The organism is Paenibacillus thermotolerans (assembly GCF_028745515.1).
GTDB lineage: Bacteria > Bacillota > Bacilli > Paenibacillales > YIM-B00363 > Paenibacillus_AE > Paenibacillus_AE thermotolerans.
Genome location: NZ_JAQZSG010000009.1, coordinates 115,343 through 170,712, shown reverse-complemented (window position 1 = coordinate 170,712; position 55,370 = coordinate 115,343). Strand labels below are relative to the sequence as shown.

Below are 55,370 nucleotides of genomic sequence, written 5' to 3'. Positions count from 1 at the left end.
TGGAACAATGATTGTTCGTTAAACATGCCGTCGTAGTTTTTTTTATGTACATTAGGACATTTGTGTCGAAGCTCCACGACAATAACCGTCTTACGTATATCTGTTATTATCATTGATTGCGGTCATACCGCATTTTTTTGCGTGGGTTATTTCATTATTTGCGCAATGTTATGTCTCTTTTTGCAATACGATGAGAAAGAGTCGAATCCAGATATTATGATGGAGGAATAGATTTATGCTAAAAGTCGTAAGGAATGTAATTGAAATTGAAAAGTTGAAAAACAAAAACGAGCGACTTTTTGGAGATTCGAAATCGATTGTGTGGGTAGGGTTACTTGGTATCGCTTTAAGTCTCTTTTTTCTGGTCATTATCGCATGTAAAAGCGGATTTGTCCCACCAGACGGAGACTTGTATAAACCTTTCTCGTTTAACGCTGCCTTAGGGCTGTTTCTCCTGAACCTAGCTGCTTTTATTCCTTTCTCCGGGATGACGGGAAGGGGATTAACGATTTGGAAAAGAAGTATGGCTTTATCTGCCACCGGTGCTTACTTGATTGAATCCATTCAGCCGCTTCGAGGGATCGACCCGCGTTTCGCAAGAAATGGTGTTTTGTCCGATATATTAATCGGAGCCGTCGGAATGAGTTCATTATCCTTATCCATAATGGTATTAACTGGTATATTGGGTTGGAAAATATTCCGAGCTAGCGGATCCCGAAAACTGTTACTCTACAGCCTCCGGTGGTCAATGGTCTTGATCGCAATAGGCTTTGCTATTGGTTTCATAATGTTTGTTTCAGTCATCGTATCGGACTATCGAGATCAATACAGCATTTTCAATTGGTTGGCTGCTCACGGTTTTGCATTCCATAGTCTACAGTCGTTCCCAATTGTAGCGCTTTTATTAGAAGGTCGGGGAGCACAAGGGAAAAAAATTATTAATGTTGTTGGAGTAATCTGGGTGACAGTTATGTTGCTTTTAAGTATACAAACATACCTCGAACAATCAATTGTGGAAGGACCCATTTTCATCGCGAATATTTTTTTGTTAGCCACATACTTGTGCATCTTGGTGTTTAGTTTTTATGATTTTAAACGAAGGGACAGAATAACATGTTATACGAATGCGGCATCTGTAAAACGATGACGTTCACTATTACATGTCGTTAAAAATGTCGGTGACGAAATAAACAGCCACAAACATTGGCGGTTTTGAATTCACCGTCCTTTGAAGTGGCTGATGACAGCTTTGTATTTTATTGTATTAATCTTTTCCTTGTCCTTGATCAATCAGTTCCAGTAGCGCGGCGGGAATTGTGAACTGTTCATTGCGGATGCTTATCCGTTTCAATTGATCTCCGATGACCTCAATTTGGTTTTCTTTAATTTCCGAGATTTCCTTGTGCAACCGCTCCATCTGTTTATCCAATGCAGCGGCGGAGTCCGCGGCCTCCTTCAATTCCTTCAGCAGCCGAGGCGGTACCGATTGGCTGTATTTGTAAAAAATTTTATGCTCCAGGCTCGCCCAGAAATCCATTGCAATCGTCCGTATTTGCACTTCTACAAACACATTCTCCTGCCGATCGGACATATATACAGGAACTTCAACAATGAGATGAAGGCTCTGATATCCGTTAGGTTTCGGATTTTGAATGTAATCTTTAACTTCTACTATAGTTAGGTCACTTTGGCTGCGGAGCATGTCACTAATTTGATAAATGTCCGTCACGAAAGAACAGGTGATCCGAAGTCCGGCAATATCTTTAATATTTGCTCTAATGCTTGGAAAGTTGAAATCGCAGCCTTTGCGGAACAATTTGTTCATAATGCTTTCCGGCGTTTTCAGCCGGGATTTCGTATGTTCGATCGGGTTGTAGTCATGCAAAAATTGAAATTCTTCCTTCAAAATTTCAACTTTAGTTTCTAAGGCGTCAAGTGCGAACTTATACATCATCATGAACCGGGTGATTTCATCTTTGAATTTTTTCAATTGTTTCATGGGTAGTGTCCGAGGTGTTGGATTAGTCAACGCAAATCACCCTTCTAATGCTTATTGGTTTTTCGATTACGAAAGTTTTTATACGAACATTATGCAAAGAACCGTGAGAACAGTCAATTTTATTTATTGCATTAAAGATCCAAAAAACTACAGTACGGAAGTGCGAGCAACGTTTTCCAGGCGTTTTTTACGCCAAAAGGCGTTGACAGCATCTTACCTGCCAGGAACTTCCCGGACATGCGCATATCGGCAAGTACCGCGATATTAAAGTCGTATATAATTTGAGAAGGGAGTTGAAGATGTAATGGAAATCAATTGGCTGGCAGAAGTGGAAAAAAGAAAGGATAATCTTTTAAAGGATTTGGAAGGCTTATTGCGTATTGCGAGTGTTAAGGATTTAACAACGAGTACTCCCGAATATCCAATGGGGGAAAAGATTGGCGAAGCATTGGATTATGTTTTGGCATTAGCCCAAAATGAGGGTTTTAAAACTAAAAATTTAGGCGGCTTTGCCGGGTTTGCTGAATGGGGAGAGTCTGAAGATTATATTGGGGTACTTGCCCATGTCGACGTGGTTCCAGCCCCTGGAAAATGGACAACACCACCTTATGAGCCAACTATTCGAGAAGGAAAGCTCTATGCCCGCGGTACCATTGATGATAAAGGACCGGGAATGGCTGCATTTTATGCGTTGAAGATATTGAAGGACCTTGGCCATTCGCTTCCCATTAAATAATGATTACCAACATACCATTGAAATGATCACGAAAAAAGCTGAGACTGGTCATTTCACAATCACTGATGCGCGGCAATTCTCTACACATTATATCCCTGCCGATCATCCAATGATTAAAACGCTACAATTGGCTTATCAATCGATTACAGGGGATGAACCCACACTTTTAACATCGGGCGGGGCAACGTATGCGTCGTTATTGAAAAATACAGTGGCTTACGGTGCGCTTTTCCCTGGTAAGATGGATAGTTCTCACCAAATTGATGAATTTATAGAAATCGATGATTTAATCAAAGCGACAGCCATCTACGCCAAAGCATTGTATGAATTAAGTCACTTATAAAACAAAGATCAGGTATGACGATTAGCCAACATACCTGATCTTTTGCTTACTTTTTTATCTAACTTTCTTATTGCATACTGAACTCATAATACGACGGGCAACGATACCGCAAAAATACAGCCCGCTGGCTTGGTTCGGCTAAAGAATAGATGACGCTGCCCGACGTTTAAGCTATAATCAGAAGGATCAATGGTCCACGGGCTCCGTGGACCATTTGCAATTGGACTTTGTCCTTGGAGGTCGACAGCCATGAACACTGCTTCCGCAGACCGCATCAAGATCGCGCCAGGCTTCTGGACAAGCCTAAGAGGAATAGGGGTAGAACCCATTGACGTAGCGCGCCAAGCCCGTCTACCGCTAACCGTCATCAACGAGCCGTTAGTCACGACCGCCCAATATTACTCGATCTGGCAAGCTTATTTCAAACTAGTCGGAGACACCGCTACGGGAATCATCAAGCTTGCAACCGCGTACGAGACGGCTCAGTATCCACCAGCCGCCTTGGCGACCTTCCACGCTCGCGACTACCGGGATGCGCTTTACAGAATGGCGAGCTATAAGCAAATGTGCCCTCCGGAAAACTTGCGCATTCGGGAAGAAGGCGAGCAATGCTCTATTGAATTAACGTATCAGCATGCCGAGCAACCCGGACCGCCGGTGCTTATCGGCGTCACGCTCGCTTTCCTGCTTGAGCTCGGGCGCCGGGGAACCGGCCGTCATCTGACGGCTCGTTCCGTCGAATTCATACACCCCATGGGCGACGTTCAAGCCCTTGAAGGTTATTTCGGATGCCGCGTTCGGATGGGGGCGGACCGTAATCGGCTAACGCTGTATCGCGGCGATCTGGACCGTCCCTTCGCTTCGTACAACGAAGAGCTTCTCGAGATCCTGACTCCTGCCTTGGATCGTACGCTGGATGAACGACAGAGCCAGCTCACCGTGAGTGCTAAGGTGAAGTGGATCTTGTCTCGAAGCCTAACGCGAGGGCCAATCGACATTCAAACAGTAGCCTCCGAGCTGGGGATGAGCGATCGCACTCTGCAGCGCAGACTGACGGACGAAGGCGCAAGCTTCAAACAGTTGCTGGCGCAAACCAGACACGAGCAGGCTCTCTATTATTTGGCAGACCCGTCGCTAGAAATCAAAGAGGTCGCTTTTCTCGTCGGCTACGAGGACCAGAATTCGTTCTATCGCGCGTTCCGCTCATGGGAAGGGGAGACTCCCGTCAATTGGCGCGTCGCGCAAGAGCATTGTCGTTCCCCGCTAGTTACTGAGTAGGCAAAACAAAGTATCATTATGCCTATCCAAGTCATAGGGAGTGCAGGCAGATGGATATGGGATTGAAGAATAAGTTGGCTTTAGTAACGGGATCAACCAGAGGCATAGGAAAGGCGATTGCCATTGAACTTGCCAGAGAAGGTGTTCACGTTCTCGTAAATGGTCGGAACAACGATGACGTAGAGCGCACGGTTGCGGAAATCCGAGCGGCGTTCCCGGAAACGAAACCTCGGAATGCAACAGCCGATCTAGTCGATGCGCGGCAAAGAGAAGCTTTAATCGCGAAGTTCCCACACGTCGATATTCTCGTCAACAGCATGGGCATCTATGAGATCATGTCCTATGATGACGTAGACGATGCCGTATGGGAGAAGTACTTCCGCACGAACGTTCTCGCCGCCAACGGCTTAAGCAAGTTTTATTTGCCTTCCATGCTGAGCCGCGAATACGGCCGCATTATCTTTATTGCAAGCGAGGAGGCCGTCATGCCTTCCGGACAGATGCCTCAATACGGCGTGACCAAATCCATGCTGTTGTCGTTGTCCAAGAGCTTGTCCAAGCTGACTCGCGGCGCCGAGGTTACCGTGAACACGATCCTTCCGGGACCGACCCTCTCCGAGAACGTGCAGCAGATCATCGAGAGCATTTACTCGAATGAAGAGATGACCTTCGAGGCTAAGGAGAAAGACTTTATGAAGAAGAACTTGCCTCAATCCGAAATCCAACGGTTTATCAGACCTGCGGAGATCGGCCGATTGACTGCTTTCATCTGCAGCCCGATGGCTTCCGCCTTTAAAGGCTCTCCGATCCGCATGGACGGAGGAATGGTACCGACAATATTTTAATTTTTTTGTGCTCACTGTAAATTACAACATGAAGCCGCCGAAGGGGATGTCGGCGGTTTCGCTGCGCTAAATGAGCAGGAACCATAATATAGATCTGAGGTAGAGTTAGGGGACGATAGTGTCCAATGACACAAACATGCCATAATTAATACTCAATAAAATCAAGGGTTCTTATTAGTTGAAAGGGGATGTTTGTGTCCTAGCTCAGTGACACAAACATCCCCTTTTACGTATCTGGTGACACAAACATATACTTATAAGGCGCGAAAATTATTTACCGAAAATTATGACTATGATAAGATAATAGCAAAATCTTGTCAAAAAAAGGTGTTTTATGTACGAGCCAATTCCTATTAAACGAAGCAGTCGGTATGGAAGTAGCTATTGGGAAAGGTATAGTTACAAGCTTCAAAGGGACGTTCAATTGTTCGGTGATCTTAAGTACGATCATTGGATATTGGTCGAAACGGATCCCAACATTCTTAAATTTTGCGAAAGACCAAACAGTGAGAAACTGCTAGAAAATAATTTACATAAGGTTTTTGATATGTGGCAGCTTGAACGAAACGGAAAAGAAACGTTTGTAAACGTAAGATATAAAAACCAAGAGACTGATCATGAGAGGTTAGAAAAATGGTGCTTTAAATCAGGATATGACTATAAAGTACTCTACGAAGAGGACATACGCGGACAAGATCTTTACCTGAAAAATATGAAGTGGTTACTGCCATATATCGGTCAACGGAATATTCCCATCGAAACGGATAAAAGGCACATTCTACGTGCTCTTGGTGACGAAACTAAAACTATCGGAGAGTTGCAAAGCATATGTTCAACAATTCCGATCAGTCGTATCAGAGAAACCATATATTTCTTAATTTATTCAGGAGAACTAATTGCATCCAATATAAAGGAAGTCGAATTAGGAATCTTGACCGAGGTGAAGCGAATTGGGTAGAAAACGGATTTTAGAAAATGTCGAAATTGAACCGAAATATTTGGATATAAACAACTGGCCAGTCGTTTTAACCGACCATTGGTCGGAAGAACGTAAAGAGGTTTTCCTTAAAAGGAAAGCTGCAGTCGAAATGTATCTAAGCGATCGACCAATTCGTGAAATAACGGAAGAGACGGGTTTAGACCAAAAGGAAGTGCACCGTTTCGTTAAAAGATGTTTTATGCCAGACGACAACGGATATATCTGGGGTTATCGAGCGCTTGTTCCCCATAAGAAGGTCACCACTTATTCAAGAAAAAAATTGCCTACTCAAGAGCAACACAAGACCGGTGTAAAATTAACGGGTGTTTTCCAATTGCTATTAAAAACATATCCTTCGATCCGTGAAACTATTGTCGATTATTACTTCAGGAAACAGAAGAAAAAAGTGTCCGAACCCGCGATTTTGGTTCAGCATCTTCATCCGAAATTTTTAAATGCCTGCCGCGCTGTTGGCATATCGGAACTTGAATATCCCTTTAACACGCAAGATTTAGGGCGCCGTTCCTTGTATCGGTACATTGAAAAACTTGAAAAAGAATATCCCTCCGAATCCGCTAAAAGGACCGGGGAAGAAGCGGTAAGACAGCTTAAACATTCTGGGGCGGGCGAAAAAAATGAAATGTCTATCATGCGTCCATTCGAACGAGTCGAATTCGATGCTCATGCGATAGACGCCATAATCGCCATCAAATTCAAAAACATTAACGGCGACGAATATATTGAGATCATGGATCGGATATGGCTCTTATCCATTATTGATGTAGCTACCCGGGTTTCATTAGGTCACCATTTATGTTTAAAATCCCAGTACTCGGTTATGGATGTTTTGGAATGCATTCGTAATGCAATAATTCCTTGGGCCCCAAAAAAATTAACTATACCTGGCCTTAAATACCCTGAAAACGGTGGACATCATTCTACGGCAATTCCGGAAACGGAGTGGGCAGTTTGGAATGAATTTTGTTTCGATAACTTCCAGGCACATATGGCGGAGATCGTTAGACAACGTTTAAAAGAATTGGTTGGTTGTGCCGTAAATGCCGGTCCCATCAGCACCCCTGAGCGACGTCCCTTTATCGAACGTTTTTTTGGAATGCTGGCTAACAACGGATATAAAAGACTGGTCAATACGACAGGCAATAATCCTAAAGATGTAAAACGAAAACAACCTGAAAAAGCGGCAATACAGTACGAAATTACAGTTGATGAGATCGAACAGCTTACGGAAGTTTTGATAGCAAACTATAACAACGAGCCGCATAGTGGCTTAAACTATTTAAAACCGTTGGAAGTGATGAGACAGCGCGTCGTCATGCGTGATATGATGCCGCGAACGATGACTGAGGAAAAAAGAAATGAAGATTATTTTTTATGTTACACAACAAAAAGGACAATCCAAGGAAATGTGAAAGAAGGCAAGAGGCCATTTATTACCTTTGAAGGGGTCCCATACAGAAGCGAAGTCTTATCGAGAAGCTTTAAGCTAATCGGCCAGGAACTTCACCTCGTCGTCAATATTAAAGACCTCCGAGTTGTAAAAGCGTTTTTTAAGGATGGCACAGAATTTGGCTATCTCACAGCTAGCGGAAAGTGGGGAATCACCCCACACACCTTACAAATGAGGAAACAAATTAATAAATTGGTTAGCCGAAAAATCATTTACTTATCAGAAACAGATGACCCCGTTGAATCCTTGCATAATCATTTGGAGCAACGTGCGAAGAAGAATAAGAAGTCCCGGAATGAGCTTGAGCATTTAAGAAAATACCGTAATCAAAATAAAAGTACCCCAGAGGCCGATAATACCGCGGCGGATTATGTTACTCCACAAAAAACGGAGAAGATGATAGGTACACCGAGCACGATTAGACGTAATGAAGATCTGGAAAAGCTACGCCAGAAGTTTAAAACCATCACATTTTAATAATAGGATGCCAAGGAGTATTGAAAAGAGATGGCAAACACTATGCACGATTCGCAAGATGCCGATATTTATCTAGATACAAACAGACCTCTAATACCCGTTGGTTCCCATCCAATCGAAACGGGTGAGTACCTGATTCCTACAAACCCTGTCCTTCTAATGTTTCAAGATGTGGCCCGGTGGATTAATTACAGGTACCCCGGGGGAATTATTTACGGAAGACCAAGACTAGGAAAGACACGGGCTATCGAGTTTCTTTTGCGTGCGTTACCAAATCATTTTGGCAACAGCTTGCCGGTGTTCCATATCAAAAGCCAGCACATTAAATTAGCAAATGAAGGCAGCTTTTTTGAGGCGCTTTTGAAAGATGTCGGTCATAAAATTCCTTTCTCAGGTAAGCCAAGCGTGAAACGAGACAGGTTATACAAATATTTGCTCGAAAGAGGCAGCCAGTCTAAACAAAAACGAGTCGTCTTGTTTATTGATGAAGCGCAGGTTCTGCACGATTTACAATATGGCTGGCTAATGGATGTATTTAACGAATTGGATGCTTCTCGCATTGCTTTAACAGTAGTACTTGTCGGTCAAGAACAATTACGTCATCAAAGAACGGCATACATGCAGGCAAATGAGGATCAAATTATTGGTAGATTTATGGTCCACGAGCACCGGTTTACCGGGATTAAAACCGCCGAAGATTTGCGGATCTGTTTGAAAAACTTCGATGAAAATAGTGAATTCCCAGCAGGAAGCGGTTGGTCGTTTACTCGATACTTTTTCCCCGGAGCATTTGCAGCAGGGGAGAGATTGGAGCATTTTACGGAAGACATTTTCAATATTTTTGTTTCTTTGCATCAGGAGTCTAAGATTTCTTCCAAAATCGAAATTCCCATGCAGTATGTAATCGCGTCGATTGAACAAGCTTTACGTGAGTATGGAGTAGGAGGGGAGCTGCAGACGAGGTGGCTGACAACTGCTTTATGGAAAGAAGCGATCCGCAGCTCAGGTTATATTAATGCGGAACTGCGAATTCCGGCGATAGAGGAAGATTCAGAGGAATAGGGGATAACAAATATCCCAAGGAGAATGAAGAAATGATTTCCCTGGAACAGTACCAAAAAACGGATACGATCTACTCTTTAACTTGGAACCCAAATTGGGTTTGCGATTTGGAATCATCTTGGTCGATTTTTGAAAAAATTAAATACTCCAATCGTGCTGAAAAGAGAGATTTGTTTTCCGTATTCGGAAATGAAAGAGTGCGACATCTAAAGTCTGTTCAAGGAATCAGAGATCATAATCTTTATACGCTATATGCCTTTGATGATAATGCTTTCATGGACATACTTGGATTCCGTTTGAAACAATACACCCTCGATTGCATAATTGGCATTTCAGGGTTCCTATACAAGAACGACATTCACCACGAATATTTAAGAAGTCCGACAGCCAATAATTCCTATCGTTATTTTCGAAGCAATATTCATTTTTGTTTAGATTGTATGAAATCCGGGTACCATAGCATCTTGCATCAATTTAAATTGATCTATTATTGCCCGTTTCATTTAACGCGGCTTCTTGCCGCTTGTCCTCAATGCCATACTTCGGTTCCATATGAACTTTCCGACAGGTACTTCCAAGCACCCTTTGTTTGTAATTGCGGTTATGCATTTATGGAAAATAAAAATCCGTACCACAGTGAGTGGGGGAAACTTAAATTTGAACATGTTCGGGATCAATCCATTAATCAATGGCTTATGCTGAGTCAAGAGGAAAAATTATGTTTAAGCAGGGTTCACCTCTATTATCGTAATGATTTTGATAAAATTCCCGATTTATTGAATTTCCTATTTGACTCTATAAATAAACACACTATCGATTACGAAGCACCTAATCTCATAAGATCTTATTCCCCTATCTTTCAAAAAGCCGAACGTCCTCATAAAAATGCGAGTGACTCCGGTAAAATTAACAAAATGGAACCTATAGAAAGTTGGTTTGAACTTGAGTCATTTCACCATAACGCTAGAATCTCAAGGATACTGTCTGAACTTGAACAGTCCTCAAATTTAACAATGAAATCCATCTCAAAATATCTAAGAAACACACTCTTATCAAAACATAAATCTTGTATTAAAAGATTCACTAACATTTCAAAAGAGAAGGGGGCGGCCCATCCACCCATTTGTCCATTTGCATACGCTTACGTTATGTGGAAAAAGTCTTTATGGGGAATACCCAGATATTATGACGTTGAGGATAGACCCTTCTATAGGGAAGGTTCTACTTTGCAGAAAATTTCATCGGTGTGTGATCGCCGTTATATTGTCGATTTGGTGGATGCATGGATACGTAGATTTCCAATTAAAACCCCGGTTGATCTCATACGTTTAAAATGGATGATTAATAAAGCAACCGGCCACCTGGCATTGTTGCATTTTAAGACTTGGTTAAAAAAAAGCGCCATCCTATGCTGCAAATTTTAAAATTGCTTATTATCCAGAAATTATGGAAAACGAAACTCCGGTTTTTGCTTTTTCTTTTCCGGAAGCACCTGATCTTTCTGTATCATTTATTTCTAGACCGGATGAAGAAGAATTGAACTGGTTACTACAAGCCAGTAACATCATTTGTCCTTATCCAACAATAAGAAAACGCAGAAAAAAGCCGACAGAAATTTCACATCATCCTTTACGCCTTGCAATGGAAAAAATAAATGAAGCGGACCGAGCTTATATGGAGAAAAATAAAAAATTTAAGTCAATTTAAATGTGTCTTAAGTCTGTCTGTCAAAAAATAAGGATTCTTTGTGGTTTTCTGATAAAATAGAGCAGCGGTACGATGTCAAGCCCCTAAGATAACATAACTTTTGCCAGCTGCTTAATTTTTAGGGGTGACCCGAAAATAGGCAACACCAAGCTAGACCCACCCTACCTAGAAAATTAAAGATATTTCCATCAAAACTAGGAACTGGTAGATAAGTAAAATGAAGTTATGTCAAGCATTTTGTCGGATCACCTCTTGAGGTTCGTAGAGTCGGTTGGTTCGCATCAGATAATCGACCAACCGCACTAATTTACGAGCTGTAAGCGCAAGGGCACGTTTTTCGGCGTATTTCGCCGGCTCCGCTTTTTTGAGGTTGTAGTACTGCGCAAATACTGTGTCGTGCACCTGGACACTCTTTGCGGCTTCGGTGAAGTAGTACTTCAACTAACGGTTGCCGGACTTAATAAGCCGAGATTCAACGCCTTTAAAATTACCGGACTGGTTTTCCGTCCATGCGAGTCCGCCGTACTTGGCTAGTTTCATATGGTTTGGAAAACGCTGAATGTCTACGATCTCTGAAAGGATGCCAGCTGCGAAAATGGGGCCGATTCCGGGTACAGACGTGAGGGTCTGTGGAATGGTCACCAAATTTTCTTCGATCGCCTTTTGTAGCGATTTGGGCTGCTCTTGAAGAGAACGGATGATTCGAATGTTCGAAGCCATCGCAAAGTTAACGGCATCAGCCATGGCCTTAGGCAAGCGGTAGGAAGAACGCGCCGCTTTCTGCAAAGCCTGAACCACTTCTTTCGGGTTCTCAAAGCGATTCTTGCCACACTCGATGATGAAGGCCGTTAGGTCTTCGACAGACATGTTAACGACGTCCTCGACGCTACGGAAATTGCTCGATGACGGCCAGACTAGTAGAACGTTCTAAAGTATCGTTAGATTACGAAACCGACCCATCCAAACCATATTTCCAACGAAACGGAACCGGATTGGCGTTCACTTCCTGCAGGTATTGTTCAATGCGTTCCTTCAATTCTTCTTTTGATTGAACACGAATATGCCGCAGCGCCTGTTTGGTCATTTTAGCGAAGAACACTTCGATGATGTTGAGCCATGAACCATGTTTAGGCGTAAATATAAACTCGAACCGCCCAGGCACGGTCTCCAAATATGCCCTGGTTTCCTTCGAAGTATGGGAGGAGTGGTTATCCAAAATAATTTGGATTCGTAATCCCGGTTCGTAGGTGCTGTCCAACTTTTTGAGGAAGTTCACAAATTCCTTGCTGCGATGGCGATCTTCTACTGAACCGACCACTTTACCTGTAACCAGATCGATGCCTGCCAGTCAGCTAAGCGTACCGTACCGCTTGTACTCCGGGTCACGTCCGATCGTCGGGTGTTCGCTAGGAACGGGCGGCAAATCTTCTGCCGTGTTGCCGATCGCTTGAATGCCGGCCGAGGACGCATATAATGACGTGATCCAACTTTGAGGAGTGATGAATTATGTCCATCNGGCGGCAAATCTTCTGCCGTGTTGCCGATCGCTTGAATGCCGGCCGAGGACGCATATAATGACGTGATCCAACTTTGAGGAGTGATGAATTATGTCCATCGCGGCTCAAACAAGTACAAAGAGTTTACCTCCCTTTTCCATATGGGGAGTTCATGCATCTGTCGCCGAAAGACCGGTTGTGTGGGGCAAACTCGTGATGTGTGCTTTGCCGGACCAACAAATTCAAGGCACCATCCAATTCCGCGGAACACCGATTCCGATTGAAGGAAGCTGGAATGAAAGCGCTCAGCAGATCGTGTTTCATTACTCCTACGCCGCTTACTCCGGCCATTTAACCATGTATGACGATGTCCAGATTCAACTTCGGCATCTGATTCTCACCGGACGCCTGCAGATGCTCCCCCCTCTTTACAGGCGGGCGAATATGGAACCTGAGTAGCGACAACTGATATAAGCTTGGCGGGTTATAGCGGCTATGTCCCACCGCAACCGCCTTCAACTTCTTTGCCGCCGGTTGGCGTATTTGTAACGTCGAATATACTGTATGAAATGATCGGTACCCGGATAACGGAAAGGGGTGGCATCGGTGGACGAAAATTAGATTCATCATGTAATCGAACAAGCCTATCAATTGATTGTCTAAGCACACCGCAACATGACTGACATTTGGCGCACTCACGTACTATTTACGCGACAATGGTGGTTGGGAGTAGGTTTATCGATATGCCCCTGGCTATTTTGGATCGGATTTCGGGATAAGAGAGCTACGGGACAGTTTCTCCTATCCGGGTTTATGATGATTATCGTGTCGTCGTGGCTGGACCAGCTTGGGATTGCCATGGGACTTTGGCATTATCACTGGGAAGTCATACCATTCATGCCCGCTAATTTTCCATGGGATTTTTCACTTCTTCCCGTCACGGTTATGTTCTTACACCAGTACAAGTCTGGCATACATCCGTTGTTCAAAGCTCTCCTATTTGGGGGATTTTCCGCTTTTGTGGCCGAGCCGGTCTCACAAATGGCCGATTTATACCACCCCGTTCACTGGAAACATACATATTCGTTTCCTATCTATGTGGGGCTATATCTGCTGGCTTCGAGCATCGCCAAGCGGGGCGTTGATTGCACAGATTCATCCTCGGTAGATAAATAAAGGCCAAAACCATAAGTTTACCGATTCCAAAAATCATGCCCAGATTCATGAGCTGCATATTTACCATGTCATTGTTAAAGACTCAAGTTTGTTAATTGATGATCTACCGGACCACTATCGATTCTCGTCATAACGGCTGACAACGAGTTCCTTTTGGAATAAGCATTTTTTTTAAGCATAGAATTTAATGATTCTATTCTCTACCAGGACATGGGTGAAATATGAAGAAAAATACAAATATGATAATACAAATCGCCGCAACATATACGGGAACCGTGGTGGGAGCCGGATTTGCTTCAGGACAGTCGATTATGCAGTTTTTCACGGTATACGGAGCCTATGGGGTATTAGGCATTTTATGCAGCACCTTTCTTTTTGTGTGGATCGGCACTAAAATGATGATTCTAGCTCACCATATCAAAGCATTTTCATATCAGGAGTTTAATGTTTATCTGTTTGGCAAGATTTTCGGCAAAGTCGCAAATGCCTTGACTTTTATTATTCTATTTGGGGTAACGGCCGTGATGCTTTCAGGAACCGGTACCATTTTCGAAGAACAACTCCGTCTACCCTATCAACTGGGTATTATCATCAGCATCGTTTTGTGTTATCTGGTGATGACGAAGGAAATCAGCGGAATTATGTTCGTAAACTCGTTAGTTGTTCCCATGATGCTTTTTTTCACTATTCTCCTTGTCGTAAAGGTTGTCAGAATAGACAATATTTTTGATATAGTCGGTTGGCAGAACCAACAACTGTACAATTTGAAGTGGTTCGTGAGTCCGTTTGTGTATGCAGGATTGAATTTTGCTTTTATTCTAGCCGTTATGGTTCCTCTGGGGAGTGAGGTGGATGACGAAAGCGCATTAAAATGGGGAGGGTTTTGGGGAGGCATTGGTCTTGGTTTTATGCTTCTTGTCAGCCATTTTGCAATGAGCTCAAAGATGCCCGAGATTCTTCAATACGATATTCCGATGGCCGAGATTATTCGAGATTTCGGGCGGTTTTTTCATGTATTGTTTTTGCTCGTAATCTATGGAGAAATATTCACCACATTGATAGGCAATGTTTTCGGAATTTCTCGTCAAATCCAAAGTCTATATAATCTTCCTAAAAGTTGGTTAGTTCTTGGCATATTACTTGCTAGTTTTTTGATTAGTCAAGCCGGTTTCACCTCCTTACTTACTTATCTTTATCCGCTATTTGGGTATATGGGTTTGATACTTCTTATTTTTTTAGCAGCTCAACGGATGCCCAGGGACTAAGTCTCCATATTTTTATAAGTTGATTCGGCACGAAATCCAACTATTGGGTAATTATGCTACTATCGGAATTAAGGCACAGGGTTCCATCGATCCAACTTCTTATTTCCAAGACTTTTGGCCTGCCGTCTTAATAGCTAACATAAATGACCTCCATAAGAATAAAGAATACAGCATAGGGTAGACAGTTGCATGTCATATAGAGTATTTCCAACGACTTCACCTAAAAAATAGCTGAAATGAAGTCAAACGGTGTTACTTGACTAAATTGGTTTTTCCCTAACATCTTTGTAATGATGGACAATCCTACAAAACCTAGCAAGAACTCAATTGAGAATTGAAGAAACAACTTTTCATTTCCTCTTTCATCAAATGATTGGTGAAAGCAAGCACGCCGTTTGATCGAGAATCCGCTGCAAATGCGTGCGTTGAGGCGGGACTTCCATCCGTAAGGGAATGGAGTCCGCAAGATCATGCTCGAATTGTTCCGCCAGTTTTCGTGCTACTTCAGAACTGTACACAACTTCGCACACTTCATAATTCAGACGGTAGCTTCTTAAATCAAAATTTGAGGAGCCTATCTCGGCAATTTCTCCGTCAATGATCATTAACTTCGCATGCAACACGCCTTTATTGTAGAGGTAGATATGAACCCCGGCTTCCAAAAGTTCTCCATAGTAGGTCCGACTTGCAGCTCCAACGATGATCGATACCACGTGGCGGGGAACTAAGCGCACTCGGACACCGCGAACCAAAGCTGCTTTAATCGCCATAATAATGTCTGCATCTGGCACAAAGTAAGGCGCGATATTCCAATGGGCGTCGAAGACTGCTTGCAGTTCGTTTGCAGGTTAACCCACTATTCGAATATGGGTGTCGCGTCAAAAGCCGACATTCGACTTTAATCCGGTATATTCATCCCCGATATTGATGCCTCCAGTAAAAGCTTCCTGACCATCGAATACAACAATCTTACAATGATTTCGGCAACTCCAATAGGACAGCGCCCAAGGGAAGCGAATGGGGAAAAAAGATCGGCATTCAATTCCAACCTTCATCATTTGGCGGCCGTAGCCATGGGCGTGCGTTGGGCCGAGGGGGAACTTGGATACTGTCAACTTTAGCAGTCGCGATGGGGGCGGCAGTGTTTAGGTTTATCCAAGGTTAGCTGTCTAAACAAAAGAATAGTGGCGAAAAGAGATCAAACCCTACTCAACTTGTAGGGTTTGATCTCTTTTCTAATCTGTTCACCGATGAAAACAGACAAGCCATGTCCTCAATATTCATGGTTTGTCTGTTTTTCTTAAAACCCCTTATATTGAGGTTCTTCATTTTCCAACTGTTGTACGCGGCTTTCTACTTGCTGCACGATTTGTTGGGTTTGTTGGGCCGCATTCGTAAAGAGCGATTTTGCTTCTTGATTTTGTGTTTCCAAAGCAAATTGTTCCAGACTCGCCTGAGCACTTTTTAAAGATGCTACGCACGTTTTCACTTGAGAAGCAACTGTCACGGAACGTCACCTCCTTTACCTTAGGATAGGATAATGTTTCACGGGTAATAGGAATAGATGCTTACATTCTCCCAATACCGAAATTAATATTTCCGTCTCGCAACAAAAGCATACGTTAGAAAAATTTTCAGATGGAAATGCATGAAAATAATGGAATAGGGACATATTTACCTTTGTCGATTAATGTGATTGGAAAGGAATGGTAATATTATGCCGGATTGGGTAGAAATCGCTTTGCGAACGTTATTGGCTATGGGGGTTCTTTTTGTCCTAACGAAGATATTGGGTAAACGACAGGTATCACAGCTTTCATTGTTTGAGTATATCACCGGAATCACGATCGGCAGCCTTGCAGCTTACGTTTCGTTGGATCTGGAGTCCACTTGGTATCTGGGCTTGGTTTCGATGACGGTTTGGACCGTTGTTTCTTTAGGGATTGAATTTTTACAGCTGAAAAGCAAAACGGCAAGAGACCTATTCGACGGCAAAGCAACAGTGCTCATTAAGGACGGCAAGATCATGGAGGATAACCTAAAAAAAGAAAGGATTACCACGGATGAACTTATGGAACAGCTTCGAATAAAGAATGTGTTCAAAGCTGCCGATGTTGAATTCGCCATCATGGAGTCAAGCGGTGACGTTAGCGTTCTTTTAACCAAGGAAAATCAACCGTTAACGCCTAAACACCTGGGAATAAATGTCGGGCCAGAACAAGAACCTCAATCGGTCATTATGGATGGAAAAATAATGGACGAACCGCTTGCCACGATAGGTCTAAACAGGAAATGGCTGGATACGGAACTGGAGAAATTAGGTGTTTCGATTGATAACGTATTTCTTGGACAGGTGGATTCCTATGGCCAGCTATACGTTGATTTATTTGATGATCAGATCAAAGTACCGAAACCCCAGAAAAAAGCCGCGTTGCTTGCAACATTGAAAAAGTGTGAAGCGGATCTCGAAATGTTTGGCTTATCTACCAAAGAACAAAATACAAAGCAGATGTACGAGCAATGTTCAAAAGCGTTAGAAAATATTATTGATGAAGTTAAACCATTGCTGATTCGTTAACAATTCGCCAATTATACGTCAGCTGAAATTCGAGGAGGATGTTCATGGCAAATAATATAAAGAAAAATTTAACGCGGGTACAACAGGAATATAAAGAATTGGCGCAAAGCGTCGAACCTCCGAGGCCCATACTCAAAAACTTCATTCGTGCGTTTATAGCTGGCGGGGCCATTTGTTTGGTTGGACAAGCCATCCAGGAAATGTTTGTGCATTGGGGCGGCTTTGATGAGAAAAAAGCTGGAGACCCTACCGTGGCGGTTATGATACTCCTTTCTGTCATTCTGACCAGCATGGGGGTGTACGATAAGTTTGCCCAATGGGCTGGTGCGGGTTCCGCAGTGCCTGTGACGGGATTTGCGAATTCGATGGCATCCGCTGCGATTGAACATCAGAGTGAAGGTATGGTGCTCGGTGTTGGCGGTAAAATGTTTAAACTGGCTGGACCGGTTATTGTATTTGGTACAGTCGCCGCCTTTGCGGTAGGAATTGTACATTTGCTGATCAAAGGCGGGGGAGGCTCTTAATATGTTAAAGGGACACCAGAGTTGGCTATTTGAGAACAAGCCGTTCATCCGATCAACAGCAACGGTAGTGGGTCCATTTGAAGGAAGAGGCCCGCTGGCCAAAGATTTTGACATTGTCCATGGAGAATCCATGATGGGACAAAAGAGCTGGGAGAAAGCAGAAAAGGCATTGATTGAAGAAGCGGCAAAACTGGCTATTGAAAATGCGGGGTTGACAAAGGAACAAGTACAGTTTTACATAGGCGGGGATTTGATGAATCAAATCATTAGCAGCAGTTTTGCCGCGCGAACATTATCGATCCCTTACCTCGGTGTGTTTGGCGCTTGTTCAACCTCGATGGAAAGTCTGGCATTAGCAGCTAACCTTGTAAATTCCGGTTCGGCGAAATTTGTATTGGCGGGGACATGCAGCCATGATTCCGGTGCGGAGAAACAGTTCCGATATCCGACCGAGTACGGTTCGCAAAAACCGCCAACCGCCCAATATACGGTAACCGGAGCCGGTGCTGCCATCGTATCCATGGAAGGTGACGGACCGGTTGTTACATCTGCCACCATTGGCCGGGTTATCGATATGGGCATTAAAGATCCGTTTAATATGGGCGCAGCGATGGCTCCTGCAGCGGTAGACACCATTGAGGCGCATGTTCGAGATTTGGGAATTGAACCGGGTTATTACGATTTGATCGTTACCGGCGATCTTGCGAAAGTCGGATATGAAATCGCCTGTAAATTGTTTAAGAAACATAACTTTCCCATCGAACAAACCGAATATTCCGATTGCGGGATGATGATTTACGATTATGAAACCCAAATGGTTCAAGCCGGAGCAAGCGGCTGCGGTTGTTCGGCAGTTGTTACCTATGGACATTTGCTAAATCGGATGCGAAGAGGTGAACTGAAACGAATCCTCGTTGTCGCTACGGGGGCGCTGCTATCCCCGATTTCATTTCAACAAGGGGAAAGCATTCCTTGTATCGCTCATGCCGTATCCATAGAGGCAGGGAGGGAGATATTATGATTTTTCTTTGGGCTTTTTTGGTGGGAGGTGCAATCTGTGTTTTCGGACAATTTTGTTTTGATGTCTTGAAACTTACACCGGCCCACACCATGACCCTGCTTGTTGTATTGGGCGCGATTGTCGACGGAATTGGATGGTATGATCCGCTGATTGAATTTGCCGGGGCAGGAGCATCGGTCCCGATTACAAGCTTTGGTAACGCGCTTGTCCATGGTGCGCTTCAAGAACTAAAGAGCAATGGCTGGATTGGGATCATCACCGGAATTTTCGAAGTGACCAGTGCCGGAATATCCGCAGCGATTATTTTTTCGTTTCTCGCTGCATTGTTTGTAAAACCCAAAGGATAATACGGGGCCCAATCCGAATTTCGTTGGCTAAAATACACTGTAACGGTCGGTCAGGGCGATCCCTAACCGGCCGGTTTTGATTATGAGAAACATTTACTTGTTCCAATCTGTACGGAATGTCCCCATCGATAATCTCAAAGGTTACGTTGACCAAGCTATAAAAGCCATATTGTCAGACGCTATTTATTTCGGTTCCTATATTCTCCATAACTTCTTTGGTTCGCTCCATTAAACTCGGCTCGGTTGGAACATTTTCACTTGCCTTTCCATCCAAGATTATTGGAGATTTGTTACTTGTCGTTTTGATTCGCTGTTTAAATTGTGATTTAAGTTCGCTTTTTTCCATACTTTCTCCTTTTCATTCGCCATTTTCAGAATATGCAACTGATATTATTCCGATTTTCATATCCTTTATGCATCATAGGAGTCAGGTCCCCAAAAGGCTGTGTTTCCGCCTGTATATAGACAACCAACCCGATAAAATGACCGGAAACCGGGCGGATGCCGTTGTCGCTTCTATGCGCCTGCCATAGACTAATGCTGTAAGTTCAACTTTACCTAACCCAAGGAGGAATGTTTTCAAATGCAGTTTATCAAACAGGCAATGCCCATGTATACGCATGACCAGGCCGCTTATGTCAGGCAAATGTACGATTGGCACATGAAAATGGCTCAGTATCACGAACAATTACGTACCTTTCATCTGGAAAGGGCGAAACAATTTCAAAAGCTCTCCGAAGAAAAAGCGAAAACGTCAGAAATATCCAGCGACACCAGCGCCGCTTAAAGGCGAACCGACATGGAGCGATGTGATGAATTGGCAGCATTCCGAATCAAAATCTGGGACCGCTATGTAACCCTTCGTTCCCAATATGGAACCCGGATGCCCTTGTCTTTCGACCAGTTCTGGTATGACTTTTTGGCCAGGCACATGCTATCCGACTGTGGCGTAGAGCAAGTATATGAGGACTTCTGCAACAACTGGGAGAATCGGTGTGTGAAAAATATTTGCGATTCGAGCCATCGGTAGAATGCCTGCGAAATAGGACCAAATGGCCGGCTGTTGCCCAAAATGGGTTGCTCCGGCCTTTGATATTTGTATGCAGGGGACAAGGGTAGATGGGATCAAATCCAAGCGGACTTTCACGATGCGGATAACTGCATAGGATGATTCGTTTCTGGACAACTTAAATGCTGTTTGCATAAATTTGGAAAGGCGGATGCCTGCATGTTACCAACATTCAGTACAAGCATTAAAAACTGGACTACCTCTGCCCCAAGACAACCAAATCGATGTAAAAATTGCATCTGGGGCAACTGGGATGGGTTGAAACAATTTTGTTCGAAACCTGTCTGCATTAAGAAACAACCAGTATAAGAGAAAGTCCATCTTCTTTTACTTGATCATGTTCGGTTATCTGCAAAGAATTCTTGCCCAGTGACTGGCATTTTTTCCGAGGACGCATATAATGACGTGATCTAACTTTGAGGAGTGATGAATCATGTCCGTTGCGGCTCAAACAAGTACAAAGAGTTTACCTCCCTTTTCCATATGGGGAGTTCATGCATCTGTCGCCGGAAGACCGGTTGTGTGGGGCAAACTAGTGATGCGTGTTTTGCAGGACCAGCAAATTCAAGGCACCATCCAATTTCGCGGAACGCCGATTCCGATTGAAGGAAGTTGGAATGAAAGCACGCAGCAGATCATGTTTCATTCCCCCTACGCCGCCTACTCCGGCCAATTAACCATCTATGACGATGTCAAGATTCAACTTCGGCATTTGGTTCTCACCGGACGTCTGCGGATGCTACCCTCTTCTTTACAGGCGGGCGAATATGGAACCTGGGTAGCGACAACTGATATAAGCTTGGCGGGGTATAGCGGCTATATCCCACCGCAACCGCCTTCAACTTCGCTGCCGCCGGTCGGCGTATTTGTAACGTCGAATATACTGTATGGAAACTCGCGTATATAAAACAGGCACATATCGGATGAAAAATGATCGGTAAGCGGATAACGGAAAGGGGTGGCATATCAGTGGACGAAAATCAGATTCATCATGCAATCGAACAAGCCTATCAATTGATTGTTCAAGCACACCGCAACATGACTGACATTTGGCGCACTCACGTACTGTTTACGCGGCAATGGTGGTTTGGAGTAGGTTTATCGATATGCTCCTGGCTATTTTGGATCGGATTTCGGGATAAGAGAGCTACGGGACAGTTTCTCCTATCCGGGCTTACGATGATTATCGTGTCATCGTGGCTGGACCAGCTTGGGATTGCCATGGGACTCTGGCATTATCACTGCACTGGGAAGTCATACCGTTCATGCCGGCCAATTTTCCATGGGATTTTTCACTTCTTCCCGTCACGGTTATGTTCTTACACCAGTACAAGTCTGGCATACATCCGTTGTTCAAAGCTCTCCTATTTGGTGGATTTTCCTCTTTTGTGGCCGAGCCGGTCTCACAAATGGCCGATTTATACCACCCCGTTCACTGGAAACATACATATTCGTTTCCTATCTATGTTGGGCTGTACTTGCTGGCTTCAAGCATTGCCAAGAAGGGCATAGATTGCGGTAAGTCTTTTCAGGAAGACTCTAACCCCTGACAATAGCCAATCATCAAATTTTACCATTCATTAATTTTCTGACGGGTTGACATATTACATACGGATGCCATTTCAGGAAGTGATCAACATGACGGTAGCTTCTCAAGTGAAAACAGCTGTAGCTTCATTAAAAAGCGCGCAGGCCAGCTTTGAACAGTTTGCGTTAAATACACAAAACCAGCAGGCCAAAACCACGTTCACAAATGCAGCGCAACAGACACAAAACATCATTGACCAGGTCACTCCACGGTTACAACAAATTGAACAGGAAGAACCGCAGTATAAAGGTTTCTAATAAAGGGCCATGCCGATCTCTTTTCGGCATGGCTGCCCCTTTATTCCCTCGTAGATGACTGGATTGGGAGGCTGATTTTCTTGGCATGGATAGCAGGATTATGGCTAGTAAATACGGCACTATTGATCATCATTGCGGTTCGGGAGGTGCGCCGCCCCGCCAAAGCGTTGACTTGGATATCAGTCGGACTTGTATTACCGATTATCGGATTCGTTTGTTACCTGTTCGTCACGAATCCTGTGCAAATGCGGCGGGACAAGCTCGTTTCTTCGCACAATAACCCAATAGCGTTGCCTACAGCATGTGGTGACTCCGCTTTTGTTATCGCTCGGGCTTTGCAACCTTTGTCTGTCAGTGGCCTTCGAACCGGTTCCGTCCAAATCCTCACGAACGGGATGGAAACCTACGGAAAACTCCTTCAATCAATTCAGGCCGCACAAAAGTCAATCGATCTGGAATATTACATATACCGGAATGACCATATCGGTAAACGTATCACAGATGTGCTGATTGACCGGGCTTTATCCGGTGTGAACATTCGTTTTATAAGGGATGGCTGGGGAAGCCGGTCGTTTCCCAAACATGCGGTTCGCCGGATGATGGAAGCAGGCATTGAATGCAGGACCATCTTTCCCTTGCGAATCCCCTGGGTACTATCCAACTTGACATACCGGGATCATTGCAAGATCGTCATCGTCGACGGAAAGGAAACCTTCATGGGAGGAATCAACGTTGGGGACGAGTATACCGGAATGAAGCCGGATGTCGGTTTTTGGCGCGACACTCATATGCGGTTAACCGGCGAAACAGCGGATGATGTGAAAGCCGTTTTTGAGGCTCACTGGAAAATAGCGTCACCGGACATGCTCCATTCAACGAGAAAGGCTAAATTTATCCCTGAATCGGCTCAACTTTCGGACGATAAAGCCATTCATCCATTTCCATCCGGCAAAACAGAATTATCCGGATACGGATGGGAATGGGGAACGGAGCTGGGAACGATGGAAGGCACCCACATGGGAAAAGCTTCCCCGTCCAAGGATTCGCATAACGTCTATATACAGATATTCGAAGGCAATCCCGGGCTGCCTACTCCGGTCATTCGGGAAATGCATTTCATCTGCCTGACGCAGGCGACCCGAACCATCGACGTGACCAACCCTTATTTTATACCCGATGCGGATATCATGATGGCCATCAAAACAGCCGCGGCGCGTGGCGTTCGAGTGAGATTACTGGTGCCGCGCCAAGTGATTCCTAAAATTGCAGGAGCTGCAAGCCGTACGTATTATGGTGAACTCGTGGAAGCGGGGATCGATGTGTTTCAGTACAACAAAGGTGTATTGCACGCGAAAGTCATGATTATCGATGGCGAGATTGCCGAAGTGGGTTCTTCCAACTACGATCTCCGTAGTTACCGTTTAAACTACGAAGTGTGTGCAGTGATGTATCATTGCGATGTGGCCCGGGAGCTTACGGAACAATTCGAACGGGATCTCGCCGAGGCTACTCCATATCGTTTGGAAGATCATATGCATCGTACTTCTTCCGAGCGCATGCTTGATCAAGCAGCGCGTTTGTTATCTCCTTTGTTATAAATTTCAAAAATTACATGGAATTGAATCCGAAGTCCAATTACAAATGTATATAGCGAAAGGGGAGAAGGCTTCCAACGAATACAAGTAATATCGAATTTGGGCAACAGTTTATGGTGCAAATATCACGCCCGGCATATAGTGTAAAAAAAGGAGCTGCATCATAGATGATCATATGAAACCGATTGAAGTTGAAGGTCATCATGTTATAAGTATCGAGGGGCCCTGCCCAAAACAACACTTCTGGCCATCACAACCGATCACGGATATATCATGTGCGGAGCGCTTGATGTTCGTTTGTTAAATGCGAAATTAAACGATCGCCGCATTGTGGCAGGACGGAACAATAGAGCAATTGCTGGATGCCCCACTCGATATGGTGACCACAGAGGCGGAATTACGCGGAATTTGCCCTGGGATGAAAGGAGCAGATGCGCTTTTAAAGATGGTAAACGAGGTTAGTTAATTTTAAGTCCACACTTAAGGAAAGTAGGGGAATTTTTTGTTAACGGGTCTGCATATTGTCTTCCTTGGAGGCGATGCCCGGCATCTTGAAATCATTCGGTCATTTACTGACCTGGATGCAAATGTTGCGGTAATCGGTTATGAAGATTTGCACGAACAACTTCATGAAGTTCAGCATTCCAAGCTTACGAGGGAGGTGCTTCGCAATGCTGACGTATTGATATTACCGGTTGTCGGTACAGACGACCATGGCAGAGTAGAGTCTTCATTTTCATCTGAAACGTTATTGCTGAACAAGGAATATATGTCTTGCTTGCCGAAACACGCAAAAGTCTGTACTGGCATAGCCAAGTCTTACTTGAGGAACCTTTGCGCGGAACTAGAGATCGATCTGATAGAATTATTTAGCAGGGACGATGTTGCCATATACAATTCCATTCCCACTGCGGAGGGCGCCTTAATGATGGCCATTCAACAGACGGAAATTACCATACATGGTTCGCGTTGTATGGTGCTGGGTTTGGGGAGAATCGGTCTTACGTTAGCCAGTATGCTTCAGCGCCTGGGTGCACACGTCAAAGCGGGGGTGCAGAAACCGGAGCAGTTTGCACGTGCATGGGAGATGGGGATTGAGCCGTTTTATACGAAAGATTTGTACGATGAAGGCGTAAATGTGGATATTATTTTTAACACGGTTCCGGAGCAAATCCTTACTTCTCGTGTGTTGACCCGTATTCCGCATCACGCTATTATTATTGATTTGGCTTCCAAACCAGGTGGAACCGATTTTCGTTTTGCCGAAAAACGTGGAATCAAGGCCTTGTTGGCACCAAGTTTACCGGGATTGGTCGCGCCAAGAACGGCTGGACGTATATTGGCGAGAACGTTATGTCAATTGATCCAGGACGAACGGAGTCAAAATCGAGAGCAATTGGATATACTTGCTTTTTCTTCCGGGTTATGAGATCGCGAACGCTGTAAAACGAATCATTTAGAGAGACATCATTACTTGTTTATACCGGCACTTTGCCGGCCTCCGTCTATTTCCGTAAGAATCGGATAATGAAGCGCGTGGTGGAACGGCTCTTTCGTAGATCAGAAGTCGGTTTCCAAGGCTAGAGTTCGGGGAACTCCAAGTTAAGCTGGTCTCAGTAACCCCCGGAGAAGAATTCCCTGAACACTCGGCATTACAATCGATCGTAGGGGAAGTTTTGTAGGATAAAAAGAATTACTCGGGAGTACTCGTGCAAGAGAGGTTAGATGGCAAAGTGCGATCCATGAATGATCACCTATGTATACCCGCAGCTAAAAGGGGAACGTTTGTTCTAATGGCCGATATCCAAGATTTTCAACAGTACGTGCAAATTCAATGCGAGAAAGAAAGAAGGGAAACCATTAGGCATATGGCGGCGGGCACAGCCAATATCATCCTGAATCCTTTAACGGTAATCAAAGGAACGCTTCAACTTCTGGAAAAAGTTTGAAGGAGCATGTTTCCATTTTGCAATTTGCGGCATCTCCAAAAAAAATGACAAGATAGTGTTATCATAAATTCGATCTAATGAGACTTCTTTTTGTCAAAGAAAACAATGATATATATATCGTCACGAATGATAACAGTTTAATGTCATTAGACACCATACGATCAATCCGCACAAGCCAACTCCAGAAGTAAGAGAAAAACAAATTTACTTCACAAAATAACTGTTTCGTGAAGTATGAAATTGATGTTATAATTTGGACGAAGAGGGGAGGGCGATTATGGCAAAATGCTGCATCGATGATTTGATCGATTCCTTTACGGTATACCTTGAAATCAACAGGAACTATTCTAAGGGAACCGTTGAAAATTACAACCGCACGATTGTAAGGCTTGCTTCCTGGCTCAAAGAAACAAGAAACATTACATGCATCGAAGATATAACTGCTAATGATCTTCAATTATTTTTAGGCACATTAAAACATCCCCAACACACAACGAAAACGAATAAAAAGCATCCTAAACCGGGCACCGTTTTTGCAGCCACGACGAGAGCACGCATCGTTTCCTCAATAAAACAGTTTTTTAAATGGGCTGTTAAACAGCAATACCTGCAGTACGACGTATCACAGTATATTGAGAACCCTAAACTCGGTGAACGGCTTCCCAAAAGCCTTTCTCTACAGGATGCTATGATATTTGAACAATTCGCCGCGAAACGTAAATTTAAAGAAAGAGATTCATTAATCACCACGCTGTTTTTATTGCTCGGACTTCGGGTCTCTGAGCTTGTAAGTATCGATCTCAAGCATTTTAACGAAGATGACGGATCGCTAACAGTCATTGGCAAGGGGAATAAAGAAAGAAAACTCGTGATGACACCGAAAATTATTCGGGCCCTGGAGAATTATAAGCCAGCCCGTCAAATGATCCTTCAAAAACGTAATCGAATTGAAGAACCGGCGCTGTTTATTTCTGAAAAACAAGGGAAACGGTTAACAAGAAGAGCTGTGGAGCTAATCATTGAAGAGATCGCAAAAGCTGCCGGTGTGCGGGCAAACAATTATAAAGTAACGCCGCATAAGCTGCGACATACCTGTGCGACGGTTCTATATAATGACGGTGAGGGAGCCGATTTGTTGGCAATCGCCGATCTATTGGGCCATGCAGACCCCAAAACAGCTACGATTTATACAAAAGTGAATATAGAGAAAATGCGCAAAATCGTGACATCAAACCCTTTAGAATTAACCTGAAAGTACAATATGGCATGTTTGTGTCAACTGCAGCGTGTAAGGTGATGTTTGTGTCACTGAACACTTTTTCGTTCAGAACTGTGCAAGGAGATGTTTGTGTCACAAACCCATTCGATTTGCGGGCTTTAAGGATATGTTTGTGTCAAAATTAAGGGTATGTTTGTGTCATTAGACAAGATATATCCATAATTTTCCAATAATTCAGAAAGTGTTTTTGAGTCCGATAATATATATTATGTAAACTTATTTGAAGGTAAGGTGGAACGATAACTGACGGTTCGTTGTTCCCGGGAACCTCGTTCGTGAATGTGACGATATTCATCGTGCCTCCATCCCATAACTTCCTCGGTCGTCCCATAACTCGCGCGGACGTCCCATAAAGTTTGGTTGCGACTCAATAACCACTTTTACGGAGGTCGTTTGAATCGGATTTACAGGATGAATTTTTGTTTTACCGAATACCTTCGCAGCTACACATTCGATTTTGGCACGTTTGTACAGTTTGTGAAAAAAGTTTACGATTCCACGGTACTGAGTAAGTTTTGGCTGGATCGAGCCGACTTTATGGCCGGGTTATTTGCGCCTAAAGCCGATAAACGGCTACGGCGGTATTTATCGCACTCGGAACGAAACGCCTTGTTTCATTCGCTGGAGTTAAAGGCTATCCGTCCCAGCGGGTAGCTTTATTTCTGAGCATCTTACGCACAAAATACGTTTTTTGTGAACAGTTAACACAGTTAATAAAATAAACTTTACACGAACATACGTTCCTGTTATATTATTAATATCATAAATTATTAATGTGGTGGTGTTTAATTTGAACGTGATTAAAGCCAATGATTTAACCCTACTAGAGCGCCGGCTCCCTTCGCTTCCATGGTTTGTGGAACAGTTTATTCAGCATAAACTAGCCGATCTCTCCCCTTCTACCTTGCTTGAATATACACGGGACTTTGAAACGTTTTTTCTTTGGCTGATTCAAGAAGGCCTTACCACGGCCTCCTCTATCCCCCATATTTCATTAACGGATCTGGAGAATCTAAGCTTCGGCAATCTCGATTCATTTAAGCTTCATTTGCAGCTTCGCAAAGCTAACTCCCTCTCCACCCGGGAGCGGAAACTAGCTTCACTCAAGTCGTTGTTTCATTATTTAAGCCAAATTGCTGAAGACGACAAGCACTACCCTTTATTAAAACGCAATATCATGGCAAAACTGAAAACCCACCGGCTGTCGAGTGCGAAGCTTACTGCTGCAAGGCTGCATGGAAAAATCTTAGAGGATGACCATGAGATACTCGAGTTCAGTTCATTTGTAGAGCACGGATACTCGCAGCAAATTGCGGACAACCCTCAGGCGATCCATTATTACGAAATGAACCGGATTCGGGATACTGCCATTATAAAGCTCATATTATCCTCCGGAATGCGGGTTTCCGAGATCGTCAACCTCGATGTAGATGATATTGACCTAACTAAAAAAATAGCTCATGTTTACCGTAAAGGAAGCGAAGATCCTGGACTGAAACAAGGCGTTTTTTTCTCGGAAACCGGAAAAGAAGCGTTAGTTCGTTATATCGAGGTGCGGCAAAGTGTGTACCATCCTGAGCGATCCGAAAAATCTTTGTTTTTGGCCGTCCCCAGAGGCGACACTTACGGAAAACGCATGTCAAAACGCGCCATCCAGCAAATGGTCAGCAAATATGCGGTCTCCTTCGGTAAGCCACAACTAACCGTACATAAGCTGCGTCATTCTTTTGCGACCAGCTATTATTTAAAAAATGATATTTACAAAACGCAGCGCCAGCTGGGTCATGCCAGTACAGATACGACCCAAATCTATGCTCAGCTCACAGATAAAACGATGGAATCCGCGATCAATCGGTTGTAAAAAGCAAGCTGATTATTCCGCTTCTTAAAAGGGCTCCAGTTTAATACTGGAGCCCCGGGCAAGTCCTTTCTTGATTATGGCCATGTGGCTTACCACGCCGCTAAATCGCCGTCAGCTCGAGGCTCGGTGCCCCCGGCGAGTACGCCTGTTTCCGGATCTCTCCAGATGATTTGTCCTCGGCCGAACATCCCTGAATCCAGAGCACGCTGTACGATATGCCCTTTTCTTGCAAGAGCTTGCGCCAAGTAATCCGGAAACTGCGGTTCTACTTCGATGATTTTATCTCTGATCCACCGCCATCTAGGCGCATCAAGCGCAGCCTGCGGATTTAAACCGAAATCTACGCTGTTCATCACAACCTGCACATGCGCCTGCGGCTGAATCGATCCGCACATGACGCCGAACGGTCCGACCGGCTCGTTACCTTTCGTCAAGAAGCCCGGAATAATCGTATGGAACGTTTTCTTTCCTGGCTCCAGCACATTAACATGCGCCGGATTTAGCGAAAAGCCGGTTCCTCTGTTCTGCATGCAAATTCCTGTGCCGGGAATGACGACGCCCGCTCCAAAGTCACCGGCATGGCTTTGAATGAACGATACCATGTTTCCCTCTCCGTCGGCAGCGGCTAAATACACCGTTCCTCCTTTAGGCAATTCACCCGGTTCCGGCGTAATCGCTTCCTCACCGATTAACTCCCGTCTTTCCCGGGCGTAGCTTTCCGAAAGCATTTCATCTACAGAGATTTTCATTTGTTTCATATCCGTGATGTACTTCAATCCATCAACGAAAGCCAATTTCACAGCTTCTATTTGTTTGTGGTACGTATCCACCAAATCTTTCGCGGCAAAGTCGAATCCATTCAGCATATTTAACGCCATAAGCGCTATCAAGCCTTGGCCGTTCGGCGGAATTTCCCAAACATCGTATCCTTTGTAAGAAACTCCGATCGGGTCCACCCACTCCGGATAAAACGCTTCCAAATCTTCTTTGGAAAGAAATCCTCCGTGAATGCCAATATGCTCGCCGATTCGTTCCGCTAAATGTCCGCGATAGAACGATTCCGCCTTTGTTTCTGCAATCGAACGCAGCGTGCGGGCATGGTCCGGGGAGCGCCATATTTCTCCTGCCCGCGGTGCGCGGCCGCTTGGAGCGAACGTATCCAGCCAAGGCTGAAAAATAGCGTCATTTTGCTTGCTGATGTTGTTATATCCGTCCTTCCAGTATCTAGCGATTGTCGGCGATACCGGGAAACCGTTCTCCGCATAGTCGATCGCCGGTTGAAGCACTTCGGTCAGCGGAAGTCGTCCAAATCGTTCGGATAATGCAGCCCAAGAGCCCGGGGTGCCGGGGACGGTCACGGGCAGAACGCCATATGTAGGAATATAATCATAACCGCGAGATTTCACTTGCTCCACCGAGATGGAAGACGGTGCAGGTCCGCTTGCATTCAATCCGTGAAGCTTCCCTTCCGCCCACACTAGCGCGAACGTATCCCCGCCGATGCTGTTTGAATTCGGCTCCACAACGGTCAAACAGGCAGCGGTTGCGATGGCTGCATCAATCGCATTTCCGCCTCTTTTAAGTATGTCTAATCCCGCTTGAGCCGCTAGCGGCTGTGTGGTTGAAACCATCCCTTTGCGAGCATAGGTGGTCATCCGTTGAGATGGATACGGGTTGAACAACGCTTCAAATTTCATTTTCTCGTTCTCCTTTTATAAATTGGGGATTCACATATTTATCTCATTAATGCTGCCCATCACTTACTCAAGAGTTTCCCTCCCCTTCTTTCCATAATTCTACAACCCTAACAGTTTCCCTTTAAAAACAAAAAAAGCCCAGTCATTAGAAAGTGAGGCGTACCAATAACTGGCGGTTCGTAATATGTGGTCTTCGTCTTTACAACTTCTTCAAGCGATACGCCTCCAAACTTGCTTCATCCCTTTACGGCGCCGACCATCTGTCCGTGGATGAAATATTTTTGCAAAAACGGATAAATTACGATAATCGGAAGAATGGTGATCATCAAGGCAGCCATCTTCAAATTTTCCGGATGGACAAGTATGGCGTCTTTGGCCAGCGTACTGTGATTCGGGTCGTTGGTCAGCGCTGCATTGATCAGCAGATCCCGCAGCTGGAACTGCAAAGTCCACATGTTGTGATCGCGGATAAACAGCAGCACACCGAACCATTCGTTCCAATACCCGACGGCGCTGAAGATCGTAAAAGCCGTGGTCATCGGCAGGACAAGCGGAAGCACGATTCGGAACAGGATTCTCGTTTCACCGGCGCCATCCATTTCCGCCGATTCCAGCAGCTCCTTCGGAAGCTGATCGATGACGTTCTTAAACACGATGATATAAAAAATGTTTACGAAACCCGGAAGAATGAGTGCCCAATATGTGTTGTTCAGACCGAGTCCGTTCACTAGCAAATAAAACGGGATCAATCCGCCCCCGAAAAACATCGGAATTAGAATGTAGTAGAACACCACGCTTTTCCCGAAAAGGCGCTTGTGGGAAAGGGCGTACGCAGCTGCCAGCGAGCATATGATCACCTTGGCCGTATTTATGATCGTAAGGCATACCGTATTGACGAAGGAGCGAACGAACGTGTAGTTAGCGGCCAGCGATTTATACGACTCGATATTGAAACCATCCGGCCAGATCCCGATCTTACCTCTTTGCACCGCTTCAAAACTGCTTAACGATATGGCTATAGCGTTCAAAAAAGGCACGAGAATTGAAATGCTGAACAGGATGAAGAGCGTATAGTTCAGGATGTTAAAAATGGTTCGGGATGTCGACTTGTAGTACATACGTGATCCCCCGCTTCTGTTAATAGAGTCCGAGTCCGACCCATTTCTTGGCCAGTTTGTTCGCGCTTAACAGGAGAAGGAAACCGAGCACGCTCTCCGTAAGGCCGATGGCAGTCGTCAGACTAAACTGCGCTTTTTCCAGTCCGAGCCGGTATACATAGGTGCTGACGACTTCCGAAACGTCGTAGAGGGTCGGGTTCTGCAGCACGAAGATGCGTTCGAACCCGATACCGAACATGCTGGACAGCCGCAGCAAAAACAGCAGCACGATCATCGGATACATCCCCGGCAAGGTCACATAAATCACCTGTTTGAACCGGCTGGCTCCGTCAATCCAGGCCGCCTCGTACAAATGCTTGTCGATCCCGGCGATGACGGCGAAATACAATATGGCGGACCAGCCGACGCCCTTCCAGATGTCCACAATCACTACGATCGGCTTGAACAACGCTTTCTCCGTCATGAAATAGATCGGTTCGATGCCGAACCAGCTGTGTAACACTTGGTTCAATAGCCCGGAAGTCGGGGATAAAAATTGGTAGACAACACCGGCCACGACCACCCAGGATAGAAAATGGGGAAGGTACGAAATCGTCTGCACCGTTCTTTTGAAAACCTTGCTGTAGAGCTCATTGGCCAGGAGCGCAAATACGATCGGCGCCGTAAAGCCGAAGACCAGATCGTACAAATTAATCAGGATCGTGTTTCGCATCACGGACCAAAATTTCTCGTCCGTCAAAAAATAGCGGAAGTGTTCGAAGCCGACCCACTCGCTGTGCAAAATCCCTTTGTAGACGGAATACTTCTCAAAAGCGATGATGATGCCGTACATCGGGATATAGTTGAACAGGAACAGCGACCCGATCGTTGGCAGCAACAACAAATAGAGTGCGACATTCGTCTTCAGTGGATATTTCCTTTTGGTGGCCTTTACTGCTTTTTCCTTCGGAAGTTGTAATGAAGCTTCGCTCATGCGGCCGCCTCCCTCTGCCCTTATTCGATAAAACAGATAGCGGTATGCTGGGAAGCTCATACCGCTATCTGTTTTATCCGATTAGGCGGGTTTACATCTTACCAGTCGACTTCGATGACGCCTCTTTTTCTCAGTTCGTCCTTGCGCTCGGTCATTTCCTTCGTGTAGTAATCATCAATGAAGCCGTACTTCTCCACGTAGCCCTGCACCCGCTCGTCGAACTCCGCCATCGTGATTCTGCCCATCATGGCCTCGATCGTAGCTTGGGTAATATAAGTGCGGGATTCTGGAACTTTCTTCGACTCGTTGTCCGGAAGCTGGATAAAGGATGTCACGCTGATACCGCCCAGCTGTGCCTGCTTATCCATTTCGTCCAAGCTTTGGATCATCATATCCAGATAATCCGGCTTCATCACCTGGGCTGCCGTTGCGACCTTCAGATTGCGATCGTTATGGAAACCGAACAGGGTCGCCAGCTGGAGGGACCAGGCCCTCTGCGGATCGTTCAGCCTATTCTCGTCGATAACACGGTTGCCGTCTTTGACCGTATACGTATCGCCTTCCTTGCCCCAGAAGATCGCTTCGCGCAGTTGGTCGGTCGCGAAGCCCTCGATGACCTTCCAAGCCCGGTCCGGATCCTTCGATTTGCTGGATATATACATGCCGTGGGATGAAATGGGCACTTCAAGCTTTGGATAAGTATATTTGACGTCTTTAACAACGGACGGCAATGTTTTGAACGGCGGCTGATACAGAAGCATGCGGCCTTTGGTGGCATCTTGTTTCTCCCAGCTGCTGGCCATAGGCATAATCTGGGTTGCGCTGTCCGACCACATGATTGTGTTGTCGTTGACCAAGTGCTGAGAGTACTTGGGACTGTCTGTGGTGGCGAACTCTTTGTCTACGATGCCTTCCGCATACAGCTGCTTCATGACTTCCACAGCGGCTTTATACTCCGGCGTCCGGAAGGTGTTGATGACCTTGCCGTTTTCCACCCGGTAGGAAAACGGTCTGGCCCCGAACCATTGGAATACCGCGTTTCCTGCATAGGTAATCCCATAATCGCCGATGACCCGGTTCGTGATCAGGATCGCGTTCGGCTCGGCCTTATGGATCTTACGGAGAAGCTCAATCCATTCCTCGACGGATTCCGGCCATTTGCCGGCGTTGTATTTCTGGATCATATCGTACCGGACGATGTTGCCGTAACCTTGGTAAATTTTGTCCCACGCCATCGGAATTCGGAAATACTTCCCTGTAATATCGTCCTTGGCTAGCTCCATCATTTCGGGCGTAATCACCTTCTGCACGATCGGAGAGTTATCGTAATACTTCTTCAGATCGATGAATGCGCCGTTTCTTGCTGCTTCATACGGTGCTTCGGTGACCCGGGCATGAACAATATCCGGAAGGTTGCCGGACGAAAGCAATAGGTTCAGCTTCGTCATTTCATCCGTATACGCTGGCACTTCTACTATCAAATCCACATTGGCGTAATCTTCGATAATGTTGATGAACGGGTTGTTGCTCGGGTCGACCCCATCGGGGTGCGGCGCTCCGGAATTGCTCATAAACATGGACAGCGGAATTCTCTTTTCTTCCTTCTTCGTTGGTTCCTGAGCTTTTGTCTCGTCGGGTTTCACACTTGAACTCTGGCCTTCATTGTTTCCTCCGACGGAGCAGCCGGCAATCACCCCAAACGTCAGCACAAGTGAGAGTGACAACGCAAAAGATTTTCTGAAACGGTTTATCAAGTACCCTCCTCCTTTAATAAATGCGCTTACATCACTACTAGGTAATGTTTTACATATTACTCAAAATAGGTTTAATACGTTACTTGTTGAACTATTTTTCCGCTATTATTGGTTTAGTATGTTTGAGAGAGGAAATACTTGTTGGCGTGAAAATCGTGCGTAGAGCAGATGCAATAGGGATGAAGCATTGGAAGTTGAATTGTCTTAGAGAAGTAAATGTGAAGACCGTGCTTAGTCCTATATTACAGTGATCTGTCCCTTCATACATTATGCCTCCCTCTAATTTTTATGGATGGAAGGCATGCTCTGGCGACCTGTACGGGATGTCTGCGTTCAATATTAATCGTGCAAAAAGACCATCTTCGTTGTCGATGTGCAGTTTATGTAGGATGCTTGTAATAAGCAACCTAATTAGTCCGATGCTAAAAAGGGCCCCAGTTAATACCGGAGCCCCAACGGGATCGAAAACTGTCATCATCGCCCTCATTCTGAGATCAGGGAAGTGCGTTTCGGAGTAATCATTAAATAAAGTCCCTCCACTGATGGGCCGGATACCATGAGAGATCCCGCTTCGCCTTCCTATTGCTGTACAATCCTTCAAATCCGGCATACTCTGCCCTGATATCAGTCACGGAAGGGAAAAATCTACTCATTATATCTAGGCTCTTCATATCAACGCTAGTCGTATCTGCGCAGATATTATAAGCGGAAGAGCCAAGCCCGTCTTTCTCAATAGCTAAGCGGCAAGCGCCGGCGGCATCGCGGACATCGATGTAACTCCATAGAATACGCCTCCACCTATTCGGATCATCCTTGATCTTGATAACTTGTTCATAATCTTCCGGCGAGAGGATATTCGCGAAGCGTAAAGACACGATTTGCATATTCTTCTGTCTATGAAAGGTATGAGCAATTTCTTCCCCGACCACCTTAGAGAGGCCATAACATTCTTCCGGCAGCATCGGATGCTCTTCATCAATGGGAAAATAGCGCGGATCGAACGGCTCATCGGCCCATGCGAAACCATAAGCGGATTCACTGGAAGCGATAACAGCTTTGGTAATTCCCAGCTGCGCCGATGCTTCAAGAACGCAATACGTTGACATCACATTATTGGCGAATACCACTTCATTCGGAAAGCTGCCGGGAGCTGGAATCGCGGCTAGATGAACAACGGCATCTGCTCCAGACAGCGCCCCATATACCTCCCCCAGGTTGGTCATCTGAACCGCAATGCTCTTACATAAACGTTGCTCAGGAATACTCTTATCCACGCATGTGACTTGATAGCCATGCTCTAATAAGTCTTGAATCACTCGAGTACCCAGGCGACCGCTTCCTCCTGTTACGACAACCTTCTTCATCACTCACCATCCTATCCAATCATCGTCACGTTTACTGGCTTTCCAGAAGCTCCAACATGCCCTGCAAATATCCAACCGCATGTGCCCGCGAACGATGCCCCCACGGACTGTCATTCACAATCGCCGGAACATGATCATCAAGAATGAATCCTGTAAAGTCGACCTCTTGTAACAATCGCATAACTTGACTCGGTCGATAGTTCCCTTCCCCCAGGAAACATTCTTGAAACTTCGGAACCGTACCCTGAACGTCTCTGAAATGTACATAGAATATTTTCCCGATAGGCCCGAAATACCGAATCATCTCTTGAACATTCAAGGCTCCTCCGGCCATCTCGGAACAGCAGCCCAGACAGAGATCCAGCCCCCAAGCGTCGCTGTCTGCAATCTCCATCGCCTTCTTGAATCCCTCGACGTTACGGAAGATTCTGGCTACCCCTCCCAACATCTCCACTGGCGGATCATCGGGATGAAGCGCAAGCTTTACACCTGCTTCCTCCGCAACCGGCAGAACAGCCTTGATGAAATACTCGTAATTCGCCCACATCTCATCTTCCGTGACAATCCGATCGCCGCTGGATTCGATGACTTTCTTTAACCTAGAGTCCCTCTCGGCTACAGCGTGCCCCACAACGGAACCTGCCTCTGTGGAATGGACAAGAGCCAAGTCGAAGGATGAAACCTGCGAATCTCCCCTGCCTGGAGTCTTAAAAGACGTTCTCCAAACCCCATTCGGCATGAAATGGTACCCTAAGATCGGAATGCCCGCTCGACCTACATTGCGGATCGTTGCCTGATAATGTTCAATCTGTTCATCGCGACCTTCAAGCCCCAGCATCGCCTTATAATAGAAAGTGATTGGCACATTCTCTAAGGCTTCCAACCGCAGCCCGTATTCTTCGCATTTCAACCTTAGATCCAATAGATCCTCGTACTCCCATCGATGGGTTCCAGGCAATTTAGGCGTGTTAAGCTGCACTCCTGCAACACCTAATTGACGGGCAAACTGCAAAGTTTCATCACTTAATTCGCTAAACTGGCCGATCGCTATTCTCATTGAAAAATCCTCCCCTTTGAAAAGGCAACCAACAGCCTAAAAAGGCCGATGGTTGCCCCATAATTTACTTCTTAAACATTACAGCAGGGTAATAGCTTGGGATTTTCGATTGATAGGTAGTTACCGCATACTTAATTTGTTTCGGCGTCCACTGCGAATAAAACTTCCTAGTTTCAGCATCGCTGCTTAGGGCCAATTGTTCAGGGACTGTTGCCCAATCCGTCAGCGGGGGAACGGATCCGCGAGAATGGTAGTTATGCATCGTCCGACGGCCGTGGTTGCATTCGCTCTTCCCTGTCTTTCGGGTATGGTAAGTGGTGATGTTGTAAAGCACGGCCGTGCCTGCCTTCCCGCGAATATCCACTTCGCAGTAATCCTCTCCAAGCGCTTGTTTCGCTTCATCCAATGATTCGTATTCATGCGAGCTTGGAATCAGGCTAAAGCACGGGCAGCATTCATGTACATCTTTCAAATAATAAATCGCGCAAGCATACGTGCTGTTATACGGATTGTCGGGGTCCCATACTTTGCCGCCTACTGTACCGTAATAACTGATATCGCGGTGCCAGTTCATACCGCTGTTATCCGCCAGGTGAACCGGAACATCGCGGAAATCCAGCTGGGCAAAGCGCGCCTCCTGTTTAAGCACTTCCTGAATAATTGGGAAGGTCCGATGATGCCTGACAAACCGGTCGAGCTCCGGATACTTCATAATGACCTGTCCGTTGCCTGCAGCCCCTTGCCTATGCGCATGCCAGTCGTCCGGGTTGATCTCGATATCGCGATCGACCAACTGATTTAAATAATCAAGTTCATCTTTAGACAATGCATCCGGAATGACGGCAAATCCAAACTTGCGATAATGCTCAAGAATTTCTTCCCTGGTAGTCTGGAAAGCTGTTAGGCCTTTCATCCTCTTCACTCCCGTAATTTAATCCAAATAGTTTGGTTTCGATTTATCTTTCTGAAGCTCGTTAATTTCATCAATGATTTGCTGACCGCCGGCGTTTTTCCACTTCTGCAGAGCATTCAGCCAGTCGCTCTTCTTCACATTGTGGTTGATAATCGCGCTCTGCACGATCTGTTCCATATAATCGTTCCAGAGATTTGTTCCCTTCTCATCCTCTGTTGGGGAGGCTACGGTCGGGTCCCGATAATCCGGATAATCTACCTTGGCGTATTCTTCAAACTTCGATTTTACGTATTCGAAATCATCAGCAAGGCCTGCACCCTCGTAATTAAGTTTAATTTTTTCCCAATCCAGTTTCTCACTCATGGGATCCAGGAATCGAAGAGGCTCAATTTGCGGATTTTTAAAGTCATTTTCTCTATCTGCATCTGGTATTGGAATTCTATTGCCTTCCTTCATCTTGAACATCTTATCCTCTATCCCGTAACGCCGCAGGTCGGAGCCGTCAGTTAGTGTCCAATTGAGATAGCGGAAGATGCCGTCTGGATCCTTGGCTTTCGATGAAATATAAAATCCGCGGTCCATTGGGAATACGGAGCGGGTTCCTCCTTGTGCCCCGTCCGGTCCAATTAACGGCGACATAATGCCGACTTTGGCTGAAGGATCAACCTGTCTCAGCTTGGTTACATGATCGATATATCCTCCCCAGTGACCCGGCACGACCGCAACCTTGCCTGCTTTAAATTTGTCCTCAGCGAAGTTCGGTTCAGCGTTGACCTTGAACTCCGGATCAAGCAATCCTTCTGCATGAAGACTTTGGAGCCAGAAGTATGCATCGATCTCCTTATCTTTGGAAAACCATGGAACAATGGTGTTAGGATCAGATGGCGATGGTTCCCATGTATTCTGGCCAAAGCCAAAGCTTGTTCCCATATCCTTGAAGGACCATTCGTACCCCATTGTGAAAGGAACGGTATCCTTCTTGCCATTCCCGTCCGGATCGCCATCTTTGATTGCTCTGAGAGCATTGACAAATTCGTCAATGGTCTTGGGTTCTGGAATATTCAGTTTTTCAAACCAATCCTGCCTATAGTAGATTACGAATGGGACGATCGGATAGATGAGATTGGGAATAAAATAAATATCCCCCTTATCATCCTTGAGTTTATCCCAAATTCCTTGTGGGACAGCTTCCTTAATCGCAGGATATTGCTCCAAGTATTTATTAATCGGCATGAAAGCCCCCTGCGATTGAAGATCGCGATCGCGTTTCCTAACAGGTCCATTGGCCCAAACAACATCCGGCAAATCTCCTGCTGCTAAGATGGTATTAATCTTGGCGTCAAACTCAATAACAGGAATGATCTGCACATCGATCTCAACATTTCCTTGTTTGAAAAGCTCCTTCTCGTATGCTCCTCCCTTATAGTAAGTCGCCGGTCCCCAAGTGGGTCTCAAATAAGAAAATCGCACCTTCTTATTCGTCACTACTTTGTCTGTTTCTTCATCATTCCCTTCCGTTGTTTCATTCGTGTTGTTCGACTTTGTGCAGCCAAGCAAGGTTCCAACGATTAATGCAAGGATAAGCAGCACATGAACGCCTTTACGCCCAAAGCTTGACATGGCAACGCTTCACCTCTCCGCCCATATAATTATGAAAATTTCCCCTTTAGGAAATCCCCACCGCTTCAACCTTTCACAGAGCCTAACAAGATACCTTTCACGAAATACTTCTGGAGGAATGGATATACAGCCAAAATAGGGACAATAGCAAAGATGATCGTAGCAGCCTTAATATTTTCCGGAGTCACAACAAGCTGCGTAACATCTTGTGTTTGCGTCGTAGACGATCCCATTCCCATCATGTTCATGTCGATGATGATGGACCGAAGTACAACCTGGAGCGGCCATTTCGTATTGTCATTAATAAAGAACAATCCATTAAAAAAGTCATTCCAATGTGCTACGCCGTAAAACAAACCGATGGTGGCTATGACAGGCTTGGATAACGGCACGATAATACTCCATAACACTTGCAAATCCGAAGCCCCATCGATTCGTGCCGATTCCTCCAAGCTCTCCGGTATACTCCAGAAGAAATTTCTCATTAATATCAAGTTGAATGGCGCAACGAGTCCCGGAATAATAAGCACCCAGATGCTATTGATTAATCCAAGAGCCTTAAGCAACAGATAAGTAGGGATAAGACCCGCACCGAAAAGCATCGGAATAATGACAATCCACATTAAATACCTGTGCCCCGGAATATCGTTCTTGGACAATCCGTACGCTGAAGTGATCGTGAAGAGAAGATTTAGGAAGGTTCCAACAACCGTAACGAAAACAGTAATGCCGAAGGACTTTATTAATACAGGTGTTTCAAAAATATACTTGTAGGCTTCAATGGTAAATGAGTGGGGAACGATCATCATCGGATTTTGATAAATAGCATGTGCTTCGCTTAAAGATATCGCGAACACATTCATCATTGGGACTAGCGTGATCAGGCCAAGGATGATAAGAATCAGATGAATGGTCCATTGCGCCCACCATGGATTTCTGTCCAAGATTCCTGCGCTGTTTAACAGACGTTCGCTTGGCAATGAATCAAAAGATTGGGTATCGTTGCTTGTTACCATAACGATTTTTCCCCCAATCTTCGGATGATTTTATTTGCCGTTACGATTAACACCATGCCGACAAATCCTTTAAACAATCCAACGACCGTCGCCATCTCATACTGTGCCTCAAGGAGTCCGACCCGGTATACGTACGTATCGATGATATCCGCTACTTGGAGCACGGCGCCGTTGTAGAGCATAAACACCTGATCAAAGCCTGCATCCAGAATATGGCCTAGCTGAAGAATGAACAGAAGAACAATGGTAGAACGCAGTCCAGGAAGCGTAATGTGCCAGATTTGCCTTAGCTTGGCGGCACCGTCAATTTTCGCAGCCTCATAAAGCTGGGGGTCAAGCCCCGCCAATGCTGCCAAATAGATGATGGCTCCCCATCCAAATTCCTTAAGGATTCCTGTCAGCACAAGAATGGATCGGAAATATTCCGGAGTAGTTAGGAAATTAATCGGCTCCAATCCCAAGTCCCTTAAAAATAAATTAACGATCCCCAGCGGCCCGATAAAATTAAAGACAATCCCCGCAAATACAACCCAGGACAAGAAATGTGGAAAGTAAGTTACCGTCTGAATTGTCTTCTTAAACCATAAATGCCGAACCTCGTTGAGCAGCAATGCAAATAAAATGGGAACCGGAAAACCAAAAATGAGTCGGTACAAGCTGATAAGCAGTGTGTTCTCCAAGAGCTGGGGAAATTTTACAGAAGTAAATACTTCCACGAAGTGCTTAAACCCAACCCATGGACTTGCCATAATCCCCTTGTAAATTTGGAAATCCTTGAACGCGATCTGCAGCCCGGCGAATGGCAGGTAAGCAACTATGATGAAATAAACAATCGTCGGCAGTATAAGCAAATAGTAATATCGCGCTTTCCACATTCTTGCACGCAATGTCCCCCTATTCCCGCGAACCGCCCCCATTTCATCACCCCGATCATTACTTTCAAATGCAGATATAGCAGCAACAAACCAACTGTTTAAGATGATATATATTGCCTTATTTTTCTCGATATGCATGCTTTTTGGAATCGCTTGCAAGCAAGTAATAATTTATTTAAGCGCCCATATGATATATCAGGATGAATCCTCAAACTTGGAAATCAGAGGTAATATAACATGGCGATTCCTTTATATCAGCGCATCTTCGAACATTATAGACAAGAAATTATCCTTGGATCCTTAAAACATGGGGATCGGCTTCCCTCGGAATTCGAGATGTCCGAGCTATTCACGGTTAGCCGTATTACCGTAACAAGGGCAGTAAAAGAATTGGAGCAATTAGGCCTAGTCACAAGAGTGAAAGGCAAGGGGACATTCGTGCATTTACCACAAGAAACAGTAGCGGCAGGAACCGATTCGTACCCCAACCTTTCTTTCGGAGGGCAGCTGCCTATTATTTCAGTGATTCTTCCCTACGAGGAGAACATTGGATATAGCATATTGCGAGGGGCTGAGAAGGAGGCCAAAGAGCGTGGGTATTACGTCACATTCCATAACACCTCATACAATGTACATAAAGAAAGGGAAATCATTCACCAGCTCAGGAATGATAAAATACACGGGATGATCGTGTATCCAGTCAACAGCTGTGCAAACCTTGATCTATTCGCTGACATGCTTATTTCGCGATTCCCTTTCGTCGTGATCGATCGAAATATCGAATATTTACAGTTGCCAAGTGTAGTTTCCGATAATTACCAAGGAATTCATGATATAGTAAAGTATTTAATTGATTTAGGACATCGGAATATCGCCTTAGTCGGCAGTCAAATTAAGGAAGCGACTTCTATTAAGCGGCGCATTGAGGGTTATTATCAGGCTCTTGTCGGCTCGGAACTTCGTTTCCACGAAGCGTGGGTCGCTGATATTGCATTAGAGCGCATGGATAGCCCTAAAGATGAACAGGAGAAAATACGAAAAACAATAGTAAACCTTATGTCTCTTGGAAAATATGCTCCGACTGCCATCGTGTGTATCAATGATATGACAGCCAAGAAAGTAATGAAGGAAGCTTTATCGCTAGGCATCAAAGTACCTGATGAGCTTTCCATTACCGGATTTGATAATTTGCCATTTTGCGAGTATCTCGAAGTCCCTCTTACAACGGTTACTCAGAATTTCTCTAAGATGGGTGAACAGGCAGTGAAACTTCTGTTCGAGAACGATTATGCTGCGAAAGAAATCCGTCAGATTGTGCTGGAGACAGCAATTATTACACGTCAGTCAACTTGTTCGCCTAAAGTAACCGCACGCAATTGATCCGACTTCACTCAATACGTCTTGAGACAACATTTTGATCGTGATTCGAAAGACAGAAATGGACCCACAGCGGGAACACTGTGGGTCTTCAACTTTTTTTGAGGGTCGGCCCCTTTAAACAAACAGCGCTTCCCACTCTTCCTTTTTAGGTACAGCAACCCACTTGCCTGAACTCGCGGAGTCCGCGATACAATCCAACACTACTTGATTAGCCATACCGTCCTCGAAATTGGGAGTAGGGCATTCGCCGGCCTCAATTCCGCGAATCAACTCGGAAAGTAAATTAATAAACGTATGTTCATAACCGATAATATGTCCCGCCGGCCAATAGGCTCTTGCAAAAGGGTGAGCCTCTTCGGTGCAGTTTATCGTTCGAAATCCCTGCAGTCCTGCAGAGTCACTCTCTAGGAATACCTGCAGGTTGTTCATGTTCTCCATATCCCAACGGATGGATCCCTTCGACCCGTTTATTTCGAAACGGTTGCCGTTTCGGTTGCCCAAAGCGAATCGGCTCGCTTCAAATACACCCATTGCCCCATTCTCGAACTGAGCCAAACAGGCAACCGCATCATCCACGTCTACTTCCCCCATAATGTCGCCGGAAACCTTGGCGTTAAGACCGCCTGTCATATCACCAATAGGTCTTTGCGGGATGAAAGTACTCATAGTAGCCGATACTTTGCTGATCTCCCCAACGAGAAATCGTGCTAAATCCAAGGAGTGCGCAAGCAGATCCCCGAGCGCTCCCGAGCCGCATACCTCCTTACGTAACCGCCAGATCAGCGGGAAATTTGGATCCGTGATCCAATCTTGAAGATAAACACCCCGGAAATGGCGGATCGTTCCAATCAATCCCTTCTCGATCATCTGCTTAGCCATCTGTACGGCCGGCACATACCGATAATTATGCGAGATCATATGGACCTTACCGGATTTTACTGCAGCTTTGTACATCTTGAACGCTTCTTTCGCGTTCATGGCCAACGGTTTTTCGCAGACTACATGCTTACCCGCTTCCAACGCTGCGATCGCCATTTCCGCATGGACATTATTTGGGGTTCCGATATCAACCAAATCTATATCCTCACGCTCGATCAATTTTCGCCAATCTGTTTCCCAGGAAGCCCAGCCCATTTTGAGGGCCGCCTCCTTCACAGCGTTCTCATCCCTTCCTGCGATCGCTTGTAGGACCGGTTCGGCTTCTAAACCCATATAAAAGGGAATATCTCGATAGGCATGGCTATGGGCCTTGCCCATAAATTTGTACCCAATCATACCGACACGTATTTTCTTCTTTTCTTTCATTTCATAACACCTCCTAGTTTCTATGCAGAGCTTTTACGCGAACTATCTAATCCCCTCTAAAATGATAAATACGCATTCCGATACCTGTTCATTCATATGAACTAATCCGGTCATTGTTTAACAGTAAATTGAACAAACAATGGAAGAAAAATGGAGGAGGGTTCATAGAATTGAATCAAAGCGTAGTAATTGAAAATGAAAGAATTCATATAGAAAGGAAAGATGAATATGAAATTGCGGGATAAGTACGTACTGGTAACAGGTGCAAGCAAAGGGATCGGCAAGGCCATCGCGTTGGGCATGGCAAGAGAAGGCGCGCACGTGGCCGTAAACTATAACACAGACAAGGCAGGAGCCGACGAGGTTGTGGATGAAATTACAACAATGGGGCGCAAATCATTCGCGGTACAGGCGGACATCTCCGATGTAGGAAAAATCAAAGATATGTTCAGAATGATAGCTGAAAATTTCGGGACACTGGACGTTCTGATCAATAACGCCGGTATTACTGGTTGGACGGATTTGTTCGAAATGAAGGAAGAAAAGTGGGATCAAGTTATCGACACCAACTTAAAGGGGACGTTTTTTTGCTCCCTTGAGGCGGCCAGGATGATGAAGATAGCCGCAGGCGGCAGTATTGTAAATATCTCAACCATTTGCGCGGAACTCGGCGTGAAAAATCTTATCGCGTACGCAAGCAGCAAAGGTGGTATCCATGCTATGACCAAGCAGATGGCGGTGGAGCTTGCGCCTTACAACATCAGGGTCAATGCCTTTGGGCCGGGGGCTACGAATGTGGATCGTAATCTGCAGGATGACCCTAGTTATAAAAGCACTTGGGGCGCGATGGTTCCGCTAGGAAGAACCGGCGACCCGGAAGATATGGTGGGACCAGCAGTATTTTTAGCCTCTGATGATTCTGCTTATATGACTGGACAACTGTTTTTTGTTGATGGAGGTTGGACCGTAAGGGGCACAATTCCGGAGTCGAACATGGATATAGCCTTAAATAAACATCGTTGAAGCTGAAGAGAAAAATAACCCCGACCTAATTGGCCGGGGTTATTTTAGTGAGATAGTTCTTCTTTAGGCTTCTCCTGATGTCGCAATTTACCGGTTCACATCAAATATTTTGCCGATCATCCCAATGGATCCAAGTGCGTTTACTGCTTCCGTTGGAATAAATATTGTCGACGCTTTACCTTCTGCCATTTGCCCGAGGGCTTCAAATGATTTATAGGCCAATATTTGAGAATCGAGACCCGCTTGCTTTATTGCTTCAATCCTGGCTCGTTCCGCTTCAGCTACAAGTTTTATTGCTTCGGCTTTCCCATGGGCTTCTAGTTCCTGGGCTTTTTGTTTTGCTTCTGCATCAAGAATTTGCCGTTGTTTCTCCGCTTCAGCCGCAAGTACTACGGCGGCTCTCTGCGCTTCCGCTCGCAGTACTGTAGCTTGCTTTTCCCCTTCCGCCTGCAATATATTAGCTCGTTTTTCCCTTTCAGCTCTCATTTGCTTTTCCATTGAATTCTGAATATCCGATGGAATTGCTAATTGAAGCACTTCTACCCTATCAATTCGAACGCCCCAATTTTCCGACGCATTATCCAACACCAGTCTTAAATCAGCTTGAATGCGGTCGCGGTTAGATAGTATTTCATCCAGTTCCATCTTACCGATTGTAGCTCGAAGGGCGGAAGCAACAATATTATGTATTCCTTCAACATAGTTAGCTATCCCGTATGTCGCCAGTTTTGGATCCACAACCGTAAAAAATGTTGCAAGTTCTACACCGATCGCAACATTATCCTTCGTAATTACAGATTGTGAAGGCACTGTTTCCTGATGCATGCGAAGATTGTGACGAGTTCGTATTTTGTCAATGATCGGGATAATCAAATTTACCCCTGCATGTAACGTTTTATTGTATTTCCCAAGTCTCTCCACTATTGCTACAGTTTGTTGGGGGATAATCCGAATCCCTTTCGCAACGATAGTTATCACAACAGCAAAAATAATGATAAATACAATGAAACCGACCATACCGACCTACTCCTTTTTTACAAATAATTTAGTCACCCGAACCTCAATGATTTTCACTTTTTCTCCCATACAAATGAACTCATCTGAAATTGCAGACCAAACTTCTCCATTAATTTTTACCATTCCTACTTCACCGGGAATGATATCCTGAATAACGAATGCCTCGTGACCTAACAGTTTATCCGTTGTTTGCTGGACCAAAGCTTTAGATGAGGGAATCGTTTTGCGAAGGAGCGGTAATAGGAAGACATACATTAGTAAAGTTACGACTGTAAAAGTGAAGCATTGAATTAAAAAGGGGAGGCCTAGAAGATCGGAGGACATTGAGAAAATTGCTGCAACCGCTAGAAGCACGAAATAAAAAGTCCCCGTTTGCAGCTCAATAAGCACAAACAATGCAGCCAAAGTGAGCCATAAGATCCAAAGCAACTAACCTCCTCCTTTCATTAGCGTCCTTAAATATACATATGATAAGAAATGTAATTAAATGTTTCAGCAAAAAAATGACCGCCGAGCATATCGGCAGCCTTTGGTGTATTGTGAAAATAAAGTTATCTATCTGATGTGTAGCGGATAACTATTCGGTGACTACGATTTCCCCCTGCATGATCGGGTGGGTCGAGCAATAATACGTATAGCTGCCCTCCGTCATGAACTGGAATGTGAATATGTCGTTCGACAGCAGGTTTTTGCTTTGAAATACATCCGTGAGGTCATATACCGTATGGATGTCGGTGTCCTTATTGACCCAAGTGACGGTTTGCCCTTTTTTTACTGTGAGCTTGTTAGGGACGAACTCGCCTTTACGAATCTCTACGGTTAAAGGATCAATGCTGCCAAGCGGTTCGGAAGGAATGTCGCCGCTTTGAGATGAACTTCCGCTGTCCGTGTCGGATCCGTGATGATCATGACCGTTCTTAACAGACTCGAGGGCCGGCTGCGGAACGTTTGTAGGTACAGTCAAAATGATATTGCCGGTTGCATTGTCCGTTTCGATACGGGCGTGCAGTTGTTCCGACAAAAACCGTACCGGCAGCATAAAGTAGCCGTTTATTTGTTTAGGGACCGCCGTTATGTTGATTACCCTGTCATTAACCAATGCCTGCTGCTTATTGATCCAAAACTGAATGGACGTTTCGCCGGCTTTGTAAGTTACGGATTGTTCCTTATCATTCCACTTCAGTTCAGCATTCATTTGATCCGCAATAAACCGCAAAGGAACATAGTTGTACCCTAGCAGATTGAGGACGGGTTGCGGCATCTTCACTTCTTTGCCGTCGACAGTAGCCGTATTTTGCCCCTTGCGCAGAACAATCGTTTTGGTCTCCATGGCTTCGGAATTTGCCCTTACGTTCATCATGGTATGGAGACCTCCGGGATACACCCCGTTATTGGTGTTATCGACGATATTATGACTGTGCAGGGGAAACATACCGTCCTGGTCGAATGTAACTAGAAGATCGTACCGTTCTCCCGGGCCGATCAGAATGGTATCTTTCCGGGTCGCCTGGGGCAGCGGCCTGCCGTCGGATGCGACGACGTCAAAATGAAAACCATGCATATGAAAGCTATGCGGCTGGTACCCTGAATTAATGATTCGGATTAGTACGGTTTGCCCGACCTTGCCTTCGATCATGGTAGAGGAGGTTTCCTCCGTATCCGGATACGACTTGCCGTTGATAGTCCAGTACTTAGGGTTAAAAGAAGTCCGGTCATAAGCTTTCCCTTCTTCTACCGCTCTGTGCCAAACCGGATCGATTTCGTTCACGACGAATACGTAATCTTTGTCATAAGCGGGCCCTCCTGTCCAAGCCTGGTTGACGCCGTCTTTGGCTTTCACAATGAATGCGCCAAACATTCCCATCTGCAAATGTTCGATCGTATCTACGTGACAGTGGTAAAAATAGGTGCCTGCATGTCCCGCTGTAAATTTGTAAGTGAACGATTCACCGACCTGGATCGCTAGCGATGTATGGGGGACCCCGTCGTTTTGCTGATTCGTGTCAAGTCCGTGCCAGTGGATGGTATGGGCCAATTTCTTTATCCCTTTCTTCAGTGGCCCGATATTGGTAAGGGTGATTTCCACTTGATCTCCCTCGTTCACTTCCAGCGTCGGGGATGGATACAAAGCGCTTCCGGGTTCATTTTTTAGACTGTAACCCCACACATAAACCTGTTTGCCGTCCGGTAGCGTGAGGTAACCGTCTGTCGCATACAATTGATATTTCTTTACCGCCGGAATTGCTGCATCTGCGGAGCGTTGTGAACATGGCACAAAAACGAGCAAAGCGGCGAAGAGCAGAATTGGCCACTTGAAGCGATAGTTTTTCACAATTCGGTACTCCTCTCGAGTTGGTGAAAAAAGAAGAGGAGCTGCGAACGCGGCTCCTCCCGTGCGCCTTACATATTTGAAGAGATTAATGATGTGCGTGACCGCCTGTTGAATTGCCGACCGTTACGGTGAACGTCTTGGTCGTTTCGTTCCAGGAATAAGATCCTCCAAGTGCCCTTACGATTTGCTCCGCTGAGGCGAATCCGACGCCTTTCACGATATTGATGCTGACATTAGCCGATTTGGCCTCACCTGCTGCCTTTATCGTAGCGGATTTGCCTTTTACGGTTAAGGTGCCTCCCAAGGCTTGCGCGAACAATTTAACAGATACTTGTATGTCGCCGTTTTTCCACTCCGCACCGGCGGAATCGGCTACCGCTTTTCCGTTCACCACCAATTTAATGGCGTCTTTTGGAACAACAACGATTGTGCCTGTCATTTTAGAGCCGGAGTGCAGATAGCATTCGTACTTATAGGTTCCGGGCTTTGTAAACTTCAAGCTGTATTTCGTTCCGGGCATCATGATTCCTGAGTTCGTAAAGCCGGTACCGTCAAACGCGGTTTTTCCGGAAGGCGCCAGGAATGCGGGATTGAACTCTCCTTTTTCGGTGAAGAAATTCAGATCTGCAGGTTTATTGAACGTAACAAAATGGGGTTCGTAGGGGCTCATGTTCATCCATTCCACGGAATCGCCTGCGCTGACTACAACCAAATCGGGCATATTTTTGTTGTGAGACAAAGTCGAATGAGCGGATCCCATTCCGATACTGTAAGTTAAGGAACCGTCATTGTTTTTGGTATATGTCGCAGAAGCATTGGAACCATCCAACAGCTGAGCTTGCAGCAAGAGCTCATTCTCCTGCCATTTGGCGTCTGCAGCTTGTGCAATTTTGTCTGGAATCGGCTGTCCTTTCGGGATGACAACAATTGTGCCGGTCATCATTGGATGAAGAACGCAATAGAAAGAATAAACACCGCTTTTCGGGAAAACAACTTCATACTTTTGCCCGGGAAGAAGAATACCGGAGTTAAGAAGCGCTTTTCCGTCCCAGCTCACCCCGCTGTCGGCCGACGGCACTGCATGAGCAGGGTCTGTAGGCAACAAGGGCTTCTTGGTTTCGCCGAGGAAGGTTACGGTGTGAGGAGTGATTTTCGCTCCGTTGGTAAATTCCACTTTGTCACCTTCATGGACATAAGTGACCCTAGGGAGCATCGCATCAATCGACGTGGAGTCCGTTTCCTTGCCGACCGCAACTTTCCAGGTTTGCGAAGCGGCAGAATCCTCTGCCATTACGTTTCCAACCAGCATGAATACCGCAACAACAACGAGCAATAATGCAGCGACTTTCTTTTTCAAACTGATTCACTCCTTGAGGGATAAGTATTAAAATTACAATAAAAGCTTACTATTTAAATCTTCCTAACCAATGCTGAACCTCCATCCGCTTATCTTTGTATCATTTACTTACTTTCAATTACAATGCGATATTCACTCTCACCGAACTCTCATTTCCTCAACGTACTAAAGAATAGGAAGGTGTTGCGCTGTGGTGGATGTTACTTACGAACAACAAAAAAAATTTGAACCATTTTATGGACGAGAGCAGGAACTCGATTCAATAAGACAGTTAATGCAATACGACGGACCCCGTATCGTGCATATTTATGGTCCAGGGGGAATAGGAAAAACTGCCCTGATCCAAAAATATTGTCAGGATGATTCCGCGAGTGATTTCTTTCAGCTGCAGCTTACCGACGATGATCATGTGATTGTAAATACTTCTTCACAGAGCATATCGATAGATCATCTCCATCACTTCATGAACAACTGCGCATCATGCTGTGAAAATGTTGTTTTTGTAATCGATCCTTTCGAACCTTGGAAGAAGCATTTCCAACGGCTGGTTTCATTCTCATTGCCGCGCCTTGCTCCAAGCGTCCGTATTTTATCGGCTTCTCGATTTCCTTTGGAACAATCGTGGCCAAAGTATGCGGACGGAAAACAATCCATTTACAACTTGGAGCTAAAACCGCTGGACCAAACGGCAAGTTACCGATTCGCCGAATCATTGGGCATCCGCAGCTTTGAAACGCTTCACAATATTACTAAATTTTGCAGAGGATTTCCGTTTGCAATTCAACATATATCGCAGGATACTCTTCTTGAGGGAGACGAAGTGATTGGTTCGAGGTTATATAAAGTGAAGTTTTATCACGAAGCCGTCAAATTTCTATTGAAAAATGTAAAACTATCTCATGCCCAGTCTAAGCTTCTTGATGCCGCCTCAATGTTGTGGAGCTTTGATTATGATCTGATTACTCATTTGCTGCAGTGTGATGTCAATATTCATGTATTCAGAACCTTTTGCGAGCTTCCCTTCATAAAGTTGACCCCAGAAGGATGGCAAGTTCTGAATTCCATCAGACCTTGGATCCGCAAAGATTTTAATTTTAGATCCCCGGAGCTCCATACTGCTTACCTGCACAAAGCAAGATCTTACCTTCTAAAAAGATTACACCAAAAAAAACCGAACGAACGGTCATCGATTTACTTGCAGCTGCTGCATCTGATCGATCACGATATATTACATAGCTATTGTTTTCTGGAATCTTTCGATGAATTTGATATACGTCCCGTTCTTAAAGACGAACTCCCCACAGTAAAGATGATGTTTACTCGGTTTCACCATAGCGTTCCCGGCTTTTTTCCGGACCTTACCATGCAAGAGGACTATTTAGAGGAGTATTTTGACTTGAGCCCTGATACTTTCTACGGTTTCTATAATAAAAAGCGATTGATCCTCTTTGTGTCCGCTCTGCCGCTAACCCGGCGTATAAGAAAAGAGTTAATCAATAACCCGACATACAGCCGTTACATTAAACATTCCGCCTACCAAGAAAATGAAATAATAATGTGGATTGCATCTTTTCAACCTGAATTCGGAGCAAGTGCCGTCGGATTGGCTTTTATGTTTGGCTACTCCAAGATTGCACCTAACAGTCTCATGACTGTTATTACTCCATTTCCGGAAGCGCATCAGCTTATGGAAAGTATGGGGTATCAAAGGCTAAGCTGGGGGGATTACGTTTCCGAAGACGGTGTTGTATATAAAGCATATCAGTTGGACTTAAGAGAGGGCTTGCTTTCGGAACGGTTATTAACATCCCGAGAGGCCAACAGTCCCGTTCTCTCCCCTTCTCAACCTGAGATGATTGAACAAACGAAACATCTATTAATTCACTTCCATAATTTCGAGGAAAATCAAAATTTCGTTAGCGGCTACCCCTATCTCCGAAAATATATCCATTCCAAGCATGAACTAAGTGAGGCAGCGAATCAATTAAGGAAACTGATCCTTTCGATCGTGGAAGAATGGTGTGATGCCAACGGCCAAAATGCTGCTTACGGAACCATTCTGCGATTGAGTTATATACAAAATTCAGGTAATCATGAAACCATTGCGCAACGAATGAACATGGCCTTAAGCACGTATTATCGGAATTTGAAGAAAGCTGTAACAAAAATGTCCGATGCTATAACGGTATTTTATTATAATAAGTGACGTTTTGGGATGAACCGATAGCTTGGACAATATGGCGACTGCAGTCGTGTAAGGAAAAACGCTCACTTTCGGGAACGTTTTTTCATCAAGGGGGCATTGGGTTCTACGATGAACATACCAGCAGTTCTCTGACGAATGTGCCTTTTTTGATCGTGCAGCGATCAACAATGTTGAACTCGACAAGCCCGATTATATCATCGATAGCTTCCGTCGAAATGACAACTACTTTGCGCGCAAGCCTCTTTGCGCTGCGGAGCATCTGCACCTGTTCCTCCTGTGATAGCTTGGAGCATAGATTGTATGGCAAATCGAGTATCGCTGCATCATAGCGACCGCTTAATGTTCGCATGTCGGCCACCTTAACGACATCGGGAAACCCGAAATGCTGTAAATTCAAACGCGCGCCGCGAATCGCCATCCAGTTGATGTCGTACCCGACAATATCGATTCCCATCGAAAGCGCCTCAATGACGACCGTTCCGATCCCGCAACAAGGATCGATAGCCTCTATCCCGCGCGGATGCGGAATCGCAACGCATCTCAGCCTTCCCGGTAATTTTCATTCCAACAACACGTTCCGCCGCTCTCCGCTCCTCAAACGGGATATCGTCGCCCGTTTTTACGAACTTCACCTTGAATGTTGAGCCGCCCAAATCCAAACTTCGGACTCGTTTCGCCAGTTCCGAAGGACTGCCGCCTTCAAACTGTATATCGATTCGCTCCTTAATAAAAGGACTACGACTTGGATCTATCTCGGTCTGAGAACAAAAAGCACGCTCCGAAGGCTCGAAACCGAACAAGGAGCGTAACTCCAAACCGCACAATAACCGTTCGTCTTCATGACACGCGTAAGTATATAAATAAGTCGGCATCAAATCCACGCTCTCTTTTTACCTGTCCGCTATTCCTTTGCAATGATAAAACTCTTCAAGCTTTACGGTCGTGGCAAAAGCTTTAAGGGTTTTTGAGGAAAAGCTTGAGCAAAAACAAGTCTAACACATATTTGAATACTTCGTTATTTTATCTTAATAGGTCTCCTTTTTATCCCATCATCTTTTCGACGGCTTGTTTTAATTCGATCCCACCGCGATCCCAAGTGTAATTCAACATATCCCTTCTCCCCTGCATTCCTTTTTTTCTACAAAGATCTGGGTTTTCGTAGGCATACCTCATTTGCTTTTTTAAGTGTTCAAGATCCGGTTCTGCCCATTGTTGGTCTTTTTCCGAAAAAAATATACGGTAATCTGGCGATATGGAATGATTCATGCGTGTTCCCGGATTTTCCAATTCATAATTGACCAAAAATGAATTTCCTTCATGGAGGAAATCCGTTTGCCCTCCCCACCCCGTAGCAATGACCGGTATGCCGCTAGATAATGCCTCGATAAAAGGCAACCCCACACCTTCTCCTCTAGAGGGTAGAACAAAAGCATTACCAAGCGTATATACGCCTCTGAGTTGTTTACTATCGAGTATGTTGGTGATTAATACAAGAGGTGCGGTAACTCTACCGATCCCAAGCTTCTCTCTGAATTGAGAGATACTCTTTCGAATCTGATGCCCCATATTCTTATTTCCGTACCAGTGGGTTTTCATCAGCAGCATGACCTGTTCATCCGGTTTAAATTCCTCCCAATAAGCCCGGAGCAACCCTTCCGGATTTTTCCGGTGCTGAAAACCGAATACGGATACAAAGATGAACTTTCCGGTTGAGCCCCGCAAAGGGAATTTTTCGTTTTCCGGATTGTAAAATTGAGTATCCGTCCCATGCGGCACTAGGAAGCAGGGATCTTTACCCCGCTGTTTTTCAAGGCCGCGATATTATGAAGCGATGGCACGCACACTGCATCAAATTCATTAATTATGGGAAACCACTGACTGGGTATTTTCGTCGTTTCCCATACGGTATTGAGGATCAGATAGTCAAACCTCTCTCGTTCCTTTTTTGTATCAATGCCTTGAGGGGGAGAATCATAGACTAATATTTTAGGTTTGTCTGCCGCATAAGGCTTATTCAATAAAAAACTGAGCCTTAGTGCTTTCTGCCGTTCCAATTTTGAAAAATTATAATAATAACCATTGTCAATTTTTACATCGACTCCTAACCTATCTAATGCTAAAATATATTCTCCGCACGCTATTCCCCCACCAAATGCATGAGAAATTGTACCCCTATAAACAATTTGATATTTTGTCATCCCCAGTCTCCTTTGAATCATCATTTGGAGCAAACGGTAATTGCCCGTTTCTTATATCATATGCGTCAGAAATTTTGATCGGTTGGGTTATAGAATCTAATTTAGGCTCAATCCCATTGTCATACATGAAGGTCCGAAGAACAGTCTGTCCCAAAGACAAAATTAAGGAGCTGCCAATATAGCAGCTCCAAATACGTAAACCCCTATTCCCTTACTTTAAATATTTTCCCGTGATCGACTGCTCCGCGTGGATGATCTGCGAAGGTGTGCCCTCGAACACTACCTGGCCGCCCTTGCTGCCTCCGTCCGGTCCCATATCGATGATCCAATCCGCTTGGCTGATCACCTCGAGGTTGTGCTCGATGACGATCACCGTATTGCCGGCATCTACGAGACGGTTCATGATTTCCAGAAGGTGACCGATATCCGACATATGAAGGCCGGTCGTCGGCTCGTCCATCACGTAGATGCTCCCTTTCTTATGCAGCTCGCTTGCCAGCTTGATGCGCTGGCATTCCCCGCCCGACAGCGTGCTGAGCGGCTGACCGAGTGTAATATAGTTCAGCCCCACATCGCTCATCGCTTGGAGCTTGCGCACAACCTCTTTCAGCTGAAAAAAGTCCAGTGCCTGCTCCACCGTCATCTCCAGCACATCTGCAATTGACTTGCCATTCAGCTTGTACGCGAGCACCTCTTCCTTGAACCGTCTGCCTCCGCATACTTCGCACGGCAGCTTCACGCTGTCGAGGAATGCAAGGTCCGTATATACGACGCCCAGCCCTTGGCAGTTCTCGCAAGCCCCCTTGGAGTTGAAACTGAACAAGCCTTGATTGACCTTGTTCGCAGAAGCAAACGCCTTGCGCACATCATCCATAATGCCCGTGTAGGTCGCAGGATTCGAGCGTGTTGACACGCCTACCGCCGATTGATCGATGACGATCGCATCCGGATGCCGGCTGAGAAACACTTCGTTAATCAGCGTACTCTTGCCCGATCCGGCGACGCCCGTAACTACTGTCAGCACACCGGTTGGAATATGCACACTCACGTTCCGCAGGTTGTGCAGTGTGGCGTCCTTGATGGACAGCTTGCCGGACGGCCGCCTGTAATGGTTTTTCAGCTGGAGCGGCCGCTTCATATGATTGCCTGTCAGCGTACCCGACTCCAGCAAGCCTTGGTAGCTTCCTTCATACACGATGGTACCGCCGCGGCCGCCGGCGTAAGGCCCGACGTCGACGATATGATCGGCCACCTTGATCACATCGG

The 55,370-nt window shown here is 45.3% G+C and carries 55 protein-coding genes and 1 pseudogene (1 of these 56 cut by a window edge); 30 read left to right on the top strand and 26 right to left on the bottom strand.

All coding sequences use genetic code 11. The features are described from left to right. Positions 1–235 precede the first annotated feature (235 nt). Positions 236–1,147: a hypothetical protein gene (locus PT964_RS10110; protein WP_274363225.1), complete on the top strand. Its 912-nt coding sequence runs from the start codon at positions 236–238 to the stop codon at positions 1,145–1,147. Between the two features lie 117 nt (positions 1,148–1,264). Here PT964_RS10110 and PT964_RS10105 read toward each other — a convergent pair whose 3' ends face one another. Then, positions 1,265–1,999, bottom strand: coding sequence for a GTP pyrophosphokinase (locus PT964_RS10105; protein WP_274363224.1), 735 nt, complete (start codon positions 1,997–1,999; stop codon positions 1,265–1,267). A gap of 304 nt (positions 2,000–2,303) precedes the next feature. Here PT964_RS10105 and PT964_RS26530 point away from each other — a divergent pair, with 304 nt between their 5' ends. From PT964_RS26530 to PT964_RS10065, 9 genes are all read left to right on the top strand, one after another. Next, a complete protein-coding gene (locus tag PT964_RS26530) occupies positions 2,304–2,735 on the top strand; it encodes a M20/M25/M40 family metallo-hydrolase (protein ID WP_425262697.1) in 432 nt (143 codons plus the stop codon). Then, positions 2,710–3,078, top strand: coding sequence for a M20/M25/M40 family metallo-hydrolase (locus PT964_RS26525; RefSeq protein WP_425262696.1), 369 nt, complete (start codon positions 2,710–2,712; stop codon positions 3,076–3,078). The genes PT964_RS26530 and PT964_RS26525 overlap by 26 nt, the downstream gene beginning before the upstream one ends. A gap of 249 nt (positions 3,079–3,327) precedes the next feature. Next, positions 3,328–4,356, top strand: coding sequence for a helix-turn-helix transcriptional regulator (locus PT964_RS10095; protein ID WP_274363223.1), 1,029 nt, complete (start codon positions 3,328–3,330; stop codon positions 4,354–4,356). Positions 4,357–4,406: 50 nt separating this feature from the next. Next, on the top strand, positions 4,407–5,201 hold the full coding sequence (locus PT964_RS10090; protein WP_274363222.1) for an SDR family NAD(P)-dependent oxidoreductase: 795 nt from the start codon (positions 4,407–4,409) through the stop codon (positions 5,199–5,201). Between the two features lie 424 nt (positions 5,202–5,625). Further along, complete coding sequence (locus PT964_RS10085; RefSeq protein ID WP_274363221.1) at positions 5,626–6,159, top strand: hypothetical protein; 534 nt, start codon at positions 5,626–5,628, stop codon at positions 6,157–6,159. Then, positions 6,152–8,125, top strand: coding sequence for a hypothetical protein (locus PT964_RS10080; protein ID WP_274363220.1), 1,974 nt, complete (start codon positions 6,152–6,154; stop codon positions 8,123–8,125). Before PT964_RS10085 ends, PT964_RS10080 begins: the two co-directional genes overlap by 8 nt. Before the next feature lie 30 nt (positions 8,126–8,155). Continuing rightward, positions 8,156–9,187: an ATP-binding protein gene (locus PT964_RS10075; RefSeq protein ID WP_274363219.1), complete on the top strand. Its 1,032-nt coding sequence runs from the start codon at positions 8,156–8,158 to the stop codon at positions 9,185–9,187. 32 nt (positions 9,188–9,219) lie between these two features. Next, positions 9,220–10,611, top strand: coding sequence for a hypothetical protein (locus tag PT964_RS10070; protein WP_274363218.1), 1,392 nt, complete (start codon positions 9,220–9,222; stop codon positions 10,609–10,611). Between the two features lie 22 nt (positions 10,612–10,633). Beyond that, the gene (locus PT964_RS10065) at positions 10,634–10,894 is read left to right on the top strand and encodes a hypothetical protein (RefSeq protein ID WP_274363217.1); all 261 of its coding nucleotides are present in this window, start codon (positions 10,634–10,636) and stop codon (positions 10,892–10,894) included. 441 nt (positions 10,895–11,335) lie between these two features. Here the strand turns inward: PT964_RS10065 and PT964_RS10060 are convergent, their stop codons facing one another. Then, on the bottom strand, positions 11,336–11,761 hold the full coding sequence (locus PT964_RS10060) for a transposase (RefSeq protein ID WP_274363216.1): 426 nt from the start codon (positions 11,759–11,761) through the stop codon (positions 11,336–11,338). A 76-nt stretch (positions 11,762–11,837) separates the two neighbouring features. Further along, positions 11,838–12,227: an IS630 family transposase gene (locus tag PT964_RS10055; RefSeq protein ID WP_254611240.1), complete on the bottom strand. Its 390-nt coding sequence runs from the start codon at positions 12,225–12,227 to the stop codon at positions 11,838–11,840. A gap of 274 nt (positions 12,228–12,501) precedes the next feature. On the opposite strand from PT964_RS10055, the gene PT964_RS10050 reads away from it, so the two are divergent. The 3 genes from PT964_RS10050 (at position 12,502) to PT964_RS10045 (ending at position 14,831) form a co-directional block, all read left to right on the top strand. Next, a complete protein-coding gene (locus PT964_RS10050; RefSeq protein ID WP_254611199.1) occupies positions 12,502–12,849 on the top strand; it encodes a hypothetical protein in 348 nt (115 codons plus the stop codon). A gap of 216 nt (positions 12,850–13,065) precedes the next feature. Further along, on the top strand, positions 13,066–13,566 hold the full coding sequence (locus PT964_RS26420; RefSeq protein ID WP_337995021.1) for a CBO0543 family protein: 501 nt from the start codon (positions 13,066–13,068) through the stop codon (positions 13,564–13,566). A gap of 221 nt (positions 13,567–13,787) precedes the next feature. Continuing rightward, positions 13,788–14,831 carry a YkvI family membrane protein gene (locus PT964_RS10045; protein ID WP_107338601.1) on the top strand — a complete coding sequence of 348 codons (1,044 nt, stop codon included), beginning with the start codon at positions 13,788–13,790 and terminating at the stop codon, positions 14,829–14,831. 220 nt (positions 14,832–15,051) lie between these two features. Here PT964_RS10045 and PT964_RS26520 read toward each other — a convergent pair whose 3' ends face one another. The 3 genes from PT964_RS26520 to PT964_RS10030 all read right to left on the bottom strand — a co-directional run bounded on the left by PT964_RS26520 (position 15,052) and on the right by PT964_RS10030 (position 16,338). Then, entirely contained in the window at positions 15,052–15,303 is a 252-nt protein-coding gene (locus PT964_RS26520) for a DUF421 domain-containing protein (protein ID WP_326069412.1), read from the bottom strand. Next, complete coding sequence (locus PT964_RS10035; RefSeq protein ID WP_256719840.1) at positions 15,197–15,637, bottom strand: phospholipase D-like domain-containing protein; 441 nt, start codon at positions 15,635–15,637, stop codon at positions 15,197–15,199. Before PT964_RS10035 ends, PT964_RS26520 begins: the two co-directional genes overlap by 107 nt. A 494-nt stretch (positions 15,638–16,131) precedes the next feature. Beyond that, positions 16,132–16,338, bottom strand: a complete 207-nt coding sequence (locus PT964_RS10030) for a DUF1657 domain-containing protein (RefSeq protein ID WP_007781230.1) — start codon at positions 16,336–16,338, stop codon at positions 16,132–16,134. Positions 16,339–16,548: 210 nt separating this feature from the next. On the opposite strand from PT964_RS10030, the gene PT964_RS10025 reads away from it, so the two are divergent. Genes PT964_RS10025 through spoVAE form a run of 4 tightly spaced genes read left to right on the top strand, consistent with a single transcriptional unit; the run spans position 16,549 to position 19,301 of the window. Further along, positions 16,549–17,409: a DUF421 domain-containing protein gene (locus PT964_RS10025; RefSeq protein WP_274363215.1), complete on the top strand. Its 861-nt coding sequence runs from the start codon at positions 16,549–16,551 to the stop codon at positions 17,407–17,409. A 44-nt stretch (positions 17,410–17,453) separates the two neighbouring features. After that, positions 17,454–17,933, top strand: a complete 480-nt coding sequence (gene spoVAC, locus PT964_RS10020) for a stage V sporulation protein AC (protein ID WP_005832062.1) — start codon at positions 17,454–17,456, stop codon at positions 17,931–17,933. Between the two features lies 1 nt (position 17,934). Further along, the gene (gene spoVAD, locus PT964_RS10015; RefSeq protein ID WP_007784321.1) at positions 17,935–18,954 is read left to right on the top strand and encodes a stage V sporulation protein AD; all 1,020 of its coding nucleotides are present in this window, start codon (positions 17,935–17,937) and stop codon (positions 18,952–18,954) included. Beyond that, on the top strand, positions 18,951–19,301 hold the full coding sequence (gene spoVAE, locus PT964_RS10010; RefSeq protein ID WP_005832063.1) for a stage V sporulation protein AE: 351 nt from the start codon (positions 18,951–18,953) through the stop codon (positions 19,299–19,301). The genes spoVAD and spoVAE overlap by 4 nt, the downstream gene beginning before the upstream one ends. Before the next feature lie 172 nt (positions 19,302–19,473). On the opposite strand, the gene PT964_RS10005 is transcribed toward spoVAE, so the two are convergent. Beyond that, positions 19,474–19,647 carry a hypothetical protein gene (locus tag PT964_RS10005; protein ID WP_153784608.1) on the bottom strand — a complete coding sequence of 58 codons (174 nt, stop codon included), beginning with the start codon at positions 19,645–19,647 and terminating at the stop codon, positions 19,474–19,476. A 237-nt stretch (positions 19,648–19,884) separates the two neighbouring features. Here PT964_RS10005 and PT964_RS10000 point away from each other — a divergent pair, with 237 nt between their 5' ends. From PT964_RS10000 to xerS, 10 genes and pseudogenes are all read left to right on the top strand, one after another. Continuing rightward, complete coding sequence (locus PT964_RS10000; RefSeq protein ID WP_023559066.1) at positions 19,885–20,088, top strand: hypothetical protein; 204 nt, start codon at positions 19,885–19,887, stop codon at positions 20,086–20,088. 715 nt (positions 20,089–20,803) lie between these two features. Then, positions 20,804–21,277, top strand: a complete 474-nt coding sequence (locus tag PT964_RS09995; protein ID WP_023556420.1) for a hypothetical protein — start codon at positions 20,804–20,806, stop codon at positions 21,275–21,277. Between the two features lie 358 nt (positions 21,278–21,635). Next, the gene (locus PT964_RS26415; RefSeq protein WP_337995020.1) at positions 21,636–21,920 is read left to right on the top strand and encodes a CBO0543 family protein; all 285 of its coding nucleotides are present in this window, start codon (positions 21,636–21,638) and stop codon (positions 21,918–21,920) included. Between the two features lie 88 nt (positions 21,921–22,008). Then, on the top strand, positions 22,009–22,215 hold the full coding sequence (locus PT964_RS09990) for a DUF1657 domain-containing protein (protein ID WP_029197844.1): 207 nt from the start codon (positions 22,009–22,011) through the stop codon (positions 22,213–22,215). 80 nt (positions 22,216–22,295) lie between these two features. Beyond that, positions 22,296–23,813 (top strand): phospholipase D-like domain-containing protein, encoded by a 1,518-nt coding sequence (locus tag PT964_RS09985; RefSeq protein ID WP_274363214.1) that lies wholly within the window; start codon positions 22,296–22,298, stop codon positions 23,811–23,813. 172 nt (positions 23,814–23,985) lie between these two features. Further along, a pseudogene (locus tag PT964_RS09980) lies at positions 23,986–24,276 on the top strand (YunC family protein). 36 nt (positions 24,277–24,312) lie between these two features. After that, positions 24,313–25,239, top strand: a complete 927-nt coding sequence (gene dpsA, locus PT964_RS09975) for a dipicolinate synthase subunit DpsA (RefSeq protein WP_274363213.1) — start codon at positions 24,313–24,315, stop codon at positions 25,237–25,239. A 364-nt stretch (positions 25,240–25,603) separates the two neighbouring features. Continuing rightward, positions 25,604–25,759: a hypothetical protein gene (locus tag PT964_RS09970; protein WP_274363212.1), complete on the top strand. Its 156-nt coding sequence runs from the start codon at positions 25,604–25,606 to the stop codon at positions 25,757–25,759. A 277-nt stretch (positions 25,760–26,036) separates the two neighbouring features. Further along, positions 26,037–27,011 (top strand): tyrosine-type recombinase/integrase, encoded by a 975-nt coding sequence (locus PT964_RS09965; RefSeq protein ID WP_274363211.1) that lies wholly within the window; start codon positions 26,037–26,039, stop codon positions 27,009–27,011. Positions 27,012–27,828: 817 nt separating this feature from the next. Further along, positions 27,829–28,899, top strand: coding sequence for a tyrosine recombinase XerS (gene xerS / locus PT964_RS09960; protein ID WP_274363210.1), 1,071 nt, complete (start codon positions 27,829–27,831; stop codon positions 28,897–28,899). Between the two features lie 89 nt (positions 28,900–28,988). On the opposite strand, the gene PT964_RS09955 is transcribed toward xerS, so the two are convergent. The 10 genes from PT964_RS09955 to PT964_RS09910 all read right to left on the bottom strand — a co-directional run bounded on the left by PT964_RS09955 (position 28,989) and on the right by PT964_RS09910 (position 41,424). Continuing rightward, positions 28,989–30,596 (bottom strand): gamma-glutamyltransferase family protein, encoded by a 1,608-nt coding sequence (locus PT964_RS09955; protein WP_274363209.1) that lies wholly within the window; start codon positions 30,594–30,596, stop codon positions 28,989–28,991. 236 nt (positions 30,597–30,832) lie between these two features. Continuing rightward, entirely contained in the window at positions 30,833–31,714 is an 882-nt protein-coding gene (locus PT964_RS09950) for a carbohydrate ABC transporter permease (protein ID WP_274363208.1), read from the bottom strand. Between the two features lie 19 nt (positions 31,715–31,733). After that, positions 31,734–32,687: an ABC transporter permease gene (locus tag PT964_RS09945; protein ID WP_274363207.1), complete on the bottom strand. Its 954-nt coding sequence runs from the start codon at positions 32,685–32,687 to the stop codon at positions 31,734–31,736. Between the two features lie 98 nt (positions 32,688–32,785). Then, entirely contained in the window at positions 32,786–34,441 is a 1,656-nt protein-coding gene (locus PT964_RS09940; protein ID WP_274363206.1) for an extracellular solute-binding protein, read from the bottom strand. 521 nt (positions 34,442–34,962) lie between these two features. Continuing rightward, positions 34,963–35,805 carry an NAD-dependent epimerase/dehydratase family protein gene (locus PT964_RS09935; RefSeq protein WP_274363205.1) on the bottom strand — a complete coding sequence of 281 codons (843 nt, stop codon included), beginning with the start codon at positions 35,803–35,805 and terminating at the stop codon, positions 34,963–34,965. Between the two features lie 31 nt (positions 35,806–35,836). Continuing rightward, entirely contained in the window at positions 35,837–36,862 is a 1,026-nt protein-coding gene (locus PT964_RS09930) for a mannonate dehydratase (RefSeq protein ID WP_274363204.1), read from the bottom strand. Between the two features lie 64 nt (positions 36,863–36,926). After that, positions 36,927–37,775, bottom strand: a complete 849-nt coding sequence (locus PT964_RS09925; protein WP_274363203.1) for a phytanoyl-CoA dioxygenase family protein — start codon at positions 37,773–37,775, stop codon at positions 36,927–36,929. Positions 37,776–37,793: 18 nt separating this feature from the next. Next, positions 37,794–39,395: a type 2 periplasmic-binding domain-containing protein gene (locus PT964_RS09920; protein WP_274363202.1), complete on the bottom strand. Its 1,602-nt coding sequence runs from the start codon at positions 39,393–39,395 to the stop codon at positions 37,794–37,796. 65 nt (positions 39,396–39,460) lie between these two features. After that, positions 39,461–40,411, bottom strand: a complete 951-nt coding sequence (locus tag PT964_RS09915) for a carbohydrate ABC transporter permease (RefSeq protein WP_274363201.1) — start codon at positions 40,409–40,411, stop codon at positions 39,461–39,463. Beyond that, positions 40,405–41,424 carry an ABC transporter permease gene (locus tag PT964_RS09910; RefSeq protein WP_274363200.1) on the bottom strand — a complete coding sequence of 340 codons (1,020 nt, stop codon included), beginning with the start codon at positions 41,422–41,424 and terminating at the stop codon, positions 40,405–40,407. Before PT964_RS09910 ends, PT964_RS09915 begins: the two co-directional genes overlap by 7 nt. Positions 41,425–41,523: 99 nt before the next feature. On the opposite strand from PT964_RS09910, the gene PT964_RS09905 reads away from it, so the two are divergent. Further along, the gene (locus tag PT964_RS09905) at positions 41,524–42,666 is read left to right on the top strand and encodes a GntR family transcriptional regulator (protein ID WP_274363199.1); all 1,143 of its coding nucleotides are present in this window, start codon (positions 41,524–41,526) and stop codon (positions 42,664–42,666) included. Positions 42,667–42,780: 114 nt separating this feature from the next. Here the strand turns inward: PT964_RS09905 and PT964_RS09900 are convergent, their stop codons facing one another. Beyond that, positions 42,781–43,971 carry a Gfo/Idh/MocA family protein gene (locus PT964_RS09900; RefSeq protein WP_274363198.1) on the bottom strand — a complete coding sequence of 397 codons (1,191 nt, stop codon included), beginning with the start codon at positions 43,969–43,971 and terminating at the stop codon, positions 42,781–42,783. A gap of 228 nt (positions 43,972–44,199) precedes the next feature. On the opposite strand from PT964_RS09900, the gene PT964_RS09895 reads away from it, so the two are divergent. Then, positions 44,200–44,994 carry an SDR family NAD(P)-dependent oxidoreductase gene (locus PT964_RS09895; RefSeq protein ID WP_274363197.1) on the top strand — a complete coding sequence of 265 codons (795 nt, stop codon included), beginning with the start codon at positions 44,200–44,202 and terminating at the stop codon, positions 44,992–44,994. Positions 44,995–45,081: 87 nt separating this feature from the next. On the opposite strand, the gene PT964_RS09890 is transcribed toward PT964_RS09895, so the two are convergent. The 4 genes from PT964_RS09890 to PT964_RS09875 all read right to left on the bottom strand — a co-directional run bounded on the left by PT964_RS09890 (position 45,082) and on the right by PT964_RS09875 (position 49,700). Continuing rightward, on the bottom strand, positions 45,082–46,011 hold the full coding sequence (locus tag PT964_RS09890; RefSeq protein WP_274363196.1) for an SPFH domain-containing protein: 930 nt from the start codon (positions 46,009–46,011) through the stop codon (positions 45,082–45,084). A 6-nt stretch (positions 46,012–46,017) separates the two neighbouring features. Then, entirely contained in the window at positions 46,018–46,440 is a 423-nt protein-coding gene (locus tag PT964_RS09885; protein ID WP_274363195.1) for an NfeD family protein, read from the bottom strand. A gap of 148 nt (positions 46,441–46,588) precedes the next feature. Further along, complete coding sequence (locus PT964_RS09880; protein WP_274363194.1) at positions 46,589–48,343, bottom strand: stalk domain-containing protein; 1,755 nt, start codon at positions 48,341–48,343, stop codon at positions 46,589–46,591. Between the two features lie 85 nt (positions 48,344–48,428). Next, complete coding sequence (locus PT964_RS09875) at positions 48,429–49,700, bottom strand: plastocyanin/azurin family copper-binding protein (protein ID WP_274363193.1); 1,272 nt, start codon at positions 49,698–49,700, stop codon at positions 48,429–48,431. 190 nt (positions 49,701–49,890) lie between these two features. On the opposite strand from PT964_RS09875, the gene PT964_RS09870 reads away from it, so the two are divergent. Continuing rightward, positions 49,891–51,906, top strand: a complete 2,016-nt coding sequence (locus PT964_RS09870) for an ATP-binding protein (RefSeq protein WP_274363192.1) — start codon at positions 49,891–49,893, stop codon at positions 51,904–51,906. Positions 51,907–52,009: 103 nt separating this feature from the next. On the opposite strand, the gene PT964_RS26515 is transcribed toward PT964_RS09870, so the two are convergent. The 4 genes from PT964_RS26515 to PT964_RS09850 form a co-directional block, all read right to left on the bottom strand. Continuing rightward, complete coding sequence (locus PT964_RS26515; protein ID WP_425262695.1) at positions 52,010–52,360, bottom strand: TRM11 family SAM-dependent methyltransferase; 351 nt, start codon at positions 52,358–52,360, stop codon at positions 52,010–52,012. Positions 52,361–52,947: 587 nt separating this feature from the next. After that, positions 52,948–53,682 carry a glycosyltransferase gene (locus tag PT964_RS09860; RefSeq protein ID WP_274363191.1) on the bottom strand — a complete coding sequence of 245 codons (735 nt, stop codon included), beginning with the start codon at positions 53,680–53,682 and terminating at the stop codon, positions 52,948–52,950. Further along, entirely contained in the window at positions 53,682–54,104 is a 423-nt protein-coding gene (locus PT964_RS09855) for a hypothetical protein (protein ID WP_274363190.1), read from the bottom strand. The genes PT964_RS09860 and PT964_RS09855 overlap by 1 nt, the downstream gene beginning before the upstream one ends. Positions 54,105–54,315: 211 nt before the next feature. Continuing rightward, positions 54,316–55,370, bottom strand: the final stretch of a protein-coding gene (locus tag PT964_RS09850) for an excinuclease ABC subunit UvrA (protein WP_274363189.1). It continues 1,201 nt past the right edge of the window; only the last 1,055 of its 2,256 coding nucleotides appear in the window; the start codon falls outside the window, past its right edge — the gene reads right to left on this strand; it ends in the stop codon at positions 54,316–54,318.

Excerpts from the sequence above, each read along its gene's own strand:
- PT964_RS10110 (WP_274363225.1), top strand. The coding sequence starts at position 236 with ATGCTAAAAGTCGTAAGGAATGTAATTGAAATTGAAAAGTTGAAAAAC.
- PT964_RS10105 (WP_274363224.1), bottom strand. The coding sequence starts at position 1,999 with ATGAAACAATTGAAAAAATTCAAAGATGAAATCACCCGGTTCATGATG.
- PT964_RS26530 (WP_425262697.1), top strand. The coding sequence starts at position 2,304 with ATGGAAATCAATTGGCTGGCAGAAGTGGAAAAAAGAAAGGATAATCTT.
- PT964_RS10095 (WP_274363223.1), top strand. The coding sequence starts at position 3,328 with ATGAACACTGCTTCCGCAGACCGCATCAAGATCGCGCCAGGCTTCTGG.
- PT964_RS10090 (WP_274363222.1), top strand. The coding sequence starts at position 4,407 with ATGGATATGGGATTGAAGAATAAGTTGGCTTTAGTAACGGGATCAACC.
- PT964_RS10075 (WP_274363219.1), top strand. The coding sequence starts at position 8,156 with ATGGCAAACACTATGCACGATTCGCAAGATGCCGATATTTATCTAGAT.
- PT964_RS10070 (WP_274363218.1), top strand. The coding sequence starts at position 9,220 with ATGATTTCCCTGGAACAGTACCAAAAAACGGATACGATCTACTCTTTA.
- PT964_RS10065 (WP_274363217.1), top strand. The coding sequence starts at position 10,634 with ATGGAAAACGAAACTCCGGTTTTTGCTTTTTCTTTTCCGGAAGCACCT.
- PT964_RS10060 (WP_274363216.1), bottom strand. The coding sequence starts at position 11,761 with ATGTCTGTCGAAGACCTAACGGCCTTCATCATCGAGTGTGGCAAGAAT.
- PT964_RS10050 (WP_254611199.1), top strand. The coding sequence starts at position 12,502 with ATGTCCATCGCGGCTCAAACAAGTACAAAGAGTTTACCTCCCTTTTCC.
- PT964_RS26420 (WP_337995021.1), top strand. The coding sequence starts at position 13,066 with ATGACTGACATTTGGCGCACTCACGTACTATTTACGCGACAATGGTGG.
- PT964_RS10045 (WP_107338601.1), top strand. The coding sequence starts at position 13,788 with ATGAAGAAAAATACAAATATGATAATACAAATCGCCGCAACATATACG.
- PT964_RS26520 (WP_326069412.1), bottom strand. The coding sequence starts at position 15,303 with ATGATCTTGCGGACTCCATTCCCTTACGGATGGAAGTCCCGCCTCAAC.
- PT964_RS10025 (WP_274363215.1), top strand. The coding sequence starts at position 16,549 with ATGCCGGATTGGGTAGAAATCGCTTTGCGAACGTTATTGGCTATGGGG.
- spoVAC (WP_005832062.1), top strand. The coding sequence starts at position 17,454 with ATGGCAAATAATATAAAGAAAAATTTAACGCGGGTACAACAGGAATAT.
- spoVAD (WP_007784321.1), top strand. The coding sequence starts at position 17,935 with ATGTTAAAGGGACACCAGAGTTGGCTATTTGAGAACAAGCCGTTCATC.
- spoVAE (WP_005832063.1), top strand. The coding sequence starts at position 18,951 with ATGATTTTTCTTTGGGCTTTTTTGGTGGGAGGTGCAATCTGTGTTTTC.
- PT964_RS10005 (WP_153784608.1), bottom strand. The coding sequence starts at position 19,647 with ATGGAAAAAAGCGAACTTAAATCACAATTTAAACAGCGAATCAAAACG.
- PT964_RS10000 (WP_023559066.1), top strand. The coding sequence starts at position 19,885 with ATGCAGTTTATCAAACAGGCAATGCCCATGTATACGCATGACCAGGCC.
- PT964_RS09995 (WP_023556420.1), top strand. The coding sequence starts at position 20,804 with ATGTCCGTTGCGGCTCAAACAAGTACAAAGAGTTTACCTCCCTTTTCC.
- PT964_RS26415 (WP_337995020.1), top strand. The coding sequence starts at position 21,636 with ATGCCGGCCAATTTTCCATGGGATTTTTCACTTCTTCCCGTCACGGTT.
- PT964_RS09990 (WP_029197844.1), top strand. The coding sequence starts at position 22,009 with ATGACGGTAGCTTCTCAAGTGAAAACAGCTGTAGCTTCATTAAAAAGC.
- PT964_RS09970 (WP_274363212.1), top strand. The coding sequence starts at position 25,604 with ATGGCCGATATCCAAGATTTTCAACAGTACGTGCAAATTCAATGCGAG.
- PT964_RS09965 (WP_274363211.1), top strand. The coding sequence starts at position 26,037 with ATGGCAAAATGCTGCATCGATGATTTGATCGATTCCTTTACGGTATAC.
- PT964_RS09955 (WP_274363209.1), bottom strand. The coding sequence starts at position 30,596 with ATGAAATTTGAAGCGTTGTTCAACCCGTATCCATCTCAACGGATGACC.
- PT964_RS09950 (WP_274363208.1), bottom strand. The coding sequence starts at position 31,714 with ATGTACTACAAGTCGACATCCCGAACCATTTTTAACATCCTGAACTAT.
- PT964_RS09945 (WP_274363207.1), bottom strand. The coding sequence starts at position 32,687 with ATGAGCGAAGCTTCATTACAACTTCCGAAGGAAAAAGCAGTAAAGGCC.
- PT964_RS09935 (WP_274363205.1), bottom strand. The coding sequence starts at position 35,805 with ATGAAGAAGGTTGTCGTAACAGGAGGAAGCGGTCGCCTGGGTACTCGA.
- PT964_RS09930 (WP_274363204.1), bottom strand. The coding sequence starts at position 36,862 with ATGAGAATAGCGATCGGCCAGTTTAGCGAATTAAGTGATGAAACTTTG.
- PT964_RS09925 (WP_274363203.1), bottom strand. The coding sequence starts at position 37,775 with ATGAAAGGCCTAACAGCTTTCCAGACTACCAGGGAAGAAATTCTTGAG.
- PT964_RS09920 (WP_274363202.1), bottom strand. The coding sequence starts at position 39,395 with ATGTCAAGCTTTGGGCGTAAAGGCGTTCATGTGCTGCTTATCCTTGCA.
- PT964_RS09915 (WP_274363201.1), bottom strand. The coding sequence starts at position 40,411 with ATGGTAACAAGCAACGATACCCAATCTTTTGATTCATTGCCAAGCGAA.
- PT964_RS09910 (WP_274363200.1), bottom strand. The coding sequence starts at position 41,424 with ATGCATATCGAGAAAAATAAGGCAATATATATCATCTTAAACAGTTGG.
- PT964_RS09905 (WP_274363199.1), top strand. The coding sequence starts at position 41,524 with ATGGCGATTCCTTTATATCAGCGCATCTTCGAACATTATAGACAAGAA.
- PT964_RS09900 (WP_274363198.1), bottom strand. The coding sequence starts at position 43,971 with ATGAAAGAAAAGAAGAAAATACGTGTCGGTATGATTGGGTACAAATTT.
- PT964_RS09895 (WP_274363197.1), top strand. The coding sequence starts at position 44,200 with ATGAAATTGCGGGATAAGTACGTACTGGTAACAGGTGCAAGCAAAGGG.
- PT964_RS09890 (WP_274363196.1), bottom strand. The coding sequence starts at position 46,011 with ATGGTCGGTTTCATTGTATTTATCATTATTTTTGCTGTTGTGATAACT.
- PT964_RS26515 (WP_425262695.1), bottom strand. The coding sequence starts at position 52,360 with ATGGGAATCGATATTGTCGGGTACGACATCAACTGGATGGCGATTCGC.
- PT964_RS09855 (WP_274363190.1), bottom strand. The coding sequence starts at position 54,104 with ATGACAAAATATCAAATTGTTTATAGGGGTACAATTTCTCATGCATTT.